The sequence below is a fragment of the Acidovorax sp. Root70 genome (assembly GCF_001428225.1).
Lineage (GTDB): Bacteria > Pseudomonadota > Gammaproteobacteria > Burkholderiales > Burkholderiaceae_C > Acidovorax.
In genome coordinates this window covers 1-53525 of record NZ_LMHQ01000016.1, presented here as the reverse complement: position 1 = coordinate 53525, position 53525 = coordinate 1, and the positions used below count along the sequence as shown (strand labels likewise).

The window sequence follows — 53525 nt, the reverse complement described above, 5'->3', positions numbered from 1 at the left end:
GGGATGTCGTGAGCAAGAATACCGGGGAGAGGCAATCGGATACCATTGCTGGATGAAATCACAGTATCAACGGAGCTACTGGAGCTAAGCAGATACCCCTTATAAATAAACAGTATCATCAACCGATCTCAACCCATTTGTTGCTCGCCATGAGCCCATCCCCAGTCCCCGACGACGACCTGCCTGCACCGCCGCAGGAGATCCGCATCCCGCTGCAAGCCATTCGGGGGCGGGGTGCGGCCACGGCCATGGCGCACCGTTTTGCCAAAGACCAGCGCGAACGGGCGGACGATGGGTGGGGCCCTCTGCGGCCCCTTGGCGAGGCGCTGGGCCTGGAGCATGGCGGCGCGGAGCAAGCGGGTGCGCTGAACGGCGCGGTGGCAGGGGGTGGTGATGGATGGAGCGATGGATGGGATGGGGGTGACGGGGAAAGTCGCCCCAGCCCTTCACTCGCCACCCGGGTGCATTTCGAGACCGCGCGCAGCGCCTTGTGTGCCAACGACTCGCCGGACATCTTCTTCGAGCTTTCGGTCAATCCCTACCGGGGCTGCGAGCACGGCTGCATCTACTGCTACGCCCGACCCACGCACAGCTACCTCAATTTTTCGCCCGGGCTCGACTTTGAGACGCAGATCGTGGCCAAGCACAACATTACGCAGGTGCTGCGTCAAGAGCTTGCGCAGCCGCGCTATGTACCGCGCCTGCTCAATATCGGCTCGGCCACCGATTGCTACCAGCCCGTGGAGCGCGACCTGAAGCTCACGCGCAGCGTGATCGAGGTAATGCGCGAGGCCCGGCACCCGTTCTCGCTGATCACCAAATCCGGCGGCGTGGAGCGCGATCTCGATTTGCTCGCCCCGCTGGCCGCACAGCGCCTGGCAGCGGTGTACGTCACCATCACCACACTCGACGCCACGCTGGCCCGGCGCATGGAGCCCCGTGCTGCTGCGCCCCACCGGCGGCTGCGCACCATTCGCGCGCTGGCTGAGGCAGGAGTGCCGGTGGGCGTGAGCGTGGCGCCCCAGATACCCTTCATCACCGAAGACATGGAACACGTGCTGGAGGCCGCGCGCGACGCTGGAGCGCGCACTGCGTTCTACACCGTGCTGCGACTGCCGTGGGAGCTGGATGCGTTGTTTCGCGAATGGCTCACGGTGCACTACCCCCAGCGCGCGGCGCGCGTCATGGCCCGGGTGCAAGACCTGCACCACCTCACCGAAGCCCAACGCGCCGCAGGCAAGGCCTATGACAGCGACTTCGTGACCCGCATGAAGGGCAGCGGGCTTTGGGCCGACCTGCTGCGCCAGCGCTTTGCCAACACCTGCCGCCGCCTGGGGCTCAACCGCGAGCGTGAGGGGCTGGACCTGGGGCAGTTCAGGCCGGGGCTGCTGAAGGGTCAGGGCAGCCTCTTCTAGATCCCGTGCCCTTCTCCGTGCACTGTGGACTGCGCGCCGCAGGCCGCAATGCGTTGCCTCGTCAGCCCCCCCACACCCGCTGCACCACCTGCGCGTACAGCGGAATGCCCACCAGGATGTTCAGCGGAAACGTCACCCCCAGCGAGAGGCTCACGTACAGCGACGGGTCGGCTTCGGGGATGGCATAGCGCACCACTGCAGGCACCGCGATGTACGACGCACTGGCGGCCAGCACCATGAGCAGCACTGCGTCCCCCGCGGGCACCTGCAGCAGCCAGGCCAGCGCCAGGGCCAGGCTGGCGTGCGTCAGCGGCCCCAGCACCGCGTAGGCCAGCAGCCAGGGTGACTGCTTGCGCACCGCAGGCAGGTTGCGCGCGGTGGACAAGCCCATGTCCAGCAAGAACAGGCACAGCATGCCCTTGAACAGGTCGCCCGAGAACGGTTGCATGGCCGCCTTGCCGGCATCGCCAGTCACCATGCCGATCACCATGGCGCCCAGCAGCAGCAACTGGGTGCCGTCGGTGAACGATTCATGCAGGATCTTGCCCACCGACAGGTGAGGCCCTGGCTTGCCAGGTGCGCCGCCTGCGCTGCCGCCAGCCAGTGCTGGGCCCCCTGCCGACGCCATGGCGACCACCGGTTGCACGCGCAGGAGGGGGCTTGAGGCGTTGACTGCCAACGACTGAGCCACCGACTGCCGCTGCCGCATCGCATTGGCCAGCATCACCGCCAGGATGATGGCGGGCGACTCCATCAGCGCCATGGCTGCCGCCATGTAGCCGCCGTAGGCAATGTGCTGTGACTCCAGGTACTGCGTGGCCGTCACAAAGGTCACGGCGCTGACCGATCCGTAGGTGGCTGCGACCGCTGCTGCGTTAAAGCCCGACAGCACCCGCCGCAGCAGCGCATAGCCCACCAGCGGCACCACCACGGCCAGCAGCACCGCCAGCCCCAGACTGCTGGTCACACTGGGTGTCAGGCCCGAGGCCGCCAATGCAAACCCGCCTTTCAGACCCAGCGCCATCAGCAGGTAGATGGACAAGAACTTCGATATCGCCGCCGGCATCTCCAGGTTGGATCGGACCAGGCCCGCAAACACTCCCAGGGCAAAAAACAAAATCGCAGGGTCCAGCAAGCTTTGCATCATCAACTCCTTGTTGGGGGCCGATGCTAGGGGTGTGCGGGTGCAAAGTAAAATCGATTTGAATGCGGTTATCTATAGATAAAAATCTATGAACATCACCTTTCGCCAGTTGCGGCTGTTCCTGGCGCTGGCCGAGACGGGCAGCGTCAGCGCCGCTGCCAAGGTCATGCATGTCACGCAGCCCACGGCCTCCATGCAGTTGCGTGAGGTGACCCAGGCCGTGGGCCTGCCGCTGTACGAGGTGGTCTCACGCCGTGTACACCTGACCGAGGCGGGACAGGCCCTGGCCCGCACTGCGCGTGCCATTGCGGGCGAGTGGGACGCGTTCGAGCAGCGCGTGTCGGGCGCCAAGGGCCTCACCAGCGGGCGCCTCAAGGTCGCCGTGGTCAGCACCGCCAAATACTTTGTGCCCCGCCTGCTGGGCAGCTTCTGCAAGCTGCACCCACAGATCGATATCTCGCTGGAGGTCCTCAACCGCGACCACGTCATCTCCCGCCTGCGCAGCAATCTGGACGACCTCTACGTCATGTCCATGCCGCCTGCGGATTTGCCGCTGGAGGACCAGATTCTCATGCCCAACCCGCTGGTTGTCATCGCCCCCGCCGGCCACCCCCTGGCCGCCAAAAAGCGCATCAAGCTCGCGCAATTGCAGACGGAGCGTTTCATCCTGCGCGAAAAAGGCTCCGGCACCCGCATGGCCACTGACGCCCACCTGCGCCAACTGGGTTTTGCGCCCAGCGCATTGCTGGAGCTGGGCAGCAACGAAGCCATCAAGGAGTCGGTGGAGGGCCAGCTGGGCGTCTCCATCGTCTCCCACCACGCCCTGGGTCCGCACCACGAGGGGCTTGCCGTGCTCAACGTGCAGGGCTTTCCCATACAGTCGCAGTGGCACCTGGTCTGGCCCAAGGGCAAGCAGCTGTCACCGATTGCCGAGGTGTTCCGGGCGCATTTGGTGGGAGAGGTGGAAGGCTGGATGGCGCTGTGGTAATTGCGCACCCTGCGGGCTCGCCGACGGCGGGGGCCTTGGTGATGACTGTGGGGGAGGGCGCTTAACGCCGAATGCCGTGCTGCCTGCAAAGGGACGGCCCCGCCACAAGCGGGTGTTCGGTCTCAATGGACATGCCGATGGTGGATGTCCGGGTAGTGCGGGTGCGTGTGCTTCAGTGGCAGGTGCGTGTGTCGGTGGCTGTGTTTGCCGCTGCCGCGATGCTCTACGCCATGCGCGTGCTGGTGGTGCTCGTCATGTTCGTGTTCGTGCTCGTGTTCCAGCGCTTCGTGTTGGTGCTCGTGGCTGTGGTGTTCCGTGAGGTGCAACCACACCCCCAGGCCCATCAGCGCAGCGGCCATCCAGAACACCCATGACGTTGGTTCCGAGAACACCAACAAGGACACAACCACCCCCATGAAGGGCGCGGTGGAGAAGTAGGCTCCCGTGCGGGCTGTGCCGAGCCCGCGCAATGCCAGCACAAACAGCACAAGGCTGATGCCGTATCCCAAAAGGCCCACAGCCATCGTTGCAGACAGTGTGGCCCATGACGGCCAGGCAGCGCCCATGCTGATAGCCAGCGCGGTGTTGACCGACCCCGCAATCAGGCCCTTGATACCGGCAACAAAGAGCGCGTCGGAGGCAGAGACCTTGCGTGTGAGGTTGTTGTCGATGGCCCAGCACAAGCAGGCAAGGCCCACCAGCCAGGAGCCTATGCCGCTGGGTGGCCACGAAGAGCCGGTCTGCCAGCCCAATGCAATGCCTCCTGCCGCGATGGCGAGCATGCCCCCCACGATGCGCCGGTCGGCGTTTTCTTTGAACACCCACCAGGCAATGACTGCGGTCAGCACCGCTTCCAGATTCAACAGGAGCGAAGCTGTGGCGCCGCTGGTGGAGCGCAGTCCAAACATCAGCGCCACAGGCCCCATCACGCCTCCAAACAGCACGGCGCCCAGGAGCCAGGGCCACTCATTCAAGGGAACGCCAGAGGGTTTGAGCCCGCCATCGCGGACCACACGCACCAGGGCCAGCCCGAGGCCGCTGCCCAGATACAGAAGGCCTGCCAGCAGCACCGGTGGCAGGTCGCCCGTCAGGAGCTTGGCAAAAGGGGTGCTTGCCCCAAAGAGCACCGCTGCGCCCAGGGCGTAAATGACGCTTTGATTCATGGCGGAATTTTCTACCTGAAGGCGCTTGGCGTCTTCAGCGGCTGTGGGCAATTCGGGCCGGAGTCACTCCACCACCGATGCGCGCGGGGGGCGCCGCCCATCCATGGCCAATGGAGTTCGTTGCCATGACCGGCAGTGACCAGCCATGGACCGCCCTTGGTGGGCACCGCCGTCAGTGGGCCGGTTTACACCAGCACGTCCCGCAAAGAGGCGTCTTTGTCGAACTGCGCCTTAGCAAACGGGCACAGCGGAACCACCTTGGTGCCCGTGGCTCTGGCCCATTGCACCAGCGCTTCGAGCAGCGCGCGCCCCACACCCTGGCCGCTGAGCGATGGATCTACTTCGGTGTGGTCCACGATGATCATCGTGGCGTTGGTGCGGCTGTAGGTCATCTCGGCCAGGCGCTGGCCGCTGTGCTCGATGTAGAACGCCCCTTTGGCGTCCTGTTCCTGGTGGTGAATGGTGTGTGGCATGGTGCGTTGCAGTGGCAAAGATGTGCGCCAGAGTATGGGGCATGGGGTGCCGCAGCCCCGCTGGACGCCGCTCGCAGCCCAGCATGCGAAGGACTGTCTCCATCGGTGAGGGAGTTACCGGATCTGGAACGCCTCGGACAGAAACTCTGCGGTGGCGCGCACCCGGGCGGTGCGTTGCAGGTCGGGGTGCATCACCTGCCAGACCTCGTAGTCGTTGGCCCGGCGGCGCTCGGGCCAGATACGCACCAGGCCTTCGCGTTCGCCCATCCACACCGGCATTTCGCCCAGGCCAATGCCCGCCGCCACGCCCTTGCGCACCAGCAGGCTGGAGCGCACGGCCAGCGCGATCCGGGCCTGGCGCGCAGGCACGCCCGCCATGGTGAGAAACGCGTTGTGCTCCAGGTAAGGCGCGTAGGCCACCAGGTGGTGGCCGCGCAGTTCGTCCTCTGGCACCGGCATGCCAAAACGCTCGACATAGCCCGCACTGGCGAACAGGCCCACAGGCCACGACACCACACGGCGCACCACCAGGTCGGGCGCCTCGGGCCGGATGTTGCGGAAAGCGATGTCCACCTGGCGGCGGCTGAGGCTGAGCAACTGGGTGGACACCTCCAGGTCCACGCGAATGTGGGGCCAGTGCTGTTGCAGGCGCTCAATGGCGGGCATGAGCAGGTCGATGGCGATCGAGTCGGTGCTGGTCACGCGCACTAGGCCGCCGGGGCTGGTGTCCTGGCCCTCGATGCGGGTGCGCAGGTCCAGGGCAGCGCTTTCCATGCGGCGGGCGGCGGCCAGCGCTGTCTCGCCCGCGGCGGTGAGCAGGTAGCCGTCCTTGGCGCGCAGGAAGAGCTTGGCGCCCAGCTCGGCCTCCAGCGCATTCAGCCGCCGCCCCACGGTGGCCTGGTCCACGCCCAGGCTGCGAGCGGCGGCGCGCAAGGAGGGCGCTCGCGTCAGGGCGAGAAAGATGCGGGTGTCGTCCCAGTTCATGGTCGTGCCTAGGTCGCGGATGAAAGCCGAGTGTGATGCAAATTTGCATCGCTGTAGAGCGAAATTGCTGCGTTTAAAGTGCCATGCACAGCCCTATCCTTGAAGGCATTGAAAGCCATGCCTGAGGAGCAACCCCATGTCCACACCCATGACCGCACTGCCTGTCACCGAGCAGCCCGCAACCACCCCACGCACCATGCAAGCCGTCGTGTTCGATGACTTCGGCGGCCCCGAGGTGCTGGTGGCGCGCGAGATCCCCGTCCCCGAGGTGCGCCCGCACGATTTGCTGGTGCGCAACGCTTCCATCGGCGTCAACCGGGCCGACCTGTTGCATCGCAAGGGGGCCTACGGCCGCGCCTACTTTGGCGATGCCGACACCATGGGGCTGGAAATTGCGGGCACCGTGGTCGCCATGGGGCCCGAGGTGCAAGGCTTTGCCGTGGGGGACCGCGTGATGGGCATCGTGGGGGGCGGCGCCTATGCCGAGCTCTCTCGCGTCGACCACCGCATGGCCATGCCGGTGCCTGCGGGCATGGACCTGGTGGCCGCTGGCGCCGTGGCCGAGGTGTTCGTGACCGCGCATGAGGCGCTGTTCCACCTGGCGCGCCTGCATGCGGGCGAGTCGGTGCTGATCCATGCCGCAGCGGGCGGCGTGGGTTCAGCCGCGGTGCAACTGGCCCATGCGGCGGGAGCGCGCGTGTTCGCCACGGCCGGGGGCGACAAGCGCGGCGCTGTGCTGGGCTGCGGGGCTGATGTGTTCATCGACTACCGCAGCGAAGACTTTCAGGCGGTGGTGACGCAGGCCACGCAGAGCCGGGGCGTGGATGTGGTGATCGACTTCATCGGGGCTCCGTACCTGCAGCGCAACGTGCGGTCGCTGGCCGACGGCGGGCGCCTGGTGTCGGTGGGGCTGTTGGGTGGGGCGCAGGGTGCGGAGCTGCCCATGGATGTGGTGCTGTACCGCCACCTGCAGATTTTTGGCACCGTGATGAAGTCCCGCCCGCCCGAGGTCAAGCAGGCCATGGTCCAGCGGTTTGCGCAGCAGTGGCTGCCAGCCTTGGCCGCCGGGGTGATCCGGCCGGTGATCGACAGCACGTTTGCACTGGCCGATGCCGCACAGGCCCATCGGCGCATGGAGTCTGGCGCCAGCATCGGCAAGATCCTGTTGCTGCCCGGGGCGCGCTGAGCGGGCAGGGCATAGCGCCCAACGCCCAGCTTTTGGCCTGCTTCAGCCCGCCTCAGCCCGCTGCCGCCGGCTTGCGGCACGCAGCAAACATGTCCAGCTCGGTGTTGTACGCCTCGGTCTTCACATCCATCAGGCCCAGCACCGAGTGGAAGTAGTGGTCGTGCGTGATGCGTCGCTCGCCCAGGTCTTGCTGCAGGCAGCCCGTGGTGAGGTGGGTGCGGGCCTGCATGGCGGGCGACAGCCAGGTGATCCAGGGCACGTGTTTTTGCACGTCGGGCGCAATGGAGTAGGGCAGACCGTGCAGGTAGATGTTGTTCTCCCCCAGCGACTCACCATGGTCTGCTACGTAAATCATAGCTGTCTGGGCATGTTGTTCCTGCGCTCCCAGCCATTGGAGCACTGAATCGAGGAAATGGTCGGTCTCGACGATGCTGTTGTCGTAGGCGTTGACCACCTGCTCGCGCTGGCATTCCTGCAGCGCGGTGGAGGTGCATTCGGGGCCAAACTTCTTGTTCTCGGGCGCGGAGCGCTTGTAGTACGCGGGGCCGTGGCTGCCCATCTGGTGCATGACCACCACGGTGCCGCGCTGGCGCTGCTCAGCGGGCAGGGCGGCGATCTGGGCGTCCAGGTCCTTGAGCATCACGCGGTCCAGGCACTCGCCGCCTGCGCACAGTGCGGGGTCCTTCTGGGTGCTGGTGCTGGTTTCGCCCACGCGGTCGCATACGCCCTTGCAGCCCGACTGGTTGTCCACCCACAGCACGGCCAGGCCGGCGTGGTGCAGCACGTCGATCAGGCTTTCGTAGTTGGCCGATCGGCCCTCGTAGCCCGCGCGGCCCAGGTGCGAATACATGCAGGGCACCGACGCGGCGGTGCTGGTGCCGCACGACCAGGTATTGCGTGCGCTCACCAGGTCCTTGCGGGCCGACAGGCGGGGGGTGGTGTCGCGCTCATAGCCGTTCAGGCCAAAGTTGCCGCTACGGCCCGTCTCGCCCAGCACCAGCACCAGCAGCGGCGGCTTGGCCTGGCTTGCGTAGCTGGCGCCCAGCTGGGCGTCACGGCCCAGGGGCAGGATCTTGCTGGTGTCCATGCGCAGGGGCTTGGTGGCAATGTTGCCCAGCGCGTACACGCTGTTGAGCGGGTTGATCAGGTAGCGCAGCTTGGTGTGGTTGCGCATGGTCGATGCAAAGTCCTGGAACACCAGCAGCAGGCACACCACGATGACGGCGATGGAGCCCACCAGCAGCAGCCCGTTGTGCGCCACATGGCGCAGGGCCGTGAGGCGCTGTACGGGGCGGCGGTACAGCCACAGCAGCGGCGGCACGGCCAGGACGAGCACCGTGCCCAGCATGCGCAGGTTGAGCAGGTCGCCCGCTTCTTTCACGTCGGTCTGCATCACGTTGACCAGCATGCTGGCGTCGATGGCGATGCCGTAGGCCAGCATGAAGTAGGCACCAAACGCGGCCATCAGCACCAGCACCAGCACGGCGGGCTTGAGCGTCCAGCGCCAGGCCAGCAGGCTCAGCAGCGCCGCGTTGCCCGCTGCGACGATGAGCGCAAACGCCAGCGCAAAGCCCCAGCCGCGCAGGCTGCCTTGGCCGGGCAGCTGGGCCACCTCTTGCCACAGCGGTACGTTGCAGGCCGTGGCCAGCCAGGTGCTGACCAGCACCACCACCCAGGCGGGGTGCATGGGGCGGGGTGGGGTGGGAGCAGACGGAGGCTCCGAACGTGAAGCCGAGGCAAAGGGCAGCAGGCGCCGCAGGGACAAAAGCATAACCCCCTAGTGTGCTGCCAGTTGCTTAAGTGCGCATTAATGTCCGGCGCCAAGACCCCGCGCATGGTGGGCCAAATGGTCGCCCACAAAGCTCTGCACAAAGTAGTAGCCGTGGTCGTAGCCCGCGTGTCGGCGCAGCGTCAGCGGCTGGCCGATGGCCTGGCACGCGGCCTCGAACAGGTGGGGGTGCAACTGGTCGGCCAGGAATTTGTCGTCCAGCCCCTGGTCGATGAGGATGCCCGCCGGGTAGGGCGCAATGGGCTGGTGCTGCATCAGCACCGTGGCGTCGTGCTCCAGCCAAGTGGTGCGGTCGGGGCCCAGGTAGCCGGTGAAGGCCTTTTCGCCCCAGGGGCACTGGGTGGGCGCGCAGATGGGCGCAAAGGCCGACACCGTCTTGAACCTGCCGGGGTGGCGCAGGGCGAGGGTGAGCGCGCCGTGGCCGCCCATGCTGTGGCCGAAGATGCCCAGGCGCTGCGCGTCGATGGGCAGGTGCTGACCCACCAGGGGCAGCAGCTCTTGCAGCAGGTAGCTCTCCATGCGCCAGTGGGTGTCCCAGGGGCTCTGCGTGGCGTCGAGGTAAAAGCCTGCGCCCACGCCAAAGTCCCAGCTGGCCGTGGCGCCGGGCAGGGCCGACACGGCTTCGCCGCGTGGGCTGGTGTCGGGAGCGATCAGGGCCAGGCCCAGCTCGGCGGCCAGGCGCTGGGCACCGGCCTTGATCGCAAAGGTCTCTTCGGTGCAGGTCAGGCCGGCCAGGTACAACACGGCGGGCACAGGCCCCTGCTGCGCCTGGGGCGGCAGGTACACCGAGAACTTCATCGGCAGGCCGATGGTGGTGGAGGTGTGCTGGTAAAAGCGCTGCTCGCCGCCAAAGCAGGCGTGGCTGCTGAGCAGATCCAGGGGAGTGGTCATGGTGATTGCTCTTGAATTGATAGCTGCTCAGGCAATAAATCGTAGCGCTTGAGGCAGTTTTCGCTTGTGGGGGCCCTAAAAGACTGCTCCAGGCCGTTTGTCATGGCCCGCCAGGGCCAGCACCCAGAGAGCCCGGTTGTCTCTGGGGCTGTGGGCGCTGGCGAGTAGCCAAGTTACGCGGCGTACTTGACGACCGATCGGATCGATTTGCCTTCGTGCATCAGGTCAAAGGCTTCGTTGATGTCCTTCAGGCCCATGGTGTGGGTGACGAACGGCGCGAGCTGGATCTTGCCGGCCATCGCGTCTTCGACCATGCCGGGCAGCTCGCTGCGGCCTTTGACGCCGCCAAACGCCGTGCCCAGCCACTTGCGGCCGGTGACGAGCTGGAAGGGGCGGGTGCTGATCTCCTGGCCTGCGCCCGCCACGCCGATGATGACCGACTGGCCCCAGCCCCGGTGCGCGCACTCGAGTGCGGCGCGCATCACGTTCACGTTGCCGATGCACTCAAAGCTGTGGTCCACGCCCCAGGTCGTCATCTCCACGATGACCTGCTGGATCGGCTTGTCGAAGTCCTTGGGGTTGATGCAGTCGGTAGCGCCAAAGGTGCGGGCCAGGTCGAACTTGCTGGGGTTGGTGTCCACAGCAATGATGCGCCCGGCCTTGGCCAGCTTGGCGCCCTGGATCACGGCCAGGCCGATGCCACCCAGGCCGAACACGGCCACGGTGTCGCCTTCTTGCACCTTGGCGGTGTTTTTGACGGCGCCCAGGCCGGTGGTCACGCCGCAGCCCAGCAGGCAGACCTGCTCGGGGTTGGCGTTGGGGTTGACCTTGGCGAGCGACACCTCGGCCACCACGGTGTATTCGCTGAAGGTGCTGCAGCCCATGTAGTGGTAGATGGGCTGGCCGTTGTAGCTGAAGCGCGTGGTGCCGTCAGGCATCACACCCTTGCCCTGCGTGGCGCGCACGCTCACGCACAGGTTGGTCTTGCCGCTCTTGCAGAACAGGCACTCACCGCATTCGGCGGTGTAGAGCGGGATCACATGGTCGCCGGGCTTCACGCTGGTCACGCCTTCGCCCACTTCCACCACGATGCCCGCGCCTTCATGGCCCAGCACCACAGGGAACAGGCCCTCGGGGTCGTCACCGCTCAGGGTGAAGGCGTCGGTGTGGCACACGCCGGTGTCGGTGATCTTGATGAGTACCTCGCCCTTCTTGGGCGGGGCCACGTCGATCTCGACGATCTGCAGGGGTTCTCCGGCTTTGAAGGCAACGGCGGCGCGGGATTTCATGGGGTGGCTCCTTGGGTAGGCGGTGGGGAAGGGGGGCGAAGGCTACTTCAGGTACGAGCGAAGCAGCGTGAGTGTCTCGTCCAGCGCCTGGGGGGCGGCGGAGGGCTGGGCCATCAGCGTTTCGCGCACATGGCTGTCCAGCAGGTCGGTCATCAACCCGTGCACGGCGCCGCGCATCGCCGCCAGCTGCTGCAGGATGGGAGCACAGTCGCTGCCCGCCTCGACGGCGCGCTCCAGCGCTTCCGCCTGGCCACGGATGCGGCGCAGGCGGGTGATGGCGCGTTGCTTGTCTTCGGCGGAATGGGGCATGGGGGCGGCGCCCGTCACGGCCAGGGGTGGCGGGAGGGGCGCATGGAACGAGATACTAGGCGGTAGTATAAATCTGAAGCGATTGATGGATAAGCGCTACGAGTGCAAAAGATGCTTTTACTAGGGGGTAGTATGTGCTGGCGATCGCCTTTGCCCCTCGCCCCCGGGGTTTACGCCGCGCTGCGGCCGTGTAGTGCCGCAGCCTGGGCTTCCGCGTCGGCGCCCGCGGGCAGTCGGATCGGGCACGACGGATCGGTGGCGGCGCGCCACACCGCCTGCGCCACGTCGGCAGCATGGGTGACCAGCGCATGGGATTGCGCCCACCCCGCGAAGACACGCTGGGCCACGGCGTCGTAACTCTCGGGAACCGAGCCCATCCGCGGGCGGGCGTTCTCCCCAAAGCGGGTTTGCGGTGCGCGCCCCGGGAGGACCAGACGTGCCTGCACGTTGAAGGACTCCAGCTCCAGCGCCAGCGATTCGGTGAACGCGTTGACTGCCGCCTTGCTCGCCCTGTACACGGACAGCAGCGGCGAAGGCTCCAGCGTCACGCTGGACGTCACATTCACGATCACCCCGGAGCGCCGCTGCCGGAACTGCGGCAGCACCGCCTGCGTCATCGCGATGGTGCCGAGCGTGTTGGTCTCGAACACGTCCCGCACGGTCGCCATCGGTGTGCCCTCCAGCGCATTCAGCAGCCCGATCCCGGCGTTGTTGACCAGCACGTCGATGGGGCCGGCCGCAGCGATGGCGTCGCGGATGCTGTCCTCGCGGGTCACGTCCAGCGCCACGATGCGCAGGCGCTCGCTGGTCGGAAGCAGTTGTGGCTGCGGCGTGCGCATGGTGGCGACCACGTTCCAGCCTTGGTCCAGGAAGTGGCGGGCGGTTTCGAGGCCGAAACCGGAGGAGCAGCCGGTGATGAGGACGGTTTTCATGGGGATTCCAATCAGTGGTTGAGGTGCCCCAACGATAGGCCGGAGCGACAGGACTAGATACACTGCAAAGTCGCAAAATATGTTCTGAAAGTCCAGATGTCCGACCCCTTTGCCGATGTGGTGGCCCTGCTGCAGCCGGGCGCGCCTTTCTCCAAGGTCGTCACCGCCGCAGGGCTGTGGCGTGTGCGTCGCGGCGAGCCCGGGCGTACGTTCTACTGCGCCGTCCTTGACGGTGCATGCCAGCTGGAAGCGCAAGGGCATGAGCCCGTGGCGCTGCAAGCGGGGGATTTCGTCCTCATCCCTTCCACCCAAGGCTTCGCCATGTCCAGCCTGCCGCCCCCGGGGCCGGACCAGCCAGAGGCGATGCCGGTGGTCTTGCCGGGTGGCGAATTCCGCCTGGGCAGTACCACGGCGGCGCCGGAGGTGCGGTATTTGGTCGGCTACTGCGTGTTTGGCGCACCCGACGCGGACCTGCTAGTGACGCTGCTGCCCCAGCTGGTGCATGTGCGCGGAGACAGCCGCCTGGCTACCCTGGTGCAGCTGGTGGCCGATGAATGCCGGGCGCAGCGCCCGGCCCGCGATGTGGTGCTGGCCCGCCTGCTCGAAGTACTGCTGGTGGAGGCGCTGCGCTCGACGGCCGGGACGGCGGCCTCGGCGGGCCTTGCGCGAGGGCTGGCGGACGAGCGGCTGGCAGCGGCATTGCGCAGCATGCACGCCAGCCCTGCGCAGCCCTGGACGGTTGCGCAGCTGGCCAGGGAGGCGGCGTTGTCACGCTCCGCCTTCTTTGAGCGCTTCAGCCGCGTGCTGGGTGTGGCGCCCATGGAATACCTGCTGACCTGGCGCATGGCGTTGGCGAAAGACCTGCTGCGGCGCGACGATTGCGGCATGGCAGAGATTGCCGAGCGCACGGGCTACAGCTCCGTCAACACCTTTGGCGTGGCGTTCACCCGCCATGTGGGTATGCCGCCTGGGCGCTACGCTCGGGCGCAGGTTCGGGAGCATGCCCACGACTCCGCGGCGGTCGCTGAAGCGCATGCGTGAGGCAACAAAAAAGCCCGCAAGCAGTGCCTGCGGGCTTTTTGGTTGGGAGCGGTCGGCGCAGTGCGCCGCAACGATCAGCGGCTGGCCAGGGGAGGCACGTCGCGGCGCACGGAGCCGGTGAACAGCTGGCGTGGGCGGCCGATCTTGTACTCGGGGTCGCCGATCATTTCGTTCAGCTGGGCGATCCAGCCCACGGTGCGGGCCAGGCTGAAGATGCCGGTGAACAGGTTCACCGGGATACCGATGGCGCGCTGCACGATGCCGGAGTAGAAGTCCACGTTCGGGTAGAGCTTGCGCTGCACGAAGTAGTCGTCTTCCAGGGCGATCTTTTCCAGTTCCTTGGCCAGCTTGAACAGCGGGTCGTTTTCCAGGCCCAGTTCGGCCAGCACTTCATTGCAAGTCTCTTGCATGAGCTTGGCGCGCGGGTCGTAGTTCTTGTACACGCGGTGGCCAAAGCCCATGAGCTTGACGCCAGAGTTCTTGTCCTTGACCTGCTTGATGAAGTCGCCGATCTTTTCCACGCCGCCTTGGGCCTGGATGTCGTACAGCATGTTCAGTGCAGCTTCATTGGCGCCACCGTGGGCAGGGCCCCACAGGCAGGCCACGCCAGCGGCGATGGCAGCGAACGGGTTGGTGCCCGACGAGCCGCACAGGCGCACGGTGGAGGTCGAAGCGTTCTGCTCATGGTCAGCGTGCAGGATGAAGATGCGGTCCAGCGCGCGTTCCAGCACGGGGTTGACCTTGTACTCTTCGCAGGGCGTACCGAACATCATGCGCAGGAAGTTGCCTGCGTAGCTCAGGTGGTTCTGCGGGTACATGTAGGGCTGGCCCATGCCGTACTTGTAGGCCATGGCGACCAGCGTGGGCATCTTGGCGATCAGGCGGATCGCGGCGATCTCGCGGTGCTGCGGATTGTTGATGTCCGTGCTGTCGTGGTAGAAGGCCGACAGGGCGCCCACCAGGCCGGTCAGCACAGCCATGGGGTGCGCGTCGCGGCGGAAGCCACGCAGGAAGAACTGCATCTGCTCGTTGACCATGGTGTGGTTGGTCACGCGGCTGGTGAAGTCGGTCTTTTGTGCTGCGTTGGGCAGATCGCCGTACAGCAGCAGGTGGCAGGTTTCCAGGAAGTCGCAGTTTTCGGCCAACTGCTCAATGGGGTAGCCGCGGTACAGCAACTCGCCCTTGTCGCCATCGATGTAGGTGATGGCCGACTGGGTGGCTGCTGTGGACAGGAAGCCCGGGTCATAGGTGAACATGCCCGTCTGCGCATACAGCTTGCGGATGTCGATGACGTCCGGGCCGATGCTGCCCTGATAGACCGGCAGGTCCACGCTGGGGCTGCCGTTACTGAACGACAGGGTGGCTTTGTTGTCAGCTAGCTTCATTGTTACTTTCCTTGGGTAGGTTGCCGATGTTGATCCGGTCTTGGGGCTGGGCCGCCGTGTCAGGCTTGCAGTGCCATGGCACCGCTGCCTTGTCGCAGCATGCCAAGCACTTCGCGCGCTTCTTCCGTGTCTTGCTCGCCTGCGGGCTCGCGCCGTCGCAGCAGCAGGTCCAGGAGGTCGTTGTCCGCCAGGTCCATCAGCACACGCATGCCCTGCGCGTGGCGCTGGGTCAGCGTCGATTCGTAGCGGGTGAAGAACTGTTCGATGAACAGATCGTTCTCCAGCAAGCCGCGCCGGCAGCGCCAGTGCAGCTTGCTCAATTCACGCCCATCCAGCAGCGGCGATGCCGCTTCTGGCGTGATGGCGGTGGTGGACGGGGATTCCATGGCCTACAACTTGGGTGATCCAGGTCAGATGGCGCGGCGCACCATCAGTTCCTTGATCTTGCCGATGGCCTTGGTGGGGTTCAGACCCTTGGGGCACACGTCCACGCAGTTCATGATGGTGTGGCAGCGGAACAGGCGGTACGGGTCTTCGAGGTTGTCGAGGCGCTCGCCCGTGGCGTCGTCGCGGCTGTCGGCGATGAAGCGGTAGGCCTGCAGCAAGCCGGCGGGGCCCACGAACTTGTCGGGGTTCCACCAGAAGCTGGGGCAGCTGGTGGAGCAGCTGGCGCACAGAATGCACTCGTACAGGCCGTTGAGCTCGTCGCGCTCTTCGGGGCTTTGCAGGCGTTCCTTCTCGGGCAGCAGGCCTTCGTTGATCAGGTAGGGCTTGATCGAGTTGTACTGCTTGAAGAACTGGGTCATGTCCACGATCAGGTCGCGGATCACCGGCAGGCCGGGCAGGGGCTTGAGCGTGATCACGCCCTTGAGCGTGTTCATGTTCGTCAAACAGGCCAGGCCGTTCTTGCCGTTGATGTTCATGGCGTCAGAGCCACACACGCCTTCGCGGCAGGAGCGGCGGAACGACAGCGTGGGGTCTTGTTCCTTGAGCTTGACCAGGGCGTCCAGCAGCATGCGCTCGTGACCGTCGAGTTCGATCTCGATGGTCTGCATGTAGGGCTTTGCGTCCTTGTCCGGATCGTAGCGGTAGATTTGGAATGTGCGCTTTTGCATGGTTCTGCTCTCGTGGGGCTACTGTTTAGAACGTCCGGACCTTGGGAGGAACGCTGTCCACCGTCAGGGGCTTGAGGTTCACTGGCTTGTAGGTCAGGCTGTTGTCGGCGCTGTGCCAGAGGGTGTGCTTCATCCACTCTGCATCGTTGCGGCCCAGCGGTGCCGTGGGGTGGTCGGCAGGCTGCTCGTAGTCGTACACGGTGTGTGCGCCACGGCATTCCTTGCGGGCGGCGGCCGACACCATCGTGGCCTGGGCCACTTCGATCAGGTTGTCCACTTCCAGCGCTTCGATGCGTGCGGTGTTGAACACCTTGGACTTGTCCTGCAGCGTGATGCCCGCCACGCGGCTGCGCAGTTCGGCGATCTTCTTGACGCCTTCATCCATGCTGACCTGCGTGCGGAACACGCCTGCGTGCTGCTGCATGGTGGCGCGGATGTCGCCCGCCAGAGCCTGCGAGTAGGTGCCGCTGGTGGATTGGTCGAGCTGGTTCAGGCGCTCCAGCGTGCGGTCGGCCGCATCGGCTGGCAGGGGCTTGTGCTCCTTGTTCTTGTTGTTGAACTCGACGATGTGGCGCCCAGCGGCCTTGCCGAACACCAGCAGGTCCAGCAGAGAGTTGGTGCCCAGGCGGTTCGCGCCGTGCACGCTCACGCAGGAGCATTCGCCCACGGCATACAGGCCATTGACGACCTTGTTGCCGGTGCCGTCATGGGTGACGACCTGGCCGTTGATGTTGGTAGGCACGCCACCCATCTGGTAGTGGATGGTGGGCACCACGGGGATTGGCTCCTTGGTGATGTCCACGTTGGCGAAGTTGACGCCGATCTCGTACACCGAGGGCAGGCGCTTGTGGATCGTGTCGGCGCCCAGGTGGTCGAGCTTGAGCAGCACGTAGTCCTTGTTGGGGCCGCAGCCACGGCCTTCCTTGATTTCCTGGTCCATCGAGCGGGACACGAAATCGCGGGGTGCCAGGTCCTTCAGCGTGGGCGCATAGCGCTCCATGAAGCGTTCGCCGTTGCTGTTGAGCAGGATGGCGCCTTCGCCGCGGCAGCCTTCGGTCAGCAGCACGCCCGCGCCGGCCACGCCGGTGGGGTGGAACTGCCAGAACTCCATGTCCTGCAGCGGGATGCCGGCACGTGCGGCCATGCCCAGGCCGTCGCCGGTGTTGATGAAGGCGTTGGTCGATGCGGCAAAGATGCGGCCAGCACCGCCGGTGGCCAGCAACACGGTCTTGGCTTCCAGGATGTACAGGTCGCCGGTTTCCATTTCAAGGGCTGTCACACCCACCACGTCGCCATCGGCGTCGCGGATCAGGTCCAGGGCCATCCACTCGACGAAGAAGTTCGTCTTGGCCTTCACGTTCTGCTGGTACAGCGTGTGCAGCATGGCGTGGCCGGTACGGTCAGCGGCTGCGCAGGCGCGTTGCACCGGCTTTTCGCCGTAGTTGGCCGTGTGGCCGCCGAAGGGGCGCTGGTAGATGGTGCCGTCGGGGTTGCGGTCGAACGGCATGCCGAAGTGTTCCAGCTCGTACACCACATTCGGTGCTTCGCGGCACATGAACTCGATGGCGTCCTGGTCGCCCAGCCAGTCGGAGCCTTTGATGGTGTCGTAGAAGTGGTAGTGCCAGTTGTCCTCGGACATGTTGCCCAGCGATGCGCTCACGCCGCCCTGCGCCGCCACGGTGTGCGAGCGGGTGGGGAACACCTTGGACAGCGAGGCCACGTTCAGGCCTGCGCGGGAGAGTTCGAGGGCGGCACGCATGCCGGAGCCGCCGGCGCCGACGATGACGACGTCGAACTTGCGCTTGGTGATGTTAGCTTTGGTGTAGCTCATTGTTTTTTGCCTTCAGTCGCGGGGATCAATCAGAGACGCCACAGAACCTGGATACCCCAGCCAGCGCAGCTGACCAGCCAGACGATGCTGAACACTTGCAGTGCCAGGCGCAGGCCCACGGGCTTGATGTAGTCCATCAGGACTTCACGCAGACCGATCCACGCGTGCCAGGCAATCGAGACGATTACGGAGAAGGTCAGCACCTTCATCCACTGTGCCGAAAAGATGCCAGCCCATTTGTCGTAGCCAATGGGGCCTTTGGAGAAGATCACCTGGGCCAGCAAAGCCAGGGTGAACAGGGCCATCAGGACTGCCGTGACGCGCTGGCTGAGCCAGTCGCGCAGGCCATAGTGGGCGCCGACGACGACGCGCTTGGAACCGTAATTGACGGACATGGAAATTTCCTCTCGTTCTTTGGCGGGCGCTGTGCGGCAGCGCCCGCCGTTGATGGGTTGATCAGTACAGGCCGAAGAGCTTGGCGCCCAGCACCAGTGCCAGCGGAATGCTGATCGCAAGCACGGCCAAGGCCGAGGTCTTGCCGAATTCCTTATTGACTGCGCTGTGGCTCACATCCATCCACAGGTGACGCAGGCCGGCGGTGAAGTGGTGCAAGTACGACCAGATCAGCGCCAGTGCCACCAGCTTGATGAACCAGCCGGGCACGAAGCCGATGCCGATGCTGAAGGCGGCCGTGAACTTGGCGAACGAGATTTCAGACGACACCGAGGTATCGAACATCCAGATGATGAAAGGCAGCAGCAGGAACATGATCAGCCCGCTGCCGCGGTGCAGGATCGAAACCCACGCTGCAGGTGTCATGCGGTAGGTGGTCAGGTCCTTGAAGGCATTGATGTTGCGGAATTCAGGCCGTTTTTTGGCGAGTTCTGTCATGTTGTGTGCTTTCGTGGATGTAACTGCTTTGTAATTTGAAGATGCAAAGAACGCAAAATTCTATTGCAACGCAACAATGAGGGTTTTGATCTCGCAGGAATTTTCGACGGGAATACTCAGTTGCCAGTCTGTTGTCAGCTCAATTCATTACGGTAGTGGTGGGTGTCCGTGAGGTACAGCCCCCGACGTAACTCCATGGGAACGTCGTTGTAGGTGTAGGCAATCCGCTCGACGCTCAGAAGCGGAGTGGCCGAGGTGATCTGCAGCAGCTGGGCCTGTTCTTCGTCGGGGAGCACGGCGCGGATTTTTTCTTCGGCGCGAACCATGCGCACGCCAAAGTCCAGTTCGAACATCGCGTACGTCGGACCCTGGTAGTTGGCGAGCTGTTCGGCCGTGAGGCCCTTGAAGGCCTGCCCGGGCAGCCAGATGTCTTCCAGGATGGTGGGTACCCCCGCAAACGACAGGATGCGCTTAGCCTGCATCACGGCGTCGCCGCTGCGCAGCGCGAGTGCTCGGGCCACGTCGGCGCTGGCGCGCACACGGCGGCAGTCGATCACGCGGCGCTGGGCGGGGCCCTCCACCCGGGCGTCGCCGGTGTCCGGCAGCAGCTTCAAAAAGCGGTACTGCACATGCTGCTCGGCATGGGTGGCCACAAAGGTGCCTTTGCCTTGCCGACGCATTACCAGGTTTTCGGCCGCCAGTTCGTCAATGGCTTTGCGCACCGTGCCCTGGCTCACGCGAAAGCGTGCGGCCAACTCCATCTCGCTGGGGATGGCCTCGCCAGGCTTCCATTCGCCCTGCTGCAGGCTCTGCAGGATCAGTCCCTTGATCTGCTGGTACAGCGGACTGAACGCTGGCGTGACGACTCCCGCCGTGCTTTGCGGGGCGGCGGGGTTGTCTGCTGCGAACGGAAGCGATGACATGGCGTGGGATCTGTAGGCTGTGCTTGTGTGGTGGCGTGGCAGTGCGGTTGCCACATGACAATCGAACGGCAAACAGGGTGCAATCATATCTTATATAAGACATAAGACAAATTGACCCAGGTGCCCAATCGGGGGTAAACTCCAATGCTGTTTTGCGGGGCACGGGCTACTGGTGACAGGCGCTGGTGCTTGCGTTGCACTCACACCTGTTTTCCTCACTTCCTGGAGTTTTCACCATGAGCAAGAAGCCCGTTCGCGTAGCTGTCACCGGCGCCGCTGGTCAAATCGGTTACGCACTGCTGTTCCGTATCGCCTCCGGCGAAATGCTGGGCAAGGACCAGCCGGTCATCCTGCAACTGCTCGAAGTCCCCGTCGAAGGTCCGCAGAAAGCGCTCAAGGGCGTGATGATGGAGCTGGACGACTGCGCGTTCCCCCTGCTGGTCGAGATGACCGCTCACAGCGACCCCATGACCGCCTTCAAGGATGCCGACTACGCCCTGTTGGTCGGCTCGCGTCCCCGTGGCCCTGGCATGGAACGCGCCGAGCTGCTGGCCGTCAACGGCGCCATTTTCACGGCGCAAGGCAAAGCCCTGAATGCCGTGGCGTCGCGCGACGTGAAGGTGCTGGTTGTGGGCAACCCCGCCAACACCAACGCCTACATCGCCATGAAGTCGGCCCCTGACCTGCCACGCAAGAACTTCACTGCCATGCTGCGCCTGGACCACAACCGTGCTGCCAGCCAGATCGCTGCCAAGACCGGCAAGGCCGTGGCCGACATCGAGAAGCTGACCGTGTGGGGCAACCATTCGCCCACGATGTACGCCGACTACCGCTTTGCCACCATCAAGGGCGAAAGCGTCGCCAAGATGATCAACGATCAGGAATGGAACGCCAACACCTTCCTGCCCACCGTGGGCAAGCGCGGCGCGGCCATCATCGAAGCCCGTGGCCTGTCGTCGGCCGCTTCGGCTGCCAACGCTGCCATCGACCACATGCGTGACTGGGCTCTGGGCACCAATGGCAAGTGGGTCACCATGGGTATTCCATCGGACGGCCAGTACGGTATCCCCAAGGACACGATGTTCGGTTTCCCCGTGACCTGCGAAAACGGCGAGTACAAGATCGTTGAGGGTCTGGAAATTGACGCGTTCTCGCAAGAGCGCATCAATATCACGCTGGCCGAACTGCAAGGCGAGCAAGACGGCGTCAAGCACCTGCTGTAAGCACGCTGGTGAACGACGCAATGCAGCCGACGCCTGTGGCATCGGGCCTTCGGGCCGCCCAAGCTCCCCTGCCGGAGCAGGGCGCTGCGTCCGTCCATCCGCGCGATGTGCTGCTCGGCGCCCAGGCGCAGACCGGGTTTCTGCCGGTTTGCGACCACTACAGCGGCGTGGAAGCGCGCATGCGCAAAAGCCTGCAGTTGCAGGCTGAGATGACGCAGGAGTTTGGCACCTGCGTCTTTGATGTCACCCTCGATTGCGAAGACGGCGCGCCCGTGGGGCTGGAGTCCGCGCACGCTGCACTGGTGGCGCGCCTGGCGGCCACTGCCGCCCCGGCGGCCCGCGTTGCGGCCCGTGTGCATGCAGTGGGCCACGCCGCGTTTGCCAATGATGTCGCCACCATCGCGGGCGAAGCCGGCCACCGGCTGTGCCACCTGATGGTACCCAAGGTCGAGTCCGTGGACGATGTGTTGCTGGCTGAGCGTGCACTGGAGCGCGCGTCGGCGGCGCATGTGCCGCTGCATGTGCTGATCGAATCCCCCGCTGCCGTGCAGCGCGCGTTTGAAATTGCCGCCCACCCCCGCGTGCAGAGCCTGAGCTTTGGTCTCATGGACTTTGTGTCGGCCCATGGGGGTGCCATTCCTGCGCAGGCCATGACCTCCGCTGGCCAGTTCACACACCCGCTGGTGGTGCGCGCCAAGCTGGAAATCGCCTCCGCCTGCCATGCGCACGGCAAGGTGCCCTCACACTGCGTGGTCACCGAATTTGCGGACCTGCCCGCCTTGCAGGGCGCTGCGAGCCGTGCATCCCGCGAACTGGGCTACACGCGGATGTGGAGCATTCATCCTGCACAGATCCGCACCATCCTGCTGGCCTTTGCGCCGCAGCAGGACGATATCGATACCGCGTCACGCATCATTGCGGCGGCCGCCTTGGCTGACTGGGCCCCCATCAGCGTGGATGGGGTGCTGCATGACCGTGCCAGCTACCGCTTTTATTGGCAGATTCTGGAGCGCGCTCATAGTACGGGGCGCGCGCTACCCTTGGCGGTGCGTCATTGGTTTGATGCATCTGCTTTCGTTCCATCGTGAACCCTCCCGACTATTTCCACGCAGGACTCCCATGAAATTCGTCATCGCCTCCGCCTTCATGCTGCTGGCTCCGGCCTTTGCTCTGGCGCAAACATCGGCCCAGCCAGCGGCCCCGTCCGAAACCAAAGCGGCTGCCAAGCCCGCAGCCAAGCCTGCCGTCAAATCGGCAGCCAAGCCGGCAGAAGCCAAAACTGCGGCGAAGGCTCCGGCCAAGGCGTCGGCCAAGAGCCACGCCGTCGCTAAGTCTGAACCTACCAGCAGCCGCACACAGCTCAAGAGCGCCACCAACCAGGTGGCCGCCGGCATCATTGCAGCCGAGGCAGCGCTGTCCCCTGCCGAACTGGCGATTGCCGAGCGCGTGCATGTGGGGCGCATGCCCTGCGAGCTGGGCGCTTTTGTCACGGTGACCGCCGATACGGCCACGCCCGGTCACTTTCATGTGGAAGGCAAGGGCTTCAAGTACTACATGTCGCCCGTCGCCACTTCGACTGGCACCGTGCGCCTGGAAGACCAGAAGGGCGGTGCCGTCTGGCTGCAGATCGCCAACAAGTCCATGCTGATGAATCAGCGTGCGGGACAGCGACTGGCGGACGAGTGCATGAGTCCTGAGCAGGTGGTGGTGGCCGAGGCCATCAAGAAGAACCCTCCCGTGAGCGTTTTGGATCCCTTGCCTGTTGCCAAGTAATCCGTCGTCAGCGACCCCGAAAAAAATCAAAACCCTGTGTGTGCCGGCGTGATGGCTTCCGAGGCCGTTGCAGCCAGGCATGCAGCCCCACTTTAGAACGCAACTGGAGAGAAACATGTTGAAAGCCTACCGTGAACACGTCGCCGAGCGCGCAGCTCTGGGCATCCCCCCGCTGCCTTTGGAAGCCAAGCAGGTTGCCGAACTGATCGAACTGATCAAGAGCCCACCTGCGGGTGAAGATGCCTTTCTGCTGGACCTGTTGACGCACCGCGTGCCCCCGGGCGTGGACGATGCCGCCAAGGTCAAGGCGAGCTTCCTGGCCGCCGTGGCGCACGGCGACATCAAGGTAGGCCTGATCTCCAAGGCCAAGGCCACGGAGCTGCTGGGCACCATGGTGGGTGGCTACAACGTGCACCCGCTGATCGAGTTGCTGGACGATGCCGAAGTGGCGGGTGTGGCTGCTGAAGGCCTGAAGAAGACGCTGCTGATGTTCGACTTCTTCAACGATGTCGCGACCAAAGCCAAGGCGGGCAATGCCAAGGCCCAGGAAGTCATCAAGAGCTGGGCCGATGCCGAGTGGTTCACCACCCGCCCCGAAGTCGAAAAGAAGATCACCGTCACCGTGTTCAAGGTGCCTGGTGAGACCAACACCGACGACCTGTCGCCCGCGCCCGATGCCTGGAGCCGCCCCGACATTCCGCTGCACTACCTGGCCATGCTCAAGAACACCCGCGAAGGCGCGGCGTTCAAGCCTGAAGAAGACGGCAAGCGCGGCCCGATGCAATTCATCGAGGACCTGAAGAAGAAGGGCCACTTGGTGGCCTACGTGGGCGACGTGGTGGGCACGGGCTCCAGCCGCAAGTCGGCCACCAACAGCGTCATCTGGGCCACGGGCCAGGACATTCCGTTTGTGCCCAACAAGCGCTTCGGTGGCGTGACGCTGGGCGGCAAAATTGCTCCCATCTTCTTCAACACGCAAGAAGATTCCGGCTCGCTGCCGATTGAAGTCGATGTGTCCAAGCTCGAAATGGGCGATGTGGTCGACATCCTGCCTTACGACGGCAAGATCGTGAAAAACGGCGAGACCGTGGTTGAGTTCAAGCTCAAGAGCGACGTGTTGTTTGACGAAGTGCGCGCCGGCGGCCGTATCAACCTCATCATCGGCCGCTCGCTGACCGCCAAGGCCCGCGAATTCCTGGGCCTGCCCGTTTCCACACTGTTCCGCCTGCCAACCGCGCCTGTGGCAACCACCGCAGGCTTCACGCTGGCGCAGAAAATGGTGGGCCGTGCCGTGGGCCTGCCCGAAGGCCAAGGCGTGCGTCCCGGCACGTACTGCGAACCCAAGATGACCACCGTGGGCTCGCAGGACACCACGGGCCCCATGACCCGCGACGAGCTGAAGGACCTGGCCTGCCTGGGCTTCTCGGCCGACCTGGTCATGCAATCGTTCTGCCACACTGCCGCTTACCCCAAGCCTGTGGACGTGAAGACCCACCGCGAACTGCCTGCGTTCATCAGCAACCGTGGCGGCGTGGCCCTGCGTCCTGGAGACGGTGTGATCCACAGCTGGCTCAACCGCCTGTTGCTGCCTGACACCGTCGGTACCGGCGGCGACTCGCACACCCGCTTCCCCATCGGCATTTCGTTCCCCGCAGGTTCAGGCCTGGTGGCTTTTGGTGCCGCGACGGGCGTGATGCCTCTGGACATGCCTGAGTCGGTGCTGGTGCGCTTCAAGGGCGAAATGCAGCCCGGCGTGACACTGCGCGATCTGGTGCATGCCATCCCGCTGTATGCGATCAAGGCTGATCTGTTGACCGTGGCCAAGGCTGGCAAGAAGAACGTTTTCTCCGGCCGCATTCTGGAAATCGAAGGCCTGCCAGACCTGAAGGTCGAGCAAGCATTTGAGCTGTCGGACGCGTCTGCAGAGCGCTCCGCCGCCGGTTGCACCATCAAGCTCAACCCCGCTCCGATCAAGGAATACCTCACCAGCAACGTGGTGCTGATGAAGAACATGATCGCCGACGGCTACGCTGATGCACGCACGCTGCAACGCCGCATCGAGAAGGTGGAGGCCTGGCTGGCTAACCCCAACCTGCTCGAAGCCGACAAGGATGCCGAATACGCAGCCGTCATCGAAATCGATCTGGCCGACATCAAGGAACCCATCCTGTGCTGCCCGAACGACCCTGATGACGCCAAGACCCTGTCGGATGTGGCTGGCACCAAGATCGATGAAGCCTTCATCGGTTCTTGCATGACCAACATCGGCCACTTCCGCGCTGCCGCCAAGCTGCTCGGCGGCAGCCGTGACATCCCCGTCAAGCTGTGGGTGGCCCCGCCCACCAAGATGGATGAGAGCGAGCTGATCAAGGAAGGCCACTACGCCAACTTTGGCGCCGCTGGCGCTCGTACCGAAATGCCCGGTTGCTCGCTGTGCATGGGTAACCAGGCCCAGGTGCGCGAAGGCGCTACCGTGGTGTCCACCTCCACCCGCAACTTCCCCAACCGCCTGGGCAAGAACACCAACGTGTTCCTGGCTTCGGCCGAGCTGGCCGCCATTGCGTCCAAGCTGGGCAAGATCCCCACGGTGGCCGAATACCACGAAGCCATGGGCATCGTGAACAAGGATGGCGCCTCGATCTACAAGTACCTGAACTTCGACCAGATCGAAGAGTACGCGGACGTGGCCAAGGGCGTCGCTGCCTGATTGCCTCCGCTCGGCGGTGCATGTGCACAAAGCGGCCCTTCGGGGCCGCTTTTTTATTGGCGGGTCCACGGCCCCTGGCGGCTGGGCTTCCGTCCGTTTGCGTGGGCTTTGCGAGGCACTGGGCTAAGGCCACGACGCCTTTCGCGGAACGTTCACTTCGCGCGGTGCTCAGAGTCCGCACAACCATTCCAACGCGACCCCACGATGTTCAAGTCCTTCTTCTTCGCCCGCCGCTGGTGGACCTGGTCCCTCTTGGGTTCCATCGTCATCCTGTTGGCCACGGCCTACCGTGTTCAGCTGGACGTGCAGATCAACGACTGGTTCGGCAGCTTCTATGATCTGATCCAGGAGGCTCTGGGCAAGCCCGGCAGCATCACCGCTGAACAGTTCTGGGGGCAGCTTTCGACCTTTGCGCGCATTGCCATGATCTACGTGACGACGGCGGTGCTGGTGGATTTTTTCAGCAAGCACTACATCTTTCGCTGGCGCCAGGCGATGAATGAGCACTACATGGCGGCTTGGCCGCGCCTGCGGCACATCGAGGGCGCGGCACAGCGCGTGCAGGAAGACACCATGCGTTTCGCCCGCACCATGGAGGACCTGGGCCTGAGTTTCATGCGCAGCCTCATGACGCTCGGGGCATTTCTGCCGGTGCTCTGGACGCTGTCCGACAAAGTGACTGCGCTGCCCCTCATCGGTGCCGTTCCGCATTCCCTGGTCTGGGTCGCACTGGCCTGGTCATTGGGGGGTACGCTGCTGCTGGCCTGTGTGGGGGTGAAGCTGCCGGGGCTGGAGTTTCACAACCAGCGCGTGGAGGCGGCGTACCGCAAGGAACTGGTGCTGGGCGAGGATGACCCGAACCGGGCCTCTCCACCCACGGCGGCCGAGCTGTTCGCGGGCGTACGCCGCAACTACTTCCGGCTGTTTTTCCACTACCTGTATTTCGATGTGGTGAAGTGGTCCTACCTGCAGGTGAGTGTGCTGGTGCCTCTGGTGGCGTTGGGCCCCACGCTGATTGCAGGCGTGATCACTTTGGGCGTGATGCAACAGATTGCGCGGGCTTTTGACAAGGTGCTGGAGTCCTTCCAGTTTCTGGTGCTGAACTGGAGCACGGTGGTGGAGCAGATCTCGATCTACAAGCGCTTGCGCGCTTTCGAGCGGCAGATGCTGAAGGCGGTGCCGGAGGCGGCTTGAGCACTCGCCACGGAGCCAACCGGAACGCCTGAGGGCGGTGCAGCTGCGGCTGCGCCGACATGGGCTTCGCGCTTGCGCTGACAGGAGCGAATGGGCGTGTGACCGACCCCGGCGCTAGCGCACCTGCTTCTTTTCGAGCTTGCGCGTGAGGGTACGACGGTGCATGCCCAGGCGCCGAGCGGCCTCTGACAGGTTGAAGCCTGTTTCCGCCAGCACCTCGTTGATGCGTTCCCATTCCAGCGTCTTGATGGAGCTGGAGCGGTTGGTCAGCTCCACCTCGGCATTGCCTTCCTTGAGCCCAAATGCCGCTTCGATGTCGTCAGTGTTGGAGGGCTTGGCGAGATAGTGGCAGGCGCCCAGTTTCACCGCTTCCACGGCGGTGGCAATGCTTGCAAAGCCCGTGAGCACAACGATCAGCATCTCGTCGTCCGCGGCGTGAAGCGTCTGCACGCAGGCCAGGCCAGAGGCCTCGCCCTTGAGCTTGAGGTCCACCACCGCATAGCCGGGCTGGTGCTGCTCCAGCAACACCTCCACGTCGGCAAGGCTCGCGGCCTGCAACACGCTGTAGCCGCGGCGTTCAAACGAGCGGGCCAGGGTACGCGCAAAGGCTTCGTCGTCTTCGACGATCAGCAGCTGTCGTTGCGCTTCTTCAGTGTCCACGGTGGGTTCTTTCGTTCATTCATACCTTCTGGGGCAGCGCAATCGAGGCCAAGGGCAATTCGATGGTCACCTGCGCGCCGCCTTCGGGACGGTTGCGCGCCTCCACGCTGCCGCCCAGGGTACGGGCCACATTCAACACCAGGTACAGACCCAGACCACCGCCAGGGCGGTTTTTGGAGGACTGATAGGGGGTGCCCAGCTTGGACAACATGTCGGGCGCAAAGCCGGGGCCGGCATCGGTCACGGTCATGCACACGGCCTCTACATTGCGCGTGACTGACAGCTGAACCCAGCCTGGCGAGGCGTCGCGTGCATTGTCCAGCACATTGAAAACCATCTGCTTGAGGGTGGTGTCCGACACCATGGGCGTGTCGGCGCCAAAGTCATTGACGTAGTCAAACTGGGGGATCGTGCGGGTGCTGCGCCATTCCTGCGCTAGCGCATCCACAAACGTGCGCACGGTCGTTTGCACCGACGCCTCGCCGCGCGTTTCACCCGCCGACAGTAGGATGCCGCTCACGATGCTCTTGCATCGCTGCACCTGCGTTTGCATCTCGGCAATGTCTTCCTTGAGCGCGGCGTTGCTGGCCAGTCGTTTGTCGTGCTGCCAGTCGCCCAGGATGACCGCCAGGGTGGACAGCGGGGTGCCCAGCTCGTGAGCGGCGCCGGACGCCAGCAGTCCCATGCGCACGATGTGCTCTTCCTCGACGCGGCGACGCCGCGCTGCAGCCAGGCGGGCATCGCGCTCGCGCAGGTTGCGGTGGATGCGGGTAATGAACACCATCACCAGCATCGCGTTGAGCACAAAGCACACCAGCAGCCCGAGCACATACAGGCTCGACAGGCCTTGGTGCAGGTCCTGCGGCAGGGCCAGTGGCAGGTGGTGGTCTGCCAGCGCCGCAAAGCACAGGATGGTGATGATCACAATGGACCAGATGTAGGCACCGCGCAGCAGCACGGCGCCGAGCGTGATCTGCAGCAGGTACAGGAACACAAACGGGTTGCTGGTGCCGCCGCTCAGGTACAGCTGCACCGTGAGCACCGCCACATCAATCAGCAGCGCCAGGAACAGCTCGACGTTGCGCACCGCCCGGCCCGTACGCAGGCGCAGCAGGCTCACCACGTTGAAAACCGCCAGGCAGCCGACGACGAGCAGCATCTCCTGCAGCGGTAGTTTCAAGCCCAGGCTGTAGTGCGCCATCTCGATGGTGAACACCTGGCCCACCACCGCAATCCACCGCAGCTCGATCAGTTGCTGCAGGTTCTTGATGCCGGCAGCCGCATCGGCGGAGCGTGCATTGCGCGGCACGGTGGCCAGCGCAGGGTCAGGGCGTGGAGGGAGGGTGTTCATCGTGGGTCGGTAGGCGGCTGGCGGCCCGTGGGCCTAGGCGGCGCTCATAGCGTGCCACATACCAGCCGGCGACGACCACCATGAGCGCAAGACCATACCAGGTCAGGGCGTACACCAGGTGGCTGTTGTGAAACCGTATGACGGTCAAGCCTGCGCGGGGCCAGCTGGGCGCTGCTGAAGAAGGCGCCGTTGCACCTGGAAGCCCGGCGTCCACAAAAAACGGAGCGGCCCGGGGCAGATCCAGCGTGCGGCTGATGGCAGCCACATCGCGCGAGTACCAGCGCTGCTGCGCCGGGTCGTTGGTGCGCAGAAAGCCGCCGCCTGGCTCGGTCATGCGCAACAGCCCCTGGACGGTGGCCGGGCCATCGACGGGGGGCGACGCCTCCAGCCATTGGGCGCGTTGCTCCTGGGGCACAAAACCCCGGTTCACCAGCACCTGGGTGCCGTCATCCCGTTCCAGGGCCGTCATCACCCAGAACCCCGCGCCCAGCTCGGTGACGGCCTGCGTCAGCACCGTCTTGCCTGGCAGCCAGCGGCCCTCAAAGACCACTGGAAGGTACTCATGCTGTGCGGCACTGATGCCGGGCCATTGCGCCACGGGGGGCAGGGCGGCCGGTGCGGCGTGTACCCGTTGGTCCACCCTTTCGATGAGGTCCAGCTTCCAGGTGCGGCGCTGGACCTGCCAGGTGCCCAGCGACACAAAGCCCAGGAACAGGGCCATGCCCAGCACCAGCAGGACTGCGCGGCGCAAGCCCCGGCGCGGCAGTGCCATGGTGGTGGGGGCTGCGTCCATCAGGGCGTGGAGTGTCCGGGCGCCTCGTGCGTGGGCGGCGTGGGCGTGGGGTGCTCCGGCATCATGTTGGCGTTCATGTGGAACATCACCCACAGGGTGCCTGCGATGGCAATGGCCACAAACACCACGGTGAAGATGGTGGACAGCAGCGTCCAGCCCCCTTCGATCTTGCCGTTCATGTGCAGGAAGAACACCATGTGCACCAGGATCTGGATCACGGCGAAGCCGCCCAGCACCAGCACGGCGGTGTTGCGGTCGGCAATCACCTTGGCCATCACCAGCCAGAAGGGAATGGCGGTGAGAATGATGGACAGCACAAACCCGATCATGTAGCCGGAGAGGGTGCTGTGCGGGCCTGCGTCGTGGTGGTGATCGTCGTGCCCATGCGCATCGTGCGCGTGCGTTGCGTGTTGTGCGCTCATTTACAGCACCCCCATCAGGTACACAAAGGTGAAAACGCCGATCCAGACCACATCCAAGAAGTGCCAGAACATGGACAGGCACATCAGGCGGCGGTTGTTCTCGGGGATCAGGCCATGCTTGCCAATCTGGATCATCAGCACCACCAGCCAGATCAGGCCGAAGGTGACATGCAGGCCGTGGGTGCCCACCAGCGTGAAGAACGCCGACAGGAAGGCACTGCGTTGTGGGCCAGCGCCCTCGTGCAGCAGGTGCGAGAACTCATACAGCTCCAGCCCCAGGAAGCACAGGCCAAACAGGCCCGTCACCGCCAGCCACAGCAGCGTACCCTTCACGTCGCCCAGCTGCTTGCGCAGCATGGCAAAGCCGAAGGTGATGGACGACAGCAGCAGGAAGGCCGTGTTGAGGGCCACCAGGGGCAGGTCAAACAGCTGCGCGCCCGTGGGGCCTGCCGCATAGCTGCGGCCCAGCACGCCGTAGGTGGCGAACAGCGCTGCAAAGATGAGGCAGTCGCTCATCAGGTACAGCCAGAAGCCCAGGGCCGTGCCGTTTTCAGGATGGGGCTCGTGCGCGAGGTGGTACTCGCGCGGGGCCAGGGCGCCTGCTGCGGCGCCAGCGTGGATGCGGATATCAGACATGGCGGGCCAGTTGGAGTGTGCGGGCTTCTTCGGTGGAGATCACGTCGGACGCCGGGATGTAGAAGTCACGCTTGTAGTTGAACGTGTGGACGATGGCGGCCAGCAGCAGCGCGGCAAACGACACGCCCGCCAGCAGCCACATGTGCCAGATCAGTGCAAAGCCGAACACCAGCGACAGCCCCGAGATGACCACGCCAGCGCCGGTGTTGGCCGGCATGTGGATGGGCTGGAAGCCCGCCAGAGGACGCTTGTAGCCGTGCTTCTTCATGTCCCACCAGGCATCGATCTCGTGCACCACCGGCGTGAAGGCAAAGTTGTAGTCGGGCGGGGGCGACGAGGTGGCCCACTCCAGCGTGCGGCCGTCCCAGGGGTCGCCCGTCCAGTCGCGCAGTTGTTCGCGCTTGAGGTAGCTGACCACCAGCTGGATCAGGAAGCAGCCAATGCCGGCGGCAATCATGGCCGCGCCGATAGCAGCGATTACGAACCAGATCTGCAGCGACTGGTCTTCGAAGTGGTTGGCACGGCGGGTGACACCCATCAGGCCCAGCACATACAGCGGCGTGAACGCCACCCAGAAGCCTACCAGCCACAGCCAGAAGGAGCGCACGCCCCACGTGCGGTCCAGCTTGTAGCCAAACGCCTTGGGGAACCAGTAGTTGATACCGGCGAACATGGCAAACACCACGCCGCCGATGATCACGTTGTGGAAGTGGGCGATCAGGAACAGGCTGTTGTGCAGCACGAAGTCGGCGGGGGGCACGGCCAGCAGCACGCCCGTCATGCCGCCAATGGCGAACGTCACCATGAAGGCCACGGTCCACATCATGGGCAGCTCAAAGCGGATGCGGCCCTTGTACATGGTGAACAGCCAGTTGAAGATCTTCGCGCCCGTCGGGATCGAGATGATCATCGTCGTGATACCGAAGAAGGTGTTCACGCTCGCACCCGAGCCCATGGTGAAGAAGTGGTGCAGCCACACCAGATATGACAGGATGGTGATACACACCGTGGCGTACACCATGGAGGTGTAGCCAAACAGGCGCTTCTTGCTGAAGGTGGCGACCACTTCAGAGAACACACCGAAGGCGGGCAACACGAGGATGTACACCTCGGGGTGGCCCCAGATCCAGATCAGGTTCACGTAGAGCATGGGGTTGCCGCCCAGCTCGTTGGTGAAGAAGTTGGTGCCGACATAGCGGTCCAGCGACATCAGCACCAGTGCGGCCGTGAGCACGGGGAAGGACGCCACGATCAGTGCGTTGGTGCACAGGGCGGTCCAGGTGAACACGGGCATCTTCATCAGGCTCATGCCTGGCGCGCGCATCTTGATGATGGTCACGATCAGGTTGATGCCCGAGAGCGTGGTGCCCACCCCGGCAATCTGCAGCGCCCAGATGTAGTAGTCCAGGCCGGTGCTCGGGCTCTGCGCCCCCAGGTTGGACAGCGCCAGCCAGCCGGAGGTGGAGAACTCGCCCAGGAACAGCGACACCATCACCAGCACGGCACCGGCCGTGGTCATCCAGAAGCTGAAGTTGTTCAGGAACGGGAAGGACACGTCGCGCGCGCCGATCTGCAGCGGCACCAGGTAGTTCATCAGCCCTGTGACCAGCGGCATTGCCACGAAGAAGATCATGATCACGCCGTGGGCGGTGAAGATCTGGTCGTAGTGGTGCGGCGGCAGGTAGCCCATGTTGTCGCCAAAGGCCATGGCCTGCTGCAGGCGCATCATCACTGCGTCGGCAAAGCCGCGCAGCAGCATCACCAGGCCCAGGATCATGTACATGATCCCGATCTTCTTGTGGTCGATGCTGCAGATCCAGTCGCGCCACAGCGGGCCCCACAGGCGGAACTTGGTGATGCCCGCCATGACGGCGATGCCGCCCAGGACCACGGCAATGAAGGTCCACAACACGATGGGTTCGTGCGCCATCGGCACGGTGTCCCAGCTCAGGCGGCCCAGCGCCCAATGGGATGGAGAAAGGGTTTCAGAGGTCATAGGGAGACTCATTGGCGGATGCTGGTGCCGGAAGTGGGAGCCGGCGCATTGCGGGTTTCGAGTGCAGCCACCACCTGGGCGGCGTTTTGCACGGTGCAGACGTCCTGGGGCAGGTTCAGCCCCGCAGCGCGCATGTAGGCGTCGCCACCACTGGCGTCAATGGCCATCATGTGGTGCATGCACATCTTTCCGTCTTCCACGCAGCGGTTAAGCACCTTGTCGTACAGGCCTTCTTCCACTGAGGCAAAGCGCTGCACCGGGTCGCGTTCGCTGGGCTTCACCAGGTTCAGGTAGGTGCCCTTGTCCAGGGGCTTGCCTTCGGTCTTGGCCTTTTGCACCCACTGGGCAAAGTCCTCGTTGCTCAAGCCATGGAACTTGAACGTCATGCCCGAAAAGCCCGCGCCGCTGTAGTGCGACGACATGCCCTTGAACACGCCGGGCTTGTTGATCACCGCGTTCAGCTCGGTCTGCATGCCGGGCATGGCGTAGATCATGCCGGCGAGGTCGGGCACGTAAAACGCGTTCATGGTGGACGTGGCCGTCAGCTTGAACAGGATGGGGCGGTCCACCGGGGCCGCCACTTCATTCACCGTGGCAATGCCTTGCTCGGGGTAGAAGAACAGCCACTTCCAGTCCATGGCCACCACCTGCACCTCGAGCGGCTTCACATCGGCGGGCACGGCGCGCTGCGCGTCGATGCGGTCGAGGGGACGGTAGGGGTCGAGCTTGTGCGTCCCGATCCAGGTGATGGCGCCCAGCGCGATGATGATCAGCAAGGGCACGGTCCAGATCACCAGCTCCAGCGTCGTGGAGTGGTGCCATTCGGGGTCGTACTCGGCCTCGGTGTTGCCCTGGCGGTATTTCCAGGCAAACAGCAGCGTCAGCGCGATGACGGGCACGATGATGATGAGCATCAGCAGCGTGGCGGTGATGACCATCTGCCCTTGCTGGGCAGCGATGTCGCCGGCGGGGTTGAGCACGACAGCCTTGCTGCAGCCTGCCAGGCTGCCCAGGGCTGCCAGAGCGAGCAGCCAGGTGGGCCCACGAAGTTGGGGAAGTTTGAGCATGTGAAGAGCGCGATCAATGCGTTTCAGGGTAAACGCGGATAACGGGATGTGTGCGAATGTACTAGCGCTAGCTTTTTTGTCGATTGGACATTTTGTCCAAGGTCAACCCAATTCGCACAATTTGCACCAATTTGGTGCAAATTGCGGTTTCCATGACATTTCCAGCCCCTGGCATAGTGAAAGCGCACTTGTGGGCGGCAGAAGTTGCGTGTAGAACGAGGTGGTCTCACCCCGTCAGTTAGCTACACAACGTCAAGGAGCTATGTTCATGAGCAGCCCCGCCACTGCCACCTATCCTGCGGCCGGTTTTCACGAAAGCGCCGCCTCTCTCTCGCGGGCTGATACGCATGAAGACGTCACCCCCAGCGAAATCGCTGTGGGCGTGATCATCGGGCGCTCGTCCGAGTATTTCGACTTCTTTGTTTTCGGGATCGCCTGCGTTCTTGTCTTCCCATCTTTCCTGTTTCCCTTCCTGTCCCGCCTGGACGGCACGCTGATGGCCTTTGCGTTGCTGGCTGTCGCCTTCGTGGTGCGCCCGGTGGGGACCGCCATCTCCATGGCCATCCAACGGCGCTGGGGGCGGGGCACCAAGCTGACCATTGCGCTGTTCATGCTGGGCGTCTGCACCGTGGGCATGGCCTTTTTGCCTGGCTACAAGGATGTGGGCACTACAGCCATCGTGGCGTTGCTGATCCTGCGTGTGGGCCAGGGCCTGGCGCTGGGCGGCTCGTGGGACGGCCTGCCGTCGCTGCTGGCCATGTCGGCCCCCAAGGAGCGCCGGGGCTGGTACGCCATGATCGGCCAGCTGGGCGCGCCGCTGGGCTTTGTGCTGGCTGCCGGCCTGTTTGCCTACCTGTACAGCAGCCTCACGGTGCAGGAGTTTTTGGCCTGGGGCTGGCGCTATCCGTTTTTTGTGGCCTTTGCCGTGAACGTGGTGGCCCTGTTCGCGCGTCTGCGCCTCGTCGTGGGGCAGTCGTATTCCGAACTGCTCAAGGACCGCGAGCTGCAGCCTGTGCCCGTGAGCCGCGTCATGCGTGACGAAGGCAGCAACGTGCTGCTGGGGGCTTTTGCGGCGCTGGCCAGCTTTGCGCTGTTCCACCTGGTCACGGTGTTCCCGCTGTCGTGGATCACGCTGTACTCCGACCAGCCTGTCACCCAGATCCTGGGCGTGCAGATCGTGGGCGCCTTTCTGGCCGCTGGCGCCATCATGGTGTCGGGCTGGCTGTCGGACCACCTGGGCCGCCGCAAGCTGCTGGGCGGCATGGCGGTGCTGATCGGCGTGTTCAGCTTCATGGCGCCTGTCCTGCTCAACACCGGTGAGGTGGGCAGCACCATGTTCCTGCTGCTCGGCTTTGTGCTGCTGGGCCTGTCGTACGGCCAGGCATCGGGCACCGTGACGGCCAATTTCTCGCCCCAGTACCGTTACACCGGTGCGGCCCTGTCGGCCGACTTGGCCTGGATCATCGGCGCGGCGTTTGCTCCCCTGGTGGCTCTGTATCTGTCGTCGCAGTTCGGTCTGCTGGCGGTGACGGTGTACCTGCTGTCGGGCGTGGCCTGCACGCTGGGCGCGCTGAACCTGAACCGCCGCATGGAGCGGCGCGACCGCTGATTCACATCGGTGATCTGCTATTGAATGTATAGCTTGCAGCGCATGTTCCACTAGCGCTACAGGCGTAAAAGACCAAAAAAAGCGCCCGGTTCTACCGGGCGCTTTGCTTTTTGGGGGCTCACGAGGCGCGGCTCATTTCAGTACCGGCGCCAATGACTGCAGGCTTCAAACGCCTCAGTAAGCGCCGCCGCGCATGGACCGTGATAGGGCATAGGCAAGTGGGGCGAAGGCCCCGCTGCAGAAGGGCAAGCCCTTCCAGAGCGCGGCGTCCCGCTCAGTCCTGGGGCCGGAAGCCGATGGTCAGCGAAGGCGGCACGCGACCGTCCACATCGCGCGGCAACGTTTCGGTCTTGTCCAGGGCCCGCAGCACGGCGTCGTCCCAGGCCTTGTTGCCGCTGGACTGCACCAGGCGCTTGCCCACGATGGTGCCGTCGGGCGACAGGCGCACCTCGACTTCGGCCCGGGGGTTGCCCGAGATCGCGTCGGGGTACACGATGTTGGGCTTGACCTTCGCCGCCACCTTGCCGCCGTAGCTGCCCGAGGGGCCTGCGCTGCGCAGGGCCGTGCCTGTGGCGTTCTCGCCCCCCGTGGCTCCGGCCAGGCCCTGGATGCGGCGTAGGTTCGCCTCGCGCTGTTCGGCCAGATGCTTGGCCTCGGCTTCCGCCTTGCGCTTGGAGGCTTCGTCGGCCTTGCGCTTGTCTTCGGCCAGCTTCTTCTGCTTGTCCTGCTCGGCCTTCTTCTGTTCGGCCAGCTGTTTCTCGCGCTGTTCCTTCTCCTTGTCCCGCTCTTTTTGCAGGCGCTCCTTTTTCTCCTGCTCCAGGCGGTCGCGGCGTTCTTCTTCCTTGCGATCACGCTCGCGTTTTTCGCGCAACTGCTGTTGCTCGCGGGCCTTCTTTTCCTGTTCCAAGCGCTTCTTCTCACGCTCGATGGCAATGTCTGCCTCGCGGTTGTCCGGCGGCTCCGCGGCCCGCACGGGCGGGGGTGGTGGGGCAGGCGGGGTGACCTGCTGCACGGGAGGAGGAGGGGGCGGCGGTGGGGGCTCCACGGCGCGTGGCGCTGCTTGTGTGGGCACGGCGGCCCACAGCTCGGCTTCTACGGCAGGTTGGTCGGCCGTGTTCTTCCAGTTCACGCCCCAGGTCAGCGCGCCGATAAGCACCGCGTGCACCAGCACCGCCAGCGTGATGGCGCGCAGGCGCGCCGGTGGGCGGGGCGGGGCAAACTGGTCGCGGTCGGTGTGGGCGTGCATGGGCGTCTGAGCGGTGCCGGGCGGGTTCGGTTCAACCGCCTTGCTTGACCGACAGGCCTACGCGTTGGACGCCTGCCTTTTGCAGGGCGTCCATCGCCTTCACCACGGTTTCGTACTGCACGCCCTTGTCGGCACTGATGACCACGGCGCTCTCGGGCCCCTGGCCTTTTTGCCAGCGGCTGGCGGCGTCGCCGATCTCGCGCTGGTTCAGGCTGCGCGTGGCCTCGGGGGTCTTGAACTGCAGCGTGCCGTCCTTGTTGACGATGACCTGGGCCACCACCTTGGGCATGTTCTTGCTCTTGCCCACGCTGGGCACATCGACCACGCCTGGGGTGAGCATGGGCGCCGTCACCATGAAGATGATGAGCAGCACCAGCATGACGTCGATGAACGGGACCATGTTGATCTCGTTGATGGTGCGGCGGCCTCGGCCGCGGGATGCCATGGCGGGCATGGGGCGCCTCCCGGATCAGTGGCCCGAGGCCGTGTGGCCCGTGGACGCGGGCTGTGCGCCCAGGTTTCGCTGCAGGATGTTGGAGAACTCTTCGATGAAGGTCTCCTGGTGCGTGGCCACGCGGTCGATGTCGCGTGCAAAGCGGTTGTAGGCGATCACTGCGGGGATGGCCGAGAACAGGCCGATGGCGGTGGCGACCAGCGCCTCGGCAATGCCCGGGGCCACCGTGGCCAGCGTGACTTGCTCCATGCCGGCAAAGCCGGTGAAGGCGTGCATGATGCCCCACACGGTGCCGAACAGGCCCACATACGGAGACACCGAGCCGACCGACGCCAGGAAGGACAGGCTGGACTCGACCACATCCATCTCGCGCTGGAAGCTTGCGCGCATCGCGCGGCGAGCGCCGTCCAGCAGGGTGCCGGGGTCGGTGATGCGGCGTTCACGCAGCTTCTGGTACTCGCGCATGCCGCTGGCAAAAATGCGCTCCATGGGGCCGGCCTGCTTGGCGTTTTGGGCGGCCGCTGCATACAGGTCGTTCAGGCTGGTGCCCGACCAGAACTCGCGCTCGAAGTCTTCGTTCAATGTCTTCACGCGCTTCAGGGCAAACAGCTTGCGGAAGATGGCGGCCCAGCTGGCCACCGACACGCCCAGCAGCAGCAGCATCACGAGTTGCACCACCCAGCTGGCGTGCAGCACCAGGGAGATGATGGACATGTTTTGGGAATTCATGGTGTGAGTTGTTCCAGGAGGGTGCTTGGAATTCTGGCGGGGCGCATCGTCGCTGCGTCAACCCATCCGATGCGGATGGTGCCTTCGGTCAGCAAGGTGGGGGGCTGGTCGGTCATCTGCTCTGGTTTCAGGAGCGCCTGCTGCACTATTGTCAACGATGCGCGGCCACTGCTCTGCAGAGTGGCAGTAACAATCAGTTCATCGTCCAGCCGTGCGGGGCGGTGGTAGCGCAGCTGCGCGTCGGTTACGACAAACATGCAGCCGGTTTGTTCCCGAAGAAGCTGCTGACCCACGCCCAGCGAGCGCAGCCATTCGGTGCGCGCGCGCTCGAAGAACTTGAGGTAGTTGGCGTAGAACACGATGCCGCCTGCATCGGTGTCCTCCCAGTAAATCCGGATCGGAAATTCAAACGCCATCGTGGGTTCGCTCGCCTTCGTCATCCAAGCAGCTTGCGCAGCCGCTCCACGGACTCCTGCAATTGCGCCATCGAGTTGGCGGTCGAGAAGCGGATGAAGCGCTCGGGCTCGGCCGTTCCAAAGTCGCGCCCCGGTGTCACGGCAATGTGCGCGCGGCGCATCAGCTCAAACGCAAAGTCCCAGCTGCCGGTCACGCCCAGGCGCTGCGCGGCCTGCGTGCAGTCGGCCCAGGCGTAGAAGGCGCCATCGGGCATCACGGGCACGTTCAGGCCCAGCGACTGCAGCGCGGGGATGAAGAAGTCGCGCCGGGCCTTGAACTCGGCGCGGCGGCGTTCGTATTCGGCAATGCTCTCGGCCTCGAAACAGGCCAGCGCCGCGTGCTGTGACACGGTGCTGGCACAGATGAATAGGTTCTGCGCCAGGCGCTCGACCACGGGCACCATCGCGTCGGGCACCACCATCCAGCCCAGGCGCCAGCCGGTCATGTTGAAGTACTTGCTGAAGCTGTTGATGCTGATGATGTTGTCGTCGATGGCGAGCGCGGTGTGACCAAACTCTTCTTCGTATGACAGGCCCAGGTAGATCTCGTCGATCATCGTGATGCCGTCGTGCGACCGCACCACGTCGTGGATGCGGCGCAGCTCATCGGGCGCAATCGAGGTACCGGTGGGGTTGGATGGCGAGGCCAGCAGCACGCCGCGCGTTTTTGCATTCCATGCCGCGCGCACCTTGTCGGCGCTCAGCTGGTAGCGCTCTGCGGCCGTGGTGGGCAACAGCACGGCCTTGCCCTCGGCAGCACTCACAAAGTGGCGGTTGCAGGGGTAGCTGGGGTCGGGCATCAGGATCTCGTCACCCGACTCGATGAGCGCCAGGCACGCGAGCTGCAGCGCGGCCGATGCGCCTGCTGTGACCACGATGCGGCGCGCAGGCACGTTGACGCCGAAGCGGGTCTGGTACCAGCCGCTGATGCGCTCGCGCAGCGCATCCAGGCCCAGCGCATTGGTGTACTGCGTGGCGCCGCTGTGCACGGCACGGGCGGCGGCTTCCTGCACCAGGGGTGGGGCGGTGAAGTCGGGCTCGCCGATGTTCAAGAAGATCATCGGCTCGCGCGTGCCGGCTACCTCGCGGGCCAGGGCCTGTGCGGCCTTGGCCACTTCCATCACGTAAAACGGTTCGATGCGCTCGGCGCGCGAGGAAAACTTCATGGCAATGGCATCCTGCCCAGAGCGGGCGTGCGGTCGCGGGGGGCGCGAAAAGATAAGGAAGCGAAGCAGCCCCGGTCACAACGGCGGGGCTGGGGCAACGTCAGGCGGCGCCCGCGCCTGCGGCCTTGTCGGCGGCCACTTCCACAGCGCGCAGCTTGGGGGCCAGACCGTTGAGTACGGCATTCACGTACTTGTGCCCGTCCGTGCCGCCAAACTCCTTGGCGAGTTCAATGCACTCGTTGAGCACGACGCGCCAGGGCACATCCAGGCAGTTCTGGAACTCGTACACGCCGATCCACATGGTGGCGCGCTCGATGGGCGAGATCTCCGCCATCTTGCGGTCCAGCAGCGGGGTGATCAGTGCGTCCATGCTGGCGGCATGCTCGATGCAGCCATGCAGCAGTGCGTCGTAGTGCGCCGAGTCGGCCTTGTGAAAGCCCGCCAGGTCGCGGGTGAACGCGTCGATGGCCGCCGCGTCGTTGCCGCCCACCAGGTGCTGGTACAGCGCCTGCAACGCAAACTCTCGCGCGCGGCTGCGGTTGGACTTGGCGGCTGCCTTGCGCGTGCCGGTGCTCTTGAGACCCGTGCGGGTCTGCTTGGGAGGGCGTGCCGACGACGGCGTGGGGGTGTTTTCGCTCATGACAACTCGTCCAGCAGGTTGGCCATCTCCACCGCGACGCGGGCCGCATCGGTGCCCTTTTCGGTCTGGCGGGCAATGGCTTGTTCCATGTTCTCGGTGGTGATGATCGCGTTGGCGATCGGGATCTGGTAGTCCAGCGACAGGCGTGTGACGCCCGCGCCGGATTCGTTGGCCACCAGCTCGAAGTGGTAAGTCTCGCCACGGATGATGCAGCCCAGTGCGATCAGCGCGTCGTATTCATCGCTCTCTGCCATGGCCTGCAGGGCCACAGGCACTTCAAGTGCGCCGGGCACCAGCACATGCTTGATGTGCTTTTCTTGCACGCCCAGGGCCAGCAGCTCTGCGCGGCAGGCGGCGGCCAGGGTGTTGGTGATGCTCTCGTTGAAACGGGCCTGCACGATGCCGATGTGCAGCTTCTTGCCGTCCAGTTTGTCTGCGGTGCCTTTGTCTGCGCCAAACATAGTGATCCTGTTCCTGTCTTTATTCTTTGGGGATGAAGCCGGTGATTTCGAGGCCGTAGCCGGTCATGCTGGGCATGCGGCGCGGCTGGCCCATCAGGGCCATCTTGTGCACGCCGCACTCGCGCAGGATCTGCGCGCCCACGCCGTAGGTGCGCAGGTCCATGCGGCCGCGCTCGGGCGCCTGGGCGGAGCGGGCGGTGCCTTCAAACTGCGCCAGCAGTTGTGCGGCGCTTTCGCCGCAGTTGAGCAGCACGGCCACGCCCTTGCCTTGTTTGGCGAGGTATTGCAGGCTGGTGTCCAGGCCCCACGAGTGCATGGAGCGGTTGATTTCGAGCGCATCGAGCACCGACAGCGGCTCGTGCACGCGCACGGGCACCACGTCGTCTGCACTCCACTGGCCCTTGACCAGCGCCAGGTGCACGGCCTGGCTGGGCTTGTCGCGGAACGCGTGGGCGGTGAACTCACCGTAGGCAGTTTGCAGCGTGCGCTGGCCCACCTTTTCGACCAGCGACTCGTTGCGGCTGCGGTATTCGATCAGGTCGGCGATGGTGCCGATCTTGATGCCGTGCTCGGCCGCAAACAGCTGCAGATCGGGCAGACGGGCCATGGTGCCATCGTCCTTCATGATCTCGCAGATCACCGAGGCGGGGCTGCAGCCCGCCATGGCGGCCAGGTCGCAACCGGCTTCGGTATGGCCCGCGCGCATCAGCACGCCGCCATCCACGGCCTGCAGGGGGAAGATGTGGCCAGGCTGCACCAGGTCGGTGGGCTGGCTGCTGCGGTCCACAGCCACCTGCACGGTGCGGGCGCGGTCAGCGGCCGAGATGCCGGTGGTCACGCCCTCAGCAGCTTCGATGGAAACGGTGAAGGCGGTGCTGTACACGGTGCCATTGCGCGCAGCCATGGGCGGCAGCTTGAGGAACTCGCAGCGCTCGCGCGTGAGCGTCAGGCAGATTAGGCCCCGGCCGAAGCGGGCCATGAAGTTGATGGCCTCGGGCGTCACGTGGTCGGCGGCCAGGACGAGGTCGCCTTCGTTTTCGCGGTCTTCTTCATCCACCAGGATGACGATGCGCCCGGCGCGCATCTCGGCCACGATGTCCTCGACGGGCGAGATCGGCACAGGGGTGAGGGGGGTGTTCATGGAAGGTTGGGGCTTTCTGTGGAGCCTCTGGCGGCTTGCCAGCTGGCGGTGTGCTGCAGCACAGGTCCCCGTGGCCGGGGGCAACGGCTGTGCCCCCAAGAAACCGCCCCAAAGAACATGCGATGCGGCGCTGCCGCACGTCAAAGGGGCATCGTGCCCCCAAAGCCCCGGATTTTAGTGCACCGGGGCCTGCTTGGCTTCTGAAAGGTGCCTCGCCTGACGCAGATCAGATGGCGCTGCCCTGCAGCACCACGTCCGACGTGGGGTAGGCCACGCAGGGCAGCACGCAGCCTTCTTCCTTTTCTTCGGCCGTGAGGCCCGGCCATTCAATGGCGTAGCGCACGGTGCCTTCGACCAGTTGGCCCAGGCAGGTGCGGCAGGTGCCATTGCGACAGGAGCTGGGCCAGTCGATGCCGCCTTGCTCCAGGGACAGCAGCAGCGGCTGCTCGGGCCAGGCGTCGCACTGGGCGCCCTCGGGCTCGACCTTGGCGATGAAGAAGGGGGCGGCGGTGGGTGTGCTCATGGGGGTGTCAATTCAGAGGTTGCGGGCGGCGTGGGTCCACACCAGCAGCAGGTTGTTGGCGGGCATGGCGTGCCGCGCGGCCAGTTGCAAGCCGGCCTGGGCAGCCACAGCGGCCACGTCTTCGATGCGGCGAATGCCCCAGGCGGCGTCTTGCGCGCGCAGGCTGGCGTCAAAGGCCAGGTTGCCCGGGGCGGTGGGCACGCCGTCTTCCAGGTAGGGCCCGTAGGTGACCAAGCGGCCGCCCGGTGCCAGGTGCCGCGCCGCGCCCTGCATCAGCCCCGTGCAGCAGGCCCAGGGGGCGATGTGCAGCATGTTGGCGCAGTAGATGAGGTCCAACGACGCTGCACCAAATGCCGGGCCGTCGCTGGGCCAGCGGTCGTGCAGGACGTCCAGCCGCCGTGGCGCTTGCACGTTGTGGGCACCCGCCTGCGCCGCCCAGCCGGTGATCGAGCCAAAGTGGGTGTCCTGCAGGTCGGTGGGCTGCCAGGTCCAGCCGGGCAGGGCGGCTGCAAAGTGCGCGGCGTGCTGGCCGGTGCCACTGGCGATCTCCAGCGCAGCGCCTGCGTGAGGCAAGAGGGTCAGCAGCTGGGCCCGGATGGGGCCCTGGTTGCGCTCGGCGGCGGGGCTGTGCTGAAGGAGGGGTGTGGACACGGAGTTTTGGGAATTTTTGGCCGCAAGCGCAGATAAAACATGCGCTGGCAGCTATGAAATCAGGAGCAAGCATCAGGCCGCCGCCGTGGACTGTACCGCAGACGCTTTACCCGTCCGCATTGCCTGTTTTTTCAGCGAGACAAGAAGTGTCCTTGTAAATCAATGACTTAAGACCGTCATACAAGGCTTGTTCACAGTTATCCACAAGATTGTCCAGTGCAGGCAGGGATAACCGGGGGTTTTGGTGCGCTCTGTGGGGTGTGGACGCAGAGCAGCAGAAGGGCTCACGTGATTGCCTGTTTTTTGTGCGCCACAAGGATATCCATTGAAAATCAACCACTTAGGCGTGCAATACAAGGCTTATCCAAGGTTATCCACACCATTGTCCAGTGCGTGCTGGGATAACCGGGGTCTCTGTTTTGTGAGTTGCCTAAAATTGAGGCAATGCAGGGTGTTTCCTTGCAAATCAAGCACTTGGCGATGTCATACAGGACTTGCCAAAACTTATCCACATGATTGTCCAGTGCGGGCAGGGATAACCCGGCGGGGTGCCCCGGCAGCGCGCGCGGAGCCTCCGCCCCGTCCGTTCAGGCCGTGACCTTCACACCCTTCCAGAACGCGACGCGGCCCTTGATCTCGGCGGCCTCGGGCTTGGGGTCGGCATAGAACCAGGCGGCGTCGGTGTTCATCTCGCCGTTGACCAGCAGCGACAGGTAGCTCGCCTGGCCCTTCCACGCGCAGGTGGTCTTGTGGTTGCTGAAGGTAAAGAACTCACGTTGGAGCGAGCTTTCGGGGAAGTAGTGATTGCCCTCTACCACCACGGTGTCGTCGCTCTCGGCAACCACCACGTCGTTCCAGACTGCTTTCATGGGAGATCCTTTGTAAAAATGCCTTGAGGCGCTTGATGGGAAAGCGCGGGCAGCTATCAGATAGGGAGCGTTGATACGGGGGCATTGCGTCCACCGCCGCCCCCGCCAGAATGTGGGCATGAGCACCTTACCCGATTATTCCCAAGGAGTCGCTTGCGTGCGCGGCCAATACGTCCCCATTGGCGAGGCCGCCATTCCCATCACCGACTGGGGCTTTCTGCGGTCCGACGCCACCTACGACGTGGTCACGGTGTGGGAGGGGGCGTTCTTTCGGCTCGATGCGCACCTGGAGCGGTTCTTGGCCAGCTGCGCACGTTTTCGCCTGGACCCCGGACGGTCCGCGGCCGAGATCACCGCCGTGCTGGAGCAATGCGTGCGCCTGTCGGGCCTGCGCAATGCGTACGTGGAGATGATCGTCACCAGGGGCCAGCCGCCCTGGGGCTCGCGCGACCCGCGCCAGGCCCAGAACCAGTTCTATGCGTTTGCCGTGCCCTATGTGTGGATCGCCAACGAGGCGCAGCGCGAACGCGGGCTGAACCTGGTGGTGAGTGATGTGCAGCGCATTCCTGCCAACAGCGTGGACCCGCGTGCCAAAAATTACCACTGGAACGATCTCACCATGGGGTTGCTGGGCGCGCTGGACGCAGGCGGGGACACCGTGGTGCTCAGCGACGGGGCGGGCAACGTGGTGGAGGGGCCGGGGTTCAACGTCTTTTGCGTGAATGCACAGGGCTGCATCGTCACGCCGGCCGAAGGCGTGCTGGAGGGGATTACCCGGCGCACTGTCATTGAGATGGCGGCAGCATTGGGCCTGCCGCTGCAGGACCGGGCCTTGCCGGCTGCAGAACTGCGCGGCGCGCGCGAGGTGTTCCTGTCCACATCGGGTGGCGGCGTGTTGCCTGTGACGCGGGTGGATGGGCAACCGGTGGGCCGCGGCACCGTAGGCCCGGTGGTACGCCAGCTGGTGCAGACCTACTGGGACTGGCACCGCGACCCGCGCTACAGCCAGCCCGTGAACTATGACGCTGCATGACGCAGTAATAACCCGCTGAGCGACTGCATCGCGCCCTTGCGGCACGGCGTTGGCTGGCCCGGGCCGCGCTGGTGTCAGGGGCAGCGCCCAGTGCAATGGATCGTTGAGTCGCCTGCGCAACCGCCCCAGCGCGTCGCGTGGCTTACAGTGCTTGCCACGCGCGGCGCGCACGCGCTGCCCGCTTTCAACCAACGAACAAGCAACAGGAGAACCTGGGATGGATATCGAATTCAAGGGCCGCGTGGCCATCGTGACGGGTGCAGGCGGTGGCCTGGGCCGCCAGCATGCACTGGCGCTGGCCAAGCGCGGCGCCAAGGTGCTGGTCAATGACCTGGGCGGCGCGGTGGACGGCAGCGGCGGCACGGTGACGGCCGCGCAGGCTGTGGTCGACGAGATCCGCGCCGCAGGCGGCGAGGCGCTGGCCAACGGTGCATCGGTTACCGACTTTGCGGCCGTCGAGGCCATGGTGCAGCAGGCCATCGACGCCTGGGGCAGGGTGGACATCTTGGTCAACAACGCCGGCATCCTGCGCGACAAATCATTTGCCAAGATGGACATGGCCGACTTCCGTCTGGTGGTGGATGTGCACCTGATGGGCGCGGCCAACTGCTGCAAGGCCGTGTGGCCGCACATGGTGGCCCAGCAATATGGCCGCATCGTCATGACGACCTCGTCCACCGGCCTGTATGGCAACTTTGGCCAGGCCAACTACGGCGCCGCCAAGCTGGCCCAGGTGGGGCTGATGCAGACCCTGGCCATCGAAGGCGCCAAGTACAACATCCATGCGAACGCCCTGGCCCCCACGGCCGCCACGCGCATGACCGAGGGCCTGATGCCCCAGGAGGTGCTGGACGCCCTCAAGCCCGAGGCCGTGGTGCCCGCCATGCTGGTGCTGGCGCACGAAAGCGCGCCCACGCGCACCATTTTGTGTGCCGGTGCGGGCACGTTTGAAGCGGCCCACATCACGCTCACACAGGGCATCCACCTGGGGATTGGCGCCGATGTGCCCGAGCAACTGGCAGCCCGCCTGGCCGAGGTGACCGACCGTGCGGGCGAGCAAGTACCACAAAGTGGCGCAGCGCAAGGAACCAACGAAGTTGGAAAGGCTTTGGCCGCAAGGGCTTGACACCCCCGTGGGCGCGCCAGCGCTCAACGTGCTAAGTTCCGGGCCGACAGAAGTTGGATCGATATAAACACATGAACAAACTGCACGAGAGACTGGCCGCCTACCCGGCGCACGCCCTGGGGGGGATTCGCCGCGGCATCGAAAAGGAAGGGCTGCGTGTGCTGCCCACCGGCGGCCTGGCCCTCACGCCCCACCCGCTGGCGCTGGGCTCGGCCCTCACACACCCCCTGATCACCACGGACTACAGCGAGTCGCAGCTGGAACTGATCACCGGCGCCCACAAGGGTGTGCAGCAGTGCCTGGACGAGCTGACCGAGGTGCACCAGTTCGTGCACCACACCCTGAAGAACCACGGCGGCGAGTTGCTCTGGGCGTCCAGCATGCCCTGCGGCCTGCCCACGGACGAGACGATTCCCATTGGCCGCTACGGCAGCTCCAACGTGGGCCGCGCCAAGAGCGTGTACCGCATGGGCCTGGGCCACCGCTATGGCCGCCGCATGCAGACCATCTCGGGCATTCACTACAACTGGTCGCTGCCGGGCGTGGACAGCGAGCAGTATTTCGCGCTGATCCGCAACTTCCGCCGCCACGCGTTTGTGCTGCTGTACCTGTTTGGCGCGTCCCCCGCGCTGTGCCCCTGTTTTGTGGAAGGGCGCGAGCACGGCCTGCAACGCATGGAGGGGGGCAGTGCGCTGTACCTGCCCCATGCCACCTCGCTGCGCATGGGCCGCCTGGGCTACCAGAGCGACGCACAGGCCACGCTGGCCGTGAGCTACAACGGCCTGACGGGCTACGCCAACTCGCTGCACGAGGCGCTGACCAAGCCGTACCCTGCGTATGAGACCGTGGGCGTGCGCAACCCGGGTGGCGACTACAACCAGCTGGGCACCAGCCTGCTGCAGATTGAAAACGAGTTCTACGGCACCATCCGCCCCAAGCGCACCGTGCGGACCGGCGAGCGCCCGCTGCACGCGCTGCGCGAACGCGGGGTCGAATACGTCGAAGTGCGCCTCATGGACCTGGACCCGTTCGTGCCCGTGGGCATCACCGCGCCCACCATGCGCCTGCTGGACGTGTTTTTACTGCACTGCCTGCTGTCCGACAGCCCGCCCGACACGCCGGCCGAGATTGCCGAGCTCAAGCACAACCAGCACCTCACCGCCGAGCGCGGCCGCGAGAGCGGCCTGCTTCTCACGCGCAACGGTCAGAGCGTGCCGCTGACCGAATGGGGTGCCGAGGTGCTGGCCGCCTGCGAGCCATTGGCTGCTGCGCTGGACGCCACCCACGGCACCGACGACTACAGCGCTGCGCTGCGCGATGCCCGTGCACTGATGGCTGCGCCCGAGCGCACGCCCTCGGCCCGCGTGTTGGACAGCATGGCGCGCAAGCACCAGCACAGCTTTGAAGCCTTTGCGCGCGAGCAGTCCGTGGCCGCCCGCGACGCGCTGCTGGCGCTGCCCTGGACGACCGAGCAGCAGGCGCGCTACCTGGCGATGGCCGACGAGTCGATTGCCGCGCAAAAGGCCATCGAGGCGGCAGACACGCTGCCCTTCGAGGAATGGCGCGAGCAATACATGGCGGTGGAGCAGCTGGGCTGAGCGCCTGGCCGGGTGGCGCCACCAGAGGGGTGGATTAATTTGCTATAAATTTGGTAGCTGCTAGCGCATGACGCACTAGCACTACCAGCCAAAAACGCTGCAAAGTCAGTCTTGCAGCTGCAGCAAGGCCTCTTGCCGCCAGTATTCGGCGGCGCTCAGAAACCCCTCCCACACACAGCCGTTGCAGCCGCGCCCGCAGCAGGTGGTGGGCTCGGGCGGCGGGTTGCGCAGCGTGATGCCCGCAGCGGCTGCGCGCAGCCGCAGCGCCGTGAACGTGGCTTGCGCTGTGGCGCCGTCCACCACCTGTGGCGGAGCCGTCACCTCGTGCAAGCTCATGGCTGACGGCGCCCCGCCTTGGCGCGGCGCAGGCCGTACTGCACGCCAAACGCAATGCCCAGCACCAGTGCAAACCAGCCCACCAGCGACACCTGGCTCATGAGGTCGCGCACGCTGGTGGAGCGAGCCACATAGGGTGCCAGCAAGATGACCAGGCCGATAAGCGCCAGGGTCACGCCCTTGAACAGCAGCTCCTTGTCGGCCTTGGTGGCGTTGGGCTTGCGCGAGGTGTCGAGAGGGGCTGGCATGCAGATAAAAACGCCGTGGCGTGGGCAAAAGGAAGACCGCGATTATCCTTGCCACCCTCGGACACCTCAGAACAACGTAGAAAGTACCCCGCATGGCCATCCAGTGGTTCCCCGGTCACATGCACCTGACCCGCAAAGCCATCACCGAACGCATCAAGGACATTGACGTGGTGATCGAGGTGCTGGACGCGCGCCTGCCCGGCTCCAGCGCCAACCCGCTGCTGGCCGAGATCACGGGCCACAAGCCCACGCTCAAGGTGCTCAACAAGCAGGACGTGGCCGACCCCGAGCGCACGGCGTTGTGGGTGGACTGGTACAACGCCCAGAGCGACACGCGCGCCGTGCCGCTCGATGCCAGCGACCCCGCGCCTGCGCGCAAGCTCATCGACGGATGCCATGCGCTGTCGCCGAACCGGGGGGGCATGGCCAAGCCCATGCGCGTGCTGATCTGCGGCGTGCCCAACGTGGGCAAGTCCACCCTGATCAACACGCTGTCGAACAAGCGCCAGGCCAAGACCGGTGACGAGGCCGGCATCACCAAGCTGGAACAGCGCATCACCCTGGCCGACGACTTCTACCTGTGGGACACCCCCGGCATGCTGTGGCCGCGCATCGTGGTACCCGAGACCGGTTACAACCTGGCCGCCAGTGGCGCCGTGGGCCGCAATGCGTATGACGAAGAACTGGTGGCGCTGGAGCTGCTGCGCCGCCTGCAGAAGCATTACGCCCCCTTGCTGGAGGCACGCTACAAGCTGGGCCTGCCCGCGGGTGCGGTGGCCGAGATGCACGACGAAGAACTGCTCGAAGCCATTGGCCGCAAACGCGGCGCCATGCTGGGCGGTGGCCGGGTCAATCTGCAAAAGACGGCCGAGATCGTGATGACCGATTTCCGCAGCGCCATCCTGGGCCGCATTACGCTGGAGACCCCGGCCGAGTTCGAGGCTTGGCGCGCTGCGGGCCTGGCGGAAGACGCCAAGCGCCAGGCCAAGAAAGACGCGCGCGCCAAGGCCAAGGGCAAGGGCTCTGGCGTGCGAGAGCCAGCACCCGATAGCGACACGGACTGAGCCGTAGGGCCTGCGTCGGCCGGCCCCGGGCTTGCAGCGGCCGCCTTGCATCTGCCGTACCGGCGTGTGCGGCTGCGGTGCTGTCCGTGCCGATGCCGATGGGCGGGCGCCGCAGCCGCGCCGGTGGCGTTTTGTTCATAGGCGTTTTCTATGCCTGCGGTTACGATGGCTTCCTCCCCCGCACATTCCGTTGCCATGGCCGAAGCCCCCGCTGTTCCGCTGCCAGACCACGAAGACGCCACGACGCGCCACCTGGTGCGCGTGGCAGGCTGGGCCGTGATGTTGCTGGGTTTTGTCATTGGTTTGCTGCTGCTGCGGGACGAGCCGGTGCAGCCGGTGCGGGTGGCTCTCAATTTCGCGGCAGGCTGCATTGGCGGCACGGCGCTGCTGCTGGCGCGCTGGCGGCGCTGGACGCTGGCCACCCATCTGCTGGTGTGGGGCGTGTGGGTGTCCGTGTCGCTGGTGGCCGCCCGCAACGGCGGCGTGAACGGCCCCAACCTGCTGAACTACCCGGTGATCATCGTGCTGGCGGGGTGGCTGCTGGGCGTGCGTGCCACGCTCACGCTGGTGGGGCTCACGGCCTTGCTGTTTCTGGGTTTCATCTGGGCGGACATTCAGGGCCTGCTCAAGCCGGTGCAGGTGGCCAACCGCCTGGCGGGTGCGGTGTACTTCGCGGGCATTCTGGCGCTGACGGCCGCGGCCACACTGCTGTCGCGCCGCAACTACATGAGCCGGGTGCGCGAGGCCCAGCAGACCGCGGCCAACCTGGCGGCCAGCGAGGCATCGCTGCGCAAGCTGCTGCGGGCCGTGGAGCAAAGCCCCGAGGCCATCGTCATCATCGATCTGCGCGAAGACATCGAATACGTCAACGAGGCCTTCGTGCGCCGCACGGGCTATGCGCGCGACGAGGTGGTGGGCCGCTCCTCGGCAGACTATTCGAGCAATGGCTTGGCGCCCGCACAACGCGAAGGGCTGCGCACCACGCTTGCACGCGGCGACAGCTGGGCGGGTGAGCAGGTCAACTACCGCAAGGACGGCCAGGCATTGATCGAGTCTGTCGTGGTGTCCCCCATCCGCCAGCCCGATGGCCGCGTGAGTCACTACGTGGAGCTCAAGCAGGACATCACCGAACGCAAGCGCGCGGCCGACGAGATCCATCGCCTGGTGCATTTCGACAGCCTCACCAGCCTGCCCAACCGCTCCACGTTGATGGAGCGCCTGCATGCACTGCGCGGGCGCCCCGGCCGCGTGCTGTCCACCCAGCACGCCCTGCTGCTGCTGGACCTGGACCGCTTCACCACCTTCAACGATGCGCGGGGCAGCGAAATGGGCGACCGCCTGCTGTGTGCCGTGGCGCTGCGCCTGTCCGAAATCCTGCCCCCGCAGGACCTGCTGGTGCGCGTGGCGGGCGACGAGTTTGCCGTGGTGCTGCATGGCCTGGGGGCCGACGCCTCGCTGGCGGGCCGCCACGCGCTGGCCTTTGCCGAGAAGTTGCAGACCGCCTTGCTGCGCCCCCTGCGCCTGGAGGGTGACGCGCAGGACGCGCAACTGGGCGCCAGTGTGGGCATCACCTTGTACCCGCAAACGGCCGACGACGGCGCACACGACGCGCTGCGGCGCGCTGGCACTGCCCTTCACCGGGCCAAGCAGGCCGGCGGCGGGCGGGCCGCATTTTTTGAACAGGGCATGGGAGAGGCAGCCGAGCAGCGCTTTCGGGTGGAGCGCGAACTGCGCCACGCCATTGGCGCGGGCGAGCTGCGGCTGCACCTGCAATCGCAGGTCGATGTGTCGGGACAGGTCACGGGGGCCGAGGTGCTGGTGCGCTGGCAACACCCGCGCGACGGCCTGGTGGCGCCGGGCGTTTTCATCCCAGTGGCCGAGGAGTCCGATCTCATCGTCAGTCTGGGCGAATGGGTGCTGGCCCGTGCCTGCGCGTTGCTGGCGCAGCCGGTGTTCAGCGAGCGGCGGCTGCGGCTGTCGGTCAACCTCAGCGCCCGGCAGTTTCGCCAGGCGGGCTTTGTGGGGCAACTGCAGGCGTTGCTGGCCGCCACGGGCGCTGACCCTCGGCTGCTCACGCTGGAGGTGACCGAGGGGCTGGTGATCGACGATTTTGACGACGCGGTGGCCAAGATGCGCGCCCTCGCTGCGCTGGGCGTGGACATGTCGCTGGATGACTTTGGCACCGGGTATTCCTCGCTGGCCTACCTCAAGCGCCTGCCGATCCAGGAGCTGAAGATCGACCGGTCATTTGTGCACGAGGCACCCACCAATGCCGACGATGGCGTGCTGGTGGAGGGCATCTTGTCGGTGGCGCGGCACTTTGGCCTGCGCGTGGTGGCCGAGGGGGTGGAGACCCAGGCCCAGGCCGACTTCCTGCGCCAGCGCGCGCCGGACATCGTCTACCAGGGCTACCTGTTTAGCCGCCCCGAGCCCGATGCCCAGTGGCTGGCCCGGCTGACCCAGCCCGCCTGAGACGGAGAAATCGGCGGCGAGCCCTCGGGGCAGGGTGGAACGCTATTGGAAATAAGAATAGCTGCAGGCGCCCGTTGAATATGCGTCTGCAGCTATTTTTTTGATAGCCGATAGTCCTGCTCGTGTGGTGGGCCGTGGTGGCTTACTTGTATTTGTCCTTGTCCTTGCCCTTGGGCAGGATGGTGGTCATCGGCGGCGTGGGCCGGTCGGAGCCACTGTATTCCTTGGGTGGCGAAGTGTCCTTCTTGGGTTTCTTCGCCATCTTGTTGCTGCGCTGTTCGCCTTTGGCCATGGGGCCTCCTTGAAAGGTCTCGGGATGGGACCGTGCAAAGATGGTACGTCACAAAATGCACCCGCAGTCGCTGCGGGGCTTGGCCCCACGCACTGTCTGCAACCTGCGGTGGGCGGCAGAAGGCATAACCAGGTGCCAGACCGTGATGCATTTCGCGAACGCGGTGGTTTGTGGCAGAGCGCAACCCACAGGCCACGTGGTGCGCCGCCAAGCGCTCGCCTATGATGGCTGCGGCCCGCCGTCCTGTCGCAGCGCCGGGTGCAGCGCCAGCTTGCGATGCGTGCCCTCAACCGGAGAATGCCCATGAGCATGAAGCTGTTTCGTCAGTGGGGCGCATCGCTGTGCCTCGGGTTCCTGGTCCTGGCCAGCCAGGCACCAGCCGCTGCGCAAGACCTGCCCGGCGCCAAAGACCACCCGGCCGTGAAGCGTTTTGGCGGCAGCACCATCGTGGGCTACGAGGTGCGCAACTTCGACGCCGTAGAGTTCCAGACCTCCACGTTCAAAGAGTTCGACCTGCAGGCCAACAAGCGGCGCTATGTGCAGCCGCCGCTGGCGCTGGAGGGCAAGCTCACCCGCCTGTGGTACGAGGCCCCGGGTGCCACGCGATCGCTGGAGTTGTTTCGCAACTATGCGAACGACCTCACGGCCAGTGGCTATGCGGTGCTGTACGACTCCACGCGCGACAGCGCAGCAGGCAGCTACACCAACTTCTTGGCCAACTTCAGCAGCGGCCAGCGCGACTTCATCAAGAACAACCGCAGCGAATACGTGATGTACGCCGCCGACGCCAGCTCCGTGCGCACCGGCACCTTCCAGAAGGGCAGCACCACCGTGCGCCTGGTCGCTATCGACTGGCCCAAGGAAGACGCCACCTACAAATCCAGGCAGGGTGCGTACATCGCCGTGGACATCCTGGAGACCAAGGCCATGGAGCAGAACATGGTGGTGGTCAGCGCTTCCGACATCAGCAAGTCCATCACCGCCAATGGCAAGGTCGCCATCTACGGCATCCTGTTCGACACCGGCAAGGCCGATGTGAAGCCCGAGTCCAAACCTTCACTGGAGCAGATCGCCGCGTTCCTGAAGGCCGAGCCCGCCGTCAAACTGCACGTGGTGGGCCACACCGACAGTGTGGGCGTCTTCGACAGCAATCTGGCACTGTCCAAGCGCCGCGCCGATGCCGTGGCCGCCGTGCTGGCCAAGGACTATGGCATCGCCGCTAATCGCCTGGTGGGCAACGGTGTGGCCTCGCTCGCACCCGTAGCCAGCAACAGCAGTGAAGAAGGTCGGGCCAAGAACCGACGGGTGGAACTGGTGCCACAGTGAAGTGCTGGCCGCAGATGGATTCACCGGGGACGGGGACTGTCAGCGCAGTGCATGCACGGCGCTTGCCGGTGCCGACCTGTCAGGCCCCGCTCATGGCGCGCACATGCAACAGCGCCCCATGAGACTTCTTGCGCTTGTATTGGGATTGGGCATTGCGGCGATATCGACAGGTTGCCAGCCGCGAGTCGTGGAGTCCTACGACTTTGGAGTGCAAATCGCGAGGCCTGCTTTTGCGACAGAGGAGGACGTCAAAAAGCTGGCCAACGCAGAGTGTGGAAGCGGGCGAGAAGCCGTGTTCCAACGATTTCACGGCCGTGGTCGGTATGTGTTTGCTTGCAGATCGAAATGAGAGTGTGGTGTGGGCCTGCTAGCGCCCCTTGCCATGGGGCAGAATCCGGCCAGGAGCGGCCCTAGACGCTCTGGTAAAGCGGTCGCTCAGCGTGAAAGAGACCGGCACGTTTTGTCTCACTCACCTTAATCTTCATGTTTGACGTGGTTTCCGTAATCCAAGGGTG

Annotated in this window: 53 protein-coding genes; 16 read left to right on the top strand and 37 right to left on the bottom strand. The window is 65.0% G+C overall.

Annotated elements, in window-relative coordinates:
• The first annotated feature begins 149 nt into the window (after positions 1-149).
• Positions 150-1415, top strand: a complete 1266-nt coding sequence (locus ASD94_RS10690; RefSeq protein ID WP_056642526.1) for a PA0069 family radical SAM protein — start codon at positions 150-152, stop codon at positions 1413-1415.
• 61 nt (positions 1416-1476) lie between these two features.
• Here ASD94_RS10690 and ASD94_RS10685 read toward each other — a convergent pair whose 3' ends face one another.
• Positions 1477-2559 carry a sodium-dependent bicarbonate transport family permease gene (locus tag ASD94_RS10685; protein WP_056642523.1) on the bottom strand — a complete coding sequence of 361 codons (1083 nt, stop codon included), beginning with the start codon at positions 2557-2559 and terminating at the stop codon, positions 1477-1479.
• 88 nt (positions 2560-2647) lie between these two features.
• Between ASD94_RS10685 and ASD94_RS10680 the strand changes: the two genes are divergently transcribed.
• Complete coding sequence (locus tag ASD94_RS10680; RefSeq protein ID WP_056642521.1) at positions 2648-3547, top strand: LysR family transcriptional regulator; 900 nt, start codon at positions 2648-2650, stop codon at positions 3545-3547.
• A gap of 122 nt (positions 3548-3669) precedes the next feature.
• On the opposite strand, the gene ASD94_RS10675 is transcribed toward ASD94_RS10680, so the two are convergent.
• From ASD94_RS10675 to ASD94_RS10665, 3 genes are all read right to left on the bottom strand, one after another.
• The gene (locus tag ASD94_RS10675) at positions 3670-4710 is read right to left on the bottom strand and encodes a DMT family transporter (RefSeq protein WP_056642545.1); all 1041 of its coding nucleotides are present in this window, start codon (positions 4708-4710) and stop codon (positions 3670-3672) included.
• Between the two features lie 185 nt (positions 4711-4895).
• Entirely contained in the window at positions 4896-5183 is a 288-nt protein-coding gene (locus tag ASD94_RS10670) for a GNAT family N-acetyltransferase (RefSeq protein WP_056642517.1), read from the bottom strand.
• Positions 5184-5297: 114 nt separating this feature from the next.
• Positions 5298-6167, bottom strand: coding sequence for a LysR family transcriptional regulator (locus ASD94_RS10665; protein WP_056642516.1), 870 nt, complete (start codon positions 6165-6167; stop codon positions 5298-5300).
• 136 nt (positions 6168-6303) lie between these two features.
• Here ASD94_RS10665 and ASD94_RS10660 point away from each other — a divergent pair, with 136 nt between their 5' ends.
• A complete protein-coding gene (locus ASD94_RS10660) occupies positions 6304-7353 on the top strand; it encodes an NAD(P)H-quinone oxidoreductase (RefSeq protein ID WP_082576834.1) in 1050 nt (349 codons plus the stop codon).
• A gap of 52 nt (positions 7354-7405) precedes the next feature.
• On the opposite strand, the gene ASD94_RS10655 is transcribed toward ASD94_RS10660, so the two are convergent.
• The 5 genes from ASD94_RS10655 to ASD94_RS10635 form a co-directional block, all read right to left on the bottom strand.
• Complete coding sequence (locus ASD94_RS10655; RefSeq protein ID WP_056642513.1) at positions 7406-9124, bottom strand: phosphoethanolamine transferase; 1719 nt, start codon at positions 9122-9124, stop codon at positions 7406-7408.
• A 36-nt stretch (positions 9125-9160) separates the two neighbouring features.
• Entirely contained in the window at positions 9161-10033 is an 873-nt protein-coding gene (gene fghA, locus ASD94_RS10650) for an S-formylglutathione hydrolase (protein WP_056642509.1), read from the bottom strand.
• A 173-nt stretch (positions 10034-10206) separates the two neighbouring features.
• Entirely contained in the window at positions 10207-11322 is a 1116-nt protein-coding gene (locus tag ASD94_RS10645; protein ID WP_056642506.1) for an S-(hydroxymethyl)glutathione dehydrogenase/class III alcohol dehydrogenase, read from the bottom strand.
• Positions 11323-11364: 42 nt separating this feature from the next.
• Entirely contained in the window at positions 11365-11631 is a 267-nt protein-coding gene (locus tag ASD94_RS10640; protein WP_015015062.1) for a metal/formaldehyde-sensitive transcriptional repressor, read from the bottom strand.
• Between the two features lie 170 nt (positions 11632-11801).
• Entirely contained in the window at positions 11802-12563 is a 762-nt protein-coding gene (locus ASD94_RS10635; protein ID WP_056642503.1) for an SDR family oxidoreductase, read from the bottom strand.
• Between the two features lie 96 nt (positions 12564-12659).
• Between ASD94_RS10635 and ASD94_RS10630 the strand changes: the two genes are divergently transcribed.
• Positions 12660-13604 (top strand): AraC family transcriptional regulator, encoded by a 945-nt coding sequence (locus ASD94_RS10630; protein ID WP_056642502.1) that lies wholly within the window; start codon positions 12660-12662, stop codon positions 13602-13604.
• 74 nt (positions 13605-13678) lie between these two features.
• On the opposite strand, the gene ASD94_RS10625 is transcribed toward ASD94_RS10630, so the two are convergent.
• From ASD94_RS10625 to ASD94_RS10595, 7 genes are all read right to left on the bottom strand, one after another.
• Positions 13679-14989, bottom strand: coding sequence for a citrate synthase (locus ASD94_RS10625; protein WP_056064903.1), 1311 nt, complete (start codon positions 14987-14989; stop codon positions 13679-13681).
• Positions 14990-15048: 59 nt separating this feature from the next.
• Entirely contained in the window at positions 15049-15375 is a 327-nt protein-coding gene (locus ASD94_RS10620) for a succinate dehydrogenase assembly factor 2 (RefSeq protein ID WP_056642499.1), read from the bottom strand.
• Between the two features lie 24 nt (positions 15376-15399).
• Positions 15400-16104: a succinate dehydrogenase iron-sulfur subunit gene (locus ASD94_RS10615; RefSeq protein WP_056642496.1), complete on the bottom strand. Its 705-nt coding sequence runs from the start codon at positions 16102-16104 to the stop codon at positions 15400-15402.
• Between the two features lie 25 nt (positions 16105-16129).
• A complete protein-coding gene (sdhA, locus tag ASD94_RS10610) occupies positions 16130-17935 on the bottom strand; it encodes a succinate dehydrogenase flavoprotein subunit (RefSeq protein ID WP_056642494.1) in 1806 nt (601 codons plus the stop codon).
• A gap of 29 nt (positions 17936-17964) precedes the next feature.
• Positions 17965-18330, bottom strand: a complete 366-nt coding sequence (gene sdhD, locus ASD94_RS10605) for a succinate dehydrogenase, hydrophobic membrane anchor protein (RefSeq protein WP_056642490.1) — start codon at positions 18328-18330, stop codon at positions 17965-17967.
• Between the two features lie 61 nt (positions 18331-18391).
• A complete protein-coding gene (gene sdhC, locus ASD94_RS10600) occupies positions 18392-18826 on the bottom strand; it encodes a succinate dehydrogenase, cytochrome b556 subunit (protein ID WP_056642487.1) in 435 nt (144 codons plus the stop codon).
• A gap of 134 nt (positions 18827-18960) precedes the next feature.
• The gene (locus ASD94_RS10595) at positions 18961-19749 is read right to left on the bottom strand and encodes a GntR family transcriptional regulator (RefSeq protein WP_056642485.1); all 789 of its coding nucleotides are present in this window, start codon (positions 19747-19749) and stop codon (positions 18961-18963) included.
• Between the two features lie 236 nt (positions 19750-19985).
• Here ASD94_RS10595 and ASD94_RS10590 point away from each other — a divergent pair, with 236 nt between their 5' ends.
• The 5 genes from ASD94_RS10590 (at position 19986) to sbmA (ending at position 26646) form a co-directional block, all read left to right on the top strand.
• Positions 19986-20972, top strand: coding sequence for a malate dehydrogenase (locus ASD94_RS10590; protein WP_056642482.1), 987 nt, complete (start codon positions 19986-19988; stop codon positions 20970-20972).
• A 20-nt stretch (positions 20973-20992) separates the two neighbouring features.
• Positions 20993-22060, top strand: coding sequence for a CoA ester lyase (locus tag ASD94_RS10585; RefSeq protein WP_235510632.1), 1068 nt, complete (start codon positions 20993-20995; stop codon positions 22058-22060).
• A 31-nt stretch (positions 22061-22091) separates the two neighbouring features.
• Positions 22092-22745 (top strand): hypothetical protein, encoded by a 654-nt coding sequence (locus tag ASD94_RS10580; RefSeq protein ID WP_056642479.1) that lies wholly within the window; start codon positions 22092-22094, stop codon positions 22743-22745.
• A 115-nt stretch (positions 22746-22860) separates the two neighbouring features.
• Positions 22861-25452 (top strand): bifunctional aconitate hydratase 2/2-methylisocitrate dehydratase, encoded by a 2592-nt coding sequence (gene acnB / locus ASD94_RS10575; protein ID WP_056642476.1) that lies wholly within the window; start codon positions 22861-22863, stop codon positions 25450-25452.
• Between the two features lie 204 nt (positions 25453-25656).
• Positions 25657-26646, top strand: coding sequence for a peptide antibiotic transporter SbmA (gene sbmA, locus ASD94_RS10570; RefSeq protein WP_056642473.1), 990 nt, complete (start codon positions 25657-25659; stop codon positions 26644-26646).
• A gap of 114 nt (positions 26647-26760) precedes the next feature.
• Here the strand turns inward: sbmA and ASD94_RS10565 are convergent, their stop codons facing one another.
• The 7 genes from ASD94_RS10565 to cyoA are packed head-to-tail and all read right to left on the bottom strand — an operon-like array spanning position 26761 to position 33571.
• The gene (locus ASD94_RS10565) at positions 26761-27306 is read right to left on the bottom strand and encodes a response regulator transcription factor (RefSeq protein WP_056064872.1); all 546 of its coding nucleotides are present in this window, start codon (positions 27304-27306) and stop codon (positions 26761-26763) included.
• Positions 27307-27325: 19 nt separating this feature from the next.
• Complete coding sequence (locus ASD94_RS10560) at positions 27326-28657, bottom strand: ATP-binding protein (protein WP_056642470.1); 1332 nt, start codon at positions 28655-28657, stop codon at positions 27326-27328.
• Positions 28632-29450 carry an SURF1 family protein gene (locus ASD94_RS10555; protein WP_056642467.1) on the bottom strand — a complete coding sequence of 273 codons (819 nt, stop codon included), beginning with the start codon at positions 29448-29450 and terminating at the stop codon, positions 28632-28634. Before ASD94_RS10555 ends, ASD94_RS10560 begins: the two co-directional genes overlap by 26 nt.
• The gene (gene cyoD, locus ASD94_RS10550; RefSeq protein WP_056642465.1) at positions 29450-29872 is read right to left on the bottom strand and encodes a cytochrome o ubiquinol oxidase subunit IV; all 423 of its coding nucleotides are present in this window, start codon (positions 29870-29872) and stop codon (positions 29450-29452) included. The genes ASD94_RS10555 and cyoD overlap by 1 nt, the downstream gene beginning before the upstream one ends.
• Positions 29873-30508, bottom strand: coding sequence for a cytochrome o ubiquinol oxidase subunit III (cyoC, locus tag ASD94_RS10545; protein ID WP_056642462.1), 636 nt, complete (start codon positions 30506-30508; stop codon positions 29873-29875). It abuts the gene before it with no gap.
• Entirely contained in the window at positions 30501-32504 is a 2004-nt protein-coding gene (gene cyoB / locus ASD94_RS10540; RefSeq protein ID WP_056642458.1) for a cytochrome o ubiquinol oxidase subunit I, read from the bottom strand. The genes cyoC and cyoB overlap by 8 nt, the downstream gene beginning before the upstream one ends.
• A gap of 8 nt (positions 32505-32512) precedes the next feature.
• Positions 32513-33571 (bottom strand): ubiquinol oxidase subunit II, encoded by a 1059-nt coding sequence (gene cyoA / locus ASD94_RS10535; RefSeq protein WP_056642455.1) that lies wholly within the window; start codon positions 33569-33571, stop codon positions 32513-32515.
• Positions 33572-33839: 268 nt separating this feature from the next.
• Between cyoA and ASD94_RS10530 the strand changes: the two genes are divergently transcribed.
• Positions 33840-35180 (top strand): MFS transporter, encoded by a 1341-nt coding sequence (locus tag ASD94_RS10530; RefSeq protein ID WP_056642535.1) that lies wholly within the window; start codon positions 33840-33842, stop codon positions 35178-35180.
• Between the two features lie 274 nt (positions 35181-35454).
• On the opposite strand, the gene tolA is transcribed toward ASD94_RS10530, so the two are convergent.
• From tolA to ASD94_RS10475, 11 genes are all read right to left on the bottom strand, one after another.
• On the bottom strand, positions 35455-36426 hold the full coding sequence (tolA, locus tag ASD94_RS10525; protein WP_056642451.1) for a cell envelope integrity protein TolA: 972 nt from the start codon (positions 36424-36426) through the stop codon (positions 35455-35457).
• 31 nt (positions 36427-36457) lie between these two features.
• Positions 36458-36880, bottom strand: coding sequence for an ExbD/TolR family protein (locus ASD94_RS10520; RefSeq protein ID WP_056064849.1), 423 nt, complete (start codon positions 36878-36880; stop codon positions 36458-36460).
• 15 nt (positions 36881-36895) lie between these two features.
• Positions 36896-37609 (bottom strand): protein TolQ, encoded by a 714-nt coding sequence (tolQ, locus tag ASD94_RS10515; RefSeq protein WP_015015035.1) that lies wholly within the window; start codon positions 37607-37609, stop codon positions 36896-36898.
• Positions 37606-38025 (bottom strand): tol-pal system-associated acyl-CoA thioesterase, encoded by a 420-nt coding sequence (gene ybgC, locus ASD94_RS10510; protein WP_056642532.1) that lies wholly within the window; start codon positions 38023-38025, stop codon positions 37606-37608. The genes tolQ and ybgC overlap by 4 nt, the downstream gene beginning before the upstream one ends.
• Positions 38026-38045: 20 nt before the next feature.
• On the bottom strand, positions 38046-39230 hold the full coding sequence (locus tag ASD94_RS10505) for a pyridoxal phosphate-dependent aminotransferase (RefSeq protein ID WP_056642447.1): 1185 nt from the start codon (positions 39228-39230) through the stop codon (positions 38046-38048).
• Positions 39231-39330: 100 nt separating this feature from the next.
• A complete protein-coding gene (gene nusB, locus ASD94_RS10500) occupies positions 39331-39870 on the bottom strand; it encodes a transcription antitermination factor NusB (RefSeq protein ID WP_056642445.1) in 540 nt (179 codons plus the stop codon).
• Positions 39867-40331 (bottom strand): 6,7-dimethyl-8-ribityllumazine synthase, encoded by a 465-nt coding sequence (gene ribH, locus ASD94_RS10495; protein ID WP_056642442.1) that lies wholly within the window; start codon positions 40329-40331, stop codon positions 39867-39869. The genes nusB and ribH overlap by 4 nt, the downstream gene beginning before the upstream one ends.
• 19 nt (positions 40332-40350) lie before the next feature.
• The gene (gene ribBA, locus ASD94_RS10490; RefSeq protein WP_056642440.1) at positions 40351-41472 is read right to left on the bottom strand and encodes a bifunctional 3,4-dihydroxy-2-butanone-4-phosphate synthase/GTP cyclohydrolase II; all 1122 of its coding nucleotides are present in this window, start codon (positions 41470-41472) and stop codon (positions 40351-40353) included.
• Positions 41473-41698: 226 nt separating this feature from the next.
• Entirely contained in the window at positions 41699-41995 is a 297-nt protein-coding gene (locus tag ASD94_RS10485) for a 2Fe-2S iron-sulfur cluster-binding protein (protein ID WP_056642436.1), read from the bottom strand.
• 12 nt (positions 41996-42007) lie between these two features.
• Complete coding sequence (locus ASD94_RS10480) at positions 42008-42646, bottom strand: DUF938 domain-containing protein (RefSeq protein ID WP_056642433.1); 639 nt, start codon at positions 42644-42646, stop codon at positions 42008-42010.
• Positions 42647-43233: 587 nt separating this feature from the next.
• Positions 43234-43515: a DUF427 domain-containing protein gene (locus ASD94_RS10475; protein WP_056642431.1), complete on the bottom strand. Its 282-nt coding sequence runs from the start codon at positions 43513-43515 to the stop codon at positions 43234-43236.
• A gap of 118 nt (positions 43516-43633) precedes the next feature.
• Here ASD94_RS10475 and ASD94_RS10470 point away from each other — a divergent pair, with 118 nt between their 5' ends.
• The 3 genes from ASD94_RS10470 (at position 43634) to gshA (ending at position 47272) form a co-directional block, all read left to right on the top strand.
• Complete coding sequence (locus tag ASD94_RS10470) at positions 43634-44548, top strand: aminotransferase class IV (RefSeq protein ID WP_056642428.1); 915 nt, start codon at positions 43634-43636, stop codon at positions 44546-44548.
• Positions 44549-44765: 217 nt separating this feature from the next.
• Positions 44766-45674 (top strand): SDR family oxidoreductase, encoded by a 909-nt coding sequence (locus ASD94_RS10465; RefSeq protein WP_056642426.1) that lies wholly within the window; start codon positions 44766-44768, stop codon positions 45672-45674.
• A 71-nt stretch (positions 45675-45745) separates the two neighbouring features.
• Positions 45746-47272, top strand: coding sequence for a glutamate--cysteine ligase (gshA, locus tag ASD94_RS10460; protein ID WP_056642422.1), 1527 nt, complete (start codon positions 45746-45748; stop codon positions 47270-47272).
• 105 nt (positions 47273-47377) lie between these two features.
• Here the strand turns inward: gshA and ASD94_RS10455 are convergent, their stop codons facing one another.
• Entirely contained in the window at positions 47378-47608 is a 231-nt protein-coding gene (locus ASD94_RS10455; protein ID WP_056642419.1) for an oxidoreductase-like domain-containing protein, read from the bottom strand.
• Positions 47605-47856 carry a hypothetical protein gene (locus ASD94_RS10450; protein WP_056642417.1) on the bottom strand — a complete coding sequence of 84 codons (252 nt, stop codon included), beginning with the start codon at positions 47854-47856 and terminating at the stop codon, positions 47605-47607. Before ASD94_RS10450 ends, ASD94_RS10455 begins: the two co-directional genes overlap by 4 nt.
• 92 nt (positions 47857-47948) lie before the next feature.
• Between ASD94_RS10450 and ylqF the strand changes: the two genes are divergently transcribed.
• Complete coding sequence (gene ylqF, locus ASD94_RS10445; RefSeq protein WP_056642415.1) at positions 47949-48920, top strand: ribosome biogenesis GTPase YlqF; 972 nt, start codon at positions 47949-47951, stop codon at positions 48918-48920.
• Between the two features lie 195 nt (positions 48921-49115).
• Positions 49116-51392 carry a bifunctional diguanylate cyclase/phosphodiesterase gene (locus ASD94_RS10440; protein ID WP_056642413.1) on the top strand — a complete coding sequence of 759 codons (2277 nt, stop codon included), beginning with the start codon at positions 49116-49118 and terminating at the stop codon, positions 51390-51392.
• Positions 51393-51534: 142 nt separating this feature from the next.
• On the opposite strand, the gene ASD94_RS23855 is transcribed toward ASD94_RS10440, so the two are convergent.
• A complete protein-coding gene (locus tag ASD94_RS23855) occupies positions 51535-51684 on the bottom strand; it encodes a hypothetical protein (protein ID WP_199226312.1) in 150 nt (49 codons plus the stop codon).
• A gap of 303 nt (positions 51685-51987) precedes the next feature.
• Between ASD94_RS23855 and ASD94_RS10435 the strand changes: the two genes are divergently transcribed.
• Positions 51988-53010 (top strand): OmpA family protein, encoded by a 1023-nt coding sequence (locus ASD94_RS10435; protein WP_200954221.1) that lies wholly within the window; start codon positions 51988-51990, stop codon positions 53008-53010.
• Positions 53011-53525 lie beyond the last annotated feature (515 nt).

Coding starts and splice junctions, on each gene's coding strand:
- ASD94_RS10440 (WP_056642413.1), top strand. CDS start 49,116: ATGGCCGAAGCCCCCGCTGTTCCGCTGCCAGACCACGAAGACGCCACG.
- acnB (WP_056642476.1), top strand. CDS start 22,861: ATGTTGAAAGCCTACCGTGAACACGTCGCCGAGCGCGCAGCTCTGGGC.
- ASD94_RS10655 (WP_056642513.1), bottom strand. CDS start 9,124: ATGCTTTTGTCCCTGCGGCGCCTGCTGCCCTTTGCCTCGGCTTCACGT.
- fghA (WP_056642509.1), bottom strand. CDS start 10,033: ATGACCACTCCCCTGGATCTGCTCAGCAGCCACGCCTGCTTTGGCGGC.
- gshA (WP_056642422.1), top strand. CDS start 45,746: ATGAACAAACTGCACGAGAGACTGGCCGCCTACCCGGCGCACGCCCTG.
- ASD94_RS10690 (WP_056642526.1), top strand. CDS start 150: ATGAGCCCATCCCCAGTCCCCGACGACGACCTGCCTGCACCGCCGCAG.
- cyoC (WP_056642462.1), bottom strand. CDS start 30,508: ATGTCTGATATCCGCATCCACGCTGGCGCCGCAGCAGGCGCCCTGGCC.
- sdhC (WP_056642487.1), bottom strand. CDS start 18,826: ATGACAGAACTCGCCAAAAAACGGCCTGAATTCCGCAACATCAATGCC.
- ASD94_RS10435 (WP_200954221.1), top strand. CDS start 51,988: ATGAGCATGAAGCTGTTTCGTCAGTGGGGCGCATCGCTGTGCCTCGGG.
- ylqF (WP_056642415.1), top strand. CDS start 47,949: ATGGCCATCCAGTGGTTCCCCGGTCACATGCACCTGACCCGCAAAGCC.
- ASD94_RS10635 (WP_056642503.1), bottom strand. CDS start 12,563: ATGAAAACCGTCCTCATCACCGGCTGCTCCTCCGGTTTCGGCCTCGAA.
- ASD94_RS10630 (WP_056642502.1), top strand. CDS start 12,660: ATGTCCGACCCCTTTGCCGATGTGGTGGCCCTGCTGCAGCCGGGCGCG.
- cyoA (WP_056642455.1), bottom strand. CDS start 33,571: ATGCTCAAACTTCCCCAACTTCGTGGGCCCACCTGGCTGCTCGCTCTG.
- ASD94_RS10450 (WP_056642417.1), bottom strand. CDS start 47,856: ATGCCAGCCCCTCTCGACACCTCGCGCAAGCCCAACGCCACCAAGGCC.
- ASD94_RS10685 (WP_056642523.1), bottom strand. CDS start 2,559: ATGCAAAGCTTGCTGGACCCTGCGATTTTGTTTTTTGCCCTGGGAGTG.
- ASD94_RS10580 (WP_056642479.1), top strand. CDS start 22,092: ATGAAATTCGTCATCGCCTCCGCCTTCATGCTGCTGGCTCCGGCCTTT.
- ASD94_RS10470 (WP_056642428.1), top strand. CDS start 43,634: ATGAGCACCTTACCCGATTATTCCCAAGGAGTCGCTTGCGTGCGCGGC.
- ASD94_RS10505 (WP_056642447.1), bottom strand. CDS start 39,230: ATGAAGTTTTCCTCGCGCGCCGAGCGCATCGAACCGTTTTACGTGATG.
- ASD94_RS10485 (WP_056642436.1), bottom strand. CDS start 41,995: ATGAGCACACCCACCGCCGCCCCCTTCTTCATCGCCAAGGTCGAGCCC.
- ASD94_RS10455 (WP_056642419.1), bottom strand. CDS start 47,608: ATGAGCTTGCACGAGGTGACGGCTCCGCCACAGGTGGTGGACGGCGCC.
- cyoB (WP_056642458.1), bottom strand. CDS start 32,504: ATGACCTCTGAAACCCTTTCTCCATCCCATTGGGCGCTGGGCCGCCTG.
- cyoD (WP_056642465.1), bottom strand. CDS start 29,872: ATGAGCGCACAACACGCAACGCACGCGCACGATGCGCATGGGCACGAC.
- sdhD (WP_056642490.1), bottom strand. CDS start 18,330: ATGTCCGTCAATTACGGTTCCAAGCGCGTCGTCGTCGGCGCCCACTAT.
- ASD94_RS10665 (WP_056642516.1), bottom strand. CDS start 6,167: ATGAACTGGGACGACACCCGCATCTTTCTCGCCCTGACGCGAGCGCCC.
- ASD94_RS10625 (WP_056064903.1), bottom strand. CDS start 14,989: ATGAAGCTAGCTGACAACAAAGCCACCCTGTCGTTCAGTAACGGCAGC.
- ASD94_RS10595 (WP_056642485.1), bottom strand. CDS start 19,749: ATGTCATCGCTTCCGTTCGCAGCAGACAACCCCGCCGCCCCGCAAAGC.
- ASD94_RS10475 (WP_056642431.1), bottom strand. CDS start 43,515: ATGAAAGCAGTCTGGAACGACGTGGTGGTTGCCGAGAGCGACGACACC.
- ribBA (WP_056642440.1), bottom strand. CDS start 41,472: ATGAACACCCCCCTCACCCCTGTGCCGATCTCGCCCGTCGAGGACATC.
- ASD94_RS10530 (WP_056642535.1), top strand. CDS start 33,840: ATGAGCAGCCCCGCCACTGCCACCTATCCTGCGGCCGGTTTTCACGAA.
- ASD94_RS10660 (WP_082576834.1), top strand. CDS start 6,304: ATGTCCACACCCATGACCGCACTGCCTGTCACCGAGCAGCCCGCAACC.
- sbmA (WP_056642473.1), top strand. CDS start 25,657: ATGTTCAAGTCCTTCTTCTTCGCCCGCCGCTGGTGGACCTGGTCCCTC.
- ASD94_RS10645 (WP_056642506.1), bottom strand. CDS start 11,322: ATGAAATCCCGCGCCGCCGTTGCCTTCAAAGCCGGAGAACCCCTGCAG.
- sdhA (WP_056642494.1), bottom strand. CDS start 17,935: ATGAGCTACACCAAAGCTAACATCACCAAGCGCAAGTTCGACGTCGTC.
- ASD94_RS10670 (WP_056642517.1), bottom strand. CDS start 5,183: ATGCCACACACCATTCACCACCAGGAACAGGACGCCAAAGGGGCGTTC.
- ASD94_RS10555 (WP_056642467.1), bottom strand. CDS start 29,450: ATGGACGCAGCCCCCACCACCATGGCACTGCCGCGCCGGGGCTTGCGC.
- ASD94_RS10640 (WP_015015062.1), bottom strand. CDS start 11,631: ATGCCCCATTCCGCCGAAGACAAGCAACGCGCCATCACCCGCCTGCGC.
- ASD94_RS10560 (WP_056642470.1), bottom strand. CDS start 28,657: ATGAACACCCTCCCTCCACGCCCTGACCCTGCGCTGGCCACCGTGCCG.
- ASD94_RS10590 (WP_056642482.1), top strand. CDS start 19,986: ATGAGCAAGAAGCCCGTTCGCGTAGCTGTCACCGGCGCCGCTGGTCAA.
- ASD94_RS10680 (WP_056642521.1), top strand. CDS start 2,648: ATGAACATCACCTTTCGCCAGTTGCGGCTGTTCCTGGCGCTGGCCGAG.
- ASD94_RS23855 (WP_199226312.1), bottom strand. CDS start 51,684: ATGGCCAAAGGCGAACAGCGCAGCAACAAGATGGCGAAGAAACCCAAG.
- ASD94_RS10585 (WP_235510632.1), top strand. CDS start 20,993: ATGCAGCCGACGCCTGTGGCATCGGGCCTTCGGGCCGCCCAAGCTCCC.
- ribH (WP_056642442.1), bottom strand. CDS start 40,331: ATGTTTGGCGCAGACAAAGGCACCGCAGACAAACTGGACGGCAAGAAG.
- tolA (WP_056642451.1), bottom strand. CDS start 36,426: ATGCACGCCCACACCGACCGCGACCAGTTTGCCCCGCCCCGCCCACCG.
- ybgC (WP_056642532.1), bottom strand. CDS start 38,025: ATGGCGTTTGAATTTCCGATCCGGATTTACTGGGAGGACACCGATGCA.
- ASD94_RS10465 (WP_056642426.1), top strand. CDS start 44,766: ATGGATATCGAATTCAAGGGCCGCGTGGCCATCGTGACGGGTGCAGGC.
- tolQ (WP_015015035.1), bottom strand. CDS start 37,609: ATGAATTCCCAAAACATGTCCATCATCTCCCTGGTGCTGCACGCCAGC.
- ASD94_RS10615 (WP_056642496.1), bottom strand. CDS start 16,104: ATGCAAAAGCGCACATTCCAAATCTACCGCTACGATCCGGACAAGGAC.
- nusB (WP_056642445.1), bottom strand. CDS start 39,870: ATGAGCGAAAACACCCCCACGCCGTCGTCGGCACGCCCTCCCAAGCAG.
- ASD94_RS10675 (WP_056642545.1), bottom strand. CDS start 4,710: ATGAATCAAAGCGTCATTTACGCCCTGGGCGCAGCGGTGCTCTTTGGG.
- ASD94_RS10620 (WP_056642499.1), bottom strand. CDS start 15,375: ATGGAATCCCCGTCCACCACCGCCATCACGCCAGAAGCGGCATCGCCG.
- ASD94_RS10520 (WP_056064849.1), bottom strand. CDS start 36,880: ATGCCCGCCATGGCATCCCGCGGCCGAGGCCGCCGCACCATCAACGAG.